The 55,187-nt window shown below is 65.0% G+C and carries 57 protein-coding genes (1 of these 57 running past the window's edge); 34 read left to right on the top strand and 23 right to left on the bottom strand.

Annotation, left to right across the window (positions count from 1 at the left end):
- Nucleotides 1–104: 104 nt before the first annotated feature.
- Nucleotides 105–899: a hypothetical protein gene (locus tag ABIC75_RS17075; protein WP_354015096.1), complete on the top strand. Its 795-nt coding sequence runs from the start codon at nt 105–107 to the stop codon at nt 897–899.
- Here the strand turns inward: ABIC75_RS17075 and ABIC75_RS17070 are convergent, their stop codons facing one another.
- Nucleotides 900–1,886: a pteridine-dependent deoxygenase gene (locus ABIC75_RS17070; protein WP_354015095.1), complete on the bottom strand. Its 987-nt coding sequence runs from the start codon at nt 1,884–1,886 to the stop codon at nt 900–902.
- A 92-nt stretch (nt 1,887–1,978) separates the two neighbouring features.
- Here ABIC75_RS17070 and ABIC75_RS17065 point away from each other — a divergent pair, with 92 nt between their 5' ends.
- The 8 genes from ABIC75_RS17065 to fabG all read left to right on the top strand — a co-directional run bounded on the left by ABIC75_RS17065 (nt 1,979) and on the right by fabG (nt 8,354).
- Nucleotides 1,979–2,248: a phosphopantetheine-binding protein gene (locus tag ABIC75_RS17065; RefSeq protein ID WP_354015094.1), complete on the top strand. Its 270-nt coding sequence runs from the start codon at nt 1,979–1,981 to the stop codon at nt 2,246–2,248.
- Between the two features lie 79 nt (nt 2,249–2,327).
- On the top strand, nt 2,328–3,050 hold the full coding sequence (locus ABIC75_RS17060) for a xanthomonadin biosynthesis protein (RefSeq protein ID WP_354015093.1): 723 nt from the start codon (nt 2,328–2,330) through the stop codon (nt 3,048–3,050).
- Nucleotides 3,047–3,346: a hydroxymyristoyl-ACP dehydratase gene (locus ABIC75_RS17055; RefSeq protein ID WP_354015092.1), complete on the top strand. Its 300-nt coding sequence runs from the start codon at nt 3,047–3,049 to the stop codon at nt 3,344–3,346. Before ABIC75_RS17060 ends, ABIC75_RS17055 begins: the two co-directional genes overlap by 4 nt.
- On the top strand, nt 3,343–4,296 hold the full coding sequence (locus tag ABIC75_RS17050; RefSeq protein ID WP_354015091.1) for an LpxL/LpxP family acyltransferase: 954 nt from the start codon (nt 3,343–3,345) through the stop codon (nt 4,294–4,296). Before ABIC75_RS17055 ends, ABIC75_RS17050 begins: the two co-directional genes overlap by 4 nt.
- Nucleotides 4,220–4,867, top strand: a complete 648-nt coding sequence (locus ABIC75_RS17045; RefSeq protein WP_354015090.1) for a LolA-related protein — start codon at nt 4,220–4,222, stop codon at nt 4,865–4,867. Before ABIC75_RS17050 ends, ABIC75_RS17045 begins: the two co-directional genes overlap by 77 nt.
- Before the next feature lie 2 nt (nt 4,868–4,869).
- Nucleotides 4,870–7,185, top strand: a complete 2,316-nt coding sequence (locus ABIC75_RS17040; protein ID WP_354015089.1) for an MMPL family transporter — start codon at nt 4,870–4,872, stop codon at nt 7,183–7,185.
- The gene (locus tag ABIC75_RS17035) at nt 7,169–7,603 is read left to right on the top strand and encodes a phosphotransferase (RefSeq protein ID WP_354015088.1); all 435 of its coding nucleotides are present in this window, start codon (nt 7,169–7,171) and stop codon (nt 7,601–7,603) included. Before ABIC75_RS17040 ends, ABIC75_RS17035 begins: the two co-directional genes overlap by 17 nt.
- Nucleotides 7,604–7,616: 13 nt before the next feature.
- Nucleotides 7,617–8,354 (top strand): 3-oxoacyl-ACP reductase FabG, encoded by a 738-nt coding sequence (gene fabG, locus ABIC75_RS17030; protein WP_354015087.1) that lies wholly within the window; start codon nt 7,617–7,619, stop codon nt 8,352–8,354.
- Nucleotides 8,355–8,396: 42 nt separating this feature from the next.
- Here the strand turns inward: fabG and ABIC75_RS17025 are convergent, their stop codons facing one another.
- From ABIC75_RS17025 to ABIC75_RS17015, 3 genes are read right to left on the bottom strand one after another with little or no spacing between them, the layout of a single operon-like run.
- Entirely contained in the window at nt 8,397–9,155 is a 759-nt protein-coding gene (locus ABIC75_RS17025) for a glycosyltransferase family 2 protein (RefSeq protein WP_354015086.1), read from the bottom strand.
- On the bottom strand, nt 9,152–9,949 hold the full coding sequence (locus tag ABIC75_RS17020) for a beta-ketoacyl synthase chain length factor (RefSeq protein WP_354015085.1): 798 nt from the start codon (nt 9,947–9,949) through the stop codon (nt 9,152–9,154). The genes ABIC75_RS17025 and ABIC75_RS17020 overlap by 4 nt, the downstream gene beginning before the upstream one ends.
- Nucleotides 9,946–11,145, bottom strand: coding sequence for a beta-ketoacyl-[acyl-carrier-protein] synthase family protein (locus ABIC75_RS17015; protein WP_354015084.1), 1,200 nt, complete (start codon nt 11,143–11,145; stop codon nt 9,946–9,948). The genes ABIC75_RS17020 and ABIC75_RS17015 overlap by 4 nt, the downstream gene beginning before the upstream one ends.
- 186 nt (nt 11,146–11,331) lie before the next feature.
- Between ABIC75_RS17015 and ABIC75_RS17010 the strand changes: the two genes are divergently transcribed.
- The 3 genes from ABIC75_RS17010 (at nt 11,332) to ABIC75_RS17000 (ending at nt 13,538) form a co-directional block, all read left to right on the top strand.
- Nucleotides 11,332–12,042: a YdcF family protein gene (locus tag ABIC75_RS17010; protein WP_354015083.1), complete on the top strand. Its 711-nt coding sequence runs from the start codon at nt 11,332–11,334 to the stop codon at nt 12,040–12,042.
- A 76-nt stretch (nt 12,043–12,118) separates the two neighbouring features.
- Nucleotides 12,119–13,021, top strand: a complete 903-nt coding sequence (gene hemF / locus ABIC75_RS17005; protein WP_354015082.1) for an oxygen-dependent coproporphyrinogen oxidase — start codon at nt 12,119–12,121, stop codon at nt 13,019–13,021.
- A gap of 10 nt (nt 13,022–13,031) precedes the next feature.
- Nucleotides 13,032–13,538 (top strand): hypothetical protein, encoded by a 507-nt coding sequence (locus ABIC75_RS17000; RefSeq protein ID WP_354015081.1) that lies wholly within the window; start codon nt 13,032–13,034, stop codon nt 13,536–13,538.
- Nucleotides 13,539–13,610: 72 nt separating this feature from the next.
- Here ABIC75_RS17000 and ABIC75_RS16995 read toward each other — a convergent pair whose 3' ends face one another.
- The gene (locus ABIC75_RS16995) at nt 13,611–14,270 is read right to left on the bottom strand and encodes a hypothetical protein (RefSeq protein ID WP_354015080.1); all 660 of its coding nucleotides are present in this window, start codon (nt 14,268–14,270) and stop codon (nt 13,611–13,613) included.
- 145 nt (nt 14,271–14,415) lie between these two features.
- Here ABIC75_RS16995 and gpmA point away from each other — a divergent pair, with 145 nt between their 5' ends.
- A complete protein-coding gene (gene gpmA / locus ABIC75_RS16990) occupies nt 14,416–15,159 on the top strand; it encodes a 2,3-diphosphoglycerate-dependent phosphoglycerate mutase (RefSeq protein ID WP_354015079.1) in 744 nt (247 codons plus the stop codon).
- 37 nt (nt 15,160–15,196) lie between these two features.
- Nucleotides 15,197–15,793, top strand: a complete 597-nt coding sequence (locus tag ABIC75_RS16985) for a DUF1453 domain-containing protein (protein ID WP_354015078.1) — start codon at nt 15,197–15,199, stop codon at nt 15,791–15,793.
- A gap of 6 nt (nt 15,794–15,799) precedes the next feature.
- Here ABIC75_RS16985 and glnK read toward each other — a convergent pair whose 3' ends face one another.
- The gene (gene glnK / locus ABIC75_RS16980; protein ID WP_046971250.1) at nt 15,800–16,138 is read right to left on the bottom strand and encodes a P-II family nitrogen regulator; all 339 of its coding nucleotides are present in this window, start codon (nt 16,136–16,138) and stop codon (nt 15,800–15,802) included.
- Nucleotides 16,139–16,326: 188 nt separating this feature from the next.
- Between glnK and ABIC75_RS16975 the strand changes: the two genes are divergently transcribed.
- From ABIC75_RS16975 to ABIC75_RS16965, 3 genes are all read left to right on the top strand, one after another.
- A complete protein-coding gene (locus ABIC75_RS16975; protein WP_354015077.1) occupies nt 16,327–16,575 on the top strand; it encodes an accessory factor UbiK family protein in 249 nt (82 codons plus the stop codon).
- Between the two features lie 166 nt (nt 16,576–16,741).
- A complete protein-coding gene (locus tag ABIC75_RS16970; RefSeq protein ID WP_354015076.1) occupies nt 16,742–18,241 on the top strand; it encodes a YifB family Mg chelatase-like AAA ATPase in 1,500 nt (499 codons plus the stop codon).
- Nucleotides 18,242–18,520: 279 nt separating this feature from the next.
- Nucleotides 18,521–20,311: a cation:proton antiporter gene (locus ABIC75_RS16965; protein WP_354015075.1), complete on the top strand. Its 1,791-nt coding sequence runs from the start codon at nt 18,521–18,523 to the stop codon at nt 20,309–20,311.
- A 111-nt stretch (nt 20,312–20,422) separates the two neighbouring features.
- On the opposite strand, the gene aceA is transcribed toward ABIC75_RS16965, so the two are convergent.
- Together aceA and aceB are read right to left on the bottom strand one after the other, a co-directional pair.
- Nucleotides 20,423–21,727, bottom strand: coding sequence for an isocitrate lyase (aceA, locus tag ABIC75_RS16960; RefSeq protein ID WP_354015074.1), 1,305 nt, complete (start codon nt 21,725–21,727; stop codon nt 20,423–20,425).
- A gap of 49 nt (nt 21,728–21,776) precedes the next feature.
- A complete protein-coding gene (aceB, locus tag ABIC75_RS16955; RefSeq protein ID WP_354015073.1) occupies nt 21,777–23,372 on the bottom strand; it encodes a malate synthase A in 1,596 nt (531 codons plus the stop codon).
- 256 nt (nt 23,373–23,628) lie between these two features.
- Here aceB and ABIC75_RS16950 point away from each other — a divergent pair, with 256 nt between their 5' ends.
- A complete protein-coding gene (locus ABIC75_RS16950; RefSeq protein WP_436407941.1) occupies nt 23,629–24,537 on the top strand; it encodes a LysR family transcriptional regulator in 909 nt (302 codons plus the stop codon).
- Between the two features lie 51 nt (nt 24,538–24,588).
- Here ABIC75_RS16950 and ABIC75_RS16945 read toward each other — a convergent pair whose 3' ends face one another.
- The 7 genes from ABIC75_RS16945 to ABIC75_RS16915 all read right to left on the bottom strand — a co-directional run bounded on the left by ABIC75_RS16945 (nt 24,589) and on the right by ABIC75_RS16915 (nt 30,053).
- Nucleotides 24,589–25,185, bottom strand: coding sequence for a 1-acyl-sn-glycerol-3-phosphate acyltransferase (locus tag ABIC75_RS16945; RefSeq protein WP_354015071.1), 597 nt, complete (start codon nt 25,183–25,185; stop codon nt 24,589–24,591).
- A complete protein-coding gene (gene arfB / locus ABIC75_RS16940) occupies nt 25,182–25,604 on the bottom strand; it encodes an alternative ribosome rescue aminoacyl-tRNA hydrolase ArfB (RefSeq protein ID WP_354015070.1) in 423 nt (140 codons plus the stop codon). Before arfB ends, ABIC75_RS16945 begins: the two co-directional genes overlap by 4 nt.
- A gap of 48 nt (nt 25,605–25,652) precedes the next feature.
- Entirely contained in the window at nt 25,653–26,354 is a 702-nt protein-coding gene (locus ABIC75_RS16935; RefSeq protein WP_354015069.1) for a pseudouridine synthase, read from the bottom strand.
- An 83-nt stretch (nt 26,355–26,437) separates the two neighbouring features.
- Nucleotides 26,438–28,054, bottom strand: coding sequence for a ubiquinone biosynthesis regulatory protein kinase UbiB (gene ubiB / locus ABIC75_RS16930; protein ID WP_354015295.1), 1,617 nt, complete (start codon nt 28,052–28,054; stop codon nt 26,438–26,440).
- Between the two features lie 29 nt (nt 28,055–28,083).
- The gene (locus ABIC75_RS16925; RefSeq protein WP_354015068.1) at nt 28,084–28,737 is read right to left on the bottom strand and encodes a ubiquinone biosynthesis accessory factor UbiJ; all 654 of its coding nucleotides are present in this window, start codon (nt 28,735–28,737) and stop codon (nt 28,084–28,086) included.
- A gap of 595 nt (nt 28,738–29,332) precedes the next feature.
- On the bottom strand, nt 29,333–29,800 hold the full coding sequence (trmL, locus tag ABIC75_RS16920; RefSeq protein WP_354015067.1) for a tRNA (uridine(34)/cytosine(34)/5-carboxymethylaminomethyluridine(34)-2'-O)-methyltransferase TrmL: 468 nt from the start codon (nt 29,798–29,800) through the stop codon (nt 29,333–29,335).
- A gap of 52 nt (nt 29,801–29,852) precedes the next feature.
- Complete coding sequence (locus tag ABIC75_RS16915) at nt 29,853–30,053, bottom strand: hypothetical protein (RefSeq protein WP_354015066.1); 201 nt, start codon at nt 30,051–30,053, stop codon at nt 29,853–29,855.
- Between the two features lie 324 nt (nt 30,054–30,377).
- On the opposite strand from ABIC75_RS16915, the gene ABIC75_RS16910 reads away from it, so the two are divergent.
- The 7 genes from ABIC75_RS16910 (at nt 30,378) to pssA (ending at nt 39,357) form a co-directional block, all read left to right on the top strand.
- On the top strand, nt 30,378–33,260 hold the full coding sequence (locus ABIC75_RS16910; protein ID WP_354015065.1) for a M16 family metallopeptidase: 2,883 nt from the start codon (nt 30,378–30,380) through the stop codon (nt 33,258–33,260).
- Between the two features lie 99 nt (nt 33,261–33,359).
- Complete coding sequence (locus ABIC75_RS16905) at nt 33,360–33,785, top strand: DUF4156 domain-containing protein (RefSeq protein WP_354015064.1); 426 nt, start codon at nt 33,360–33,362, stop codon at nt 33,783–33,785.
- A gap of 201 nt (nt 33,786–33,986) precedes the next feature.
- A complete protein-coding gene (locus ABIC75_RS16900) occupies nt 33,987–34,481 on the top strand; it encodes a MarR family transcriptional regulator (protein WP_354015063.1) in 495 nt (164 codons plus the stop codon).
- Between the two features lie 2 nt (nt 34,482–34,483).
- Nucleotides 34,484–36,625 (top strand): FUSC family protein, encoded by a 2,142-nt coding sequence (locus ABIC75_RS16895; RefSeq protein ID WP_354015062.1) that lies wholly within the window; start codon nt 34,484–34,486, stop codon nt 36,623–36,625.
- Nucleotides 36,615–36,815, top strand: coding sequence for a DUF1656 domain-containing protein (locus tag ABIC75_RS16890; RefSeq protein WP_354015061.1), 201 nt, complete (start codon nt 36,615–36,617; stop codon nt 36,813–36,815). Before ABIC75_RS16895 ends, ABIC75_RS16890 begins: the two co-directional genes overlap by 11 nt.
- Before the next feature lie 3 nt (nt 36,816–36,818).
- Entirely contained in the window at nt 36,819–37,847 is a 1,029-nt protein-coding gene (locus ABIC75_RS16885; protein ID WP_354015060.1) for an HlyD family secretion protein, read from the top strand.
- Nucleotides 37,848–37,962: 115 nt separating this feature from the next.
- Nucleotides 37,963–39,357, top strand: a complete 1,395-nt coding sequence (pssA, locus tag ABIC75_RS16880; protein WP_354015059.1) for a CDP-diacylglycerol--serine O-phosphatidyltransferase — start codon at nt 37,963–37,965, stop codon at nt 39,355–39,357.
- Between the two features lie 38 nt (nt 39,358–39,395).
- Here the strand turns inward: pssA and ABIC75_RS16875 are convergent, their stop codons facing one another.
- Both ABIC75_RS16875 and ABIC75_RS16870 read right to left on the bottom strand, forming a co-directional pair.
- On the bottom strand, nt 39,396–39,992 hold the full coding sequence (locus tag ABIC75_RS16875; protein WP_354015058.1) for a GNAT family N-acetyltransferase: 597 nt from the start codon (nt 39,990–39,992) through the stop codon (nt 39,396–39,398).
- 22 nt (nt 39,993–40,014) lie between these two features.
- Nucleotides 40,015–40,221, bottom strand: a complete 207-nt coding sequence (locus ABIC75_RS16870) for a YdcH family protein (RefSeq protein ID WP_354015057.1) — start codon at nt 40,219–40,221, stop codon at nt 40,015–40,017.
- Nucleotides 40,222–40,332: 111 nt separating this feature from the next.
- Here ABIC75_RS16870 and ttcA point away from each other — a divergent pair, with 111 nt between their 5' ends.
- From ttcA to ABIC75_RS16830, 8 genes are all read left to right on the top strand, one after another.
- Entirely contained in the window at nt 40,333–41,196 is an 864-nt protein-coding gene (gene ttcA / locus ABIC75_RS16865) for a tRNA 2-thiocytidine(32) synthetase TtcA (RefSeq protein ID WP_354015056.1), read from the top strand.
- Between the two features lie 29 nt (nt 41,197–41,225).
- Nucleotides 41,226–42,425 carry an amino acid aminotransferase gene (locus ABIC75_RS16860; RefSeq protein ID WP_354015055.1) on the top strand — a complete coding sequence of 400 codons (1,200 nt, stop codon included), beginning with the start codon at nt 41,226–41,228 and terminating at the stop codon, nt 42,423–42,425.
- Nucleotides 42,426–42,498: 73 nt separating this feature from the next.
- Nucleotides 42,499–43,416, top strand: a complete 918-nt coding sequence (locus ABIC75_RS16855; RefSeq protein ID WP_354015054.1) for a recombination-associated protein RdgC — start codon at nt 42,499–42,501, stop codon at nt 43,414–43,416.
- Between the two features lie 155 nt (nt 43,417–43,571).
- Nucleotides 43,572–44,342 (top strand): M48 family metallopeptidase, encoded by a 771-nt coding sequence (locus ABIC75_RS16850; RefSeq protein ID WP_354015053.1) that lies wholly within the window; start codon nt 43,572–43,574, stop codon nt 44,340–44,342.
- Nucleotides 44,343–44,410: 68 nt separating this feature from the next.
- Nucleotides 44,411–45,088, top strand: coding sequence for a sigma-70 family RNA polymerase sigma factor (locus ABIC75_RS16845; protein WP_354015052.1), 678 nt, complete (start codon nt 44,411–44,413; stop codon nt 45,086–45,088).
- Between the two features lie 8 nt (nt 45,089–45,096).
- Entirely contained in the window at nt 45,097–45,444 is a 348-nt protein-coding gene (locus ABIC75_RS16840; protein WP_354015051.1) for a hypothetical protein, read from the top strand.
- Nucleotides 45,441–46,013 (top strand): hypothetical protein, encoded by a 573-nt coding sequence (locus tag ABIC75_RS16835; RefSeq protein WP_354015050.1) that lies wholly within the window; start codon nt 45,441–45,443, stop codon nt 46,011–46,013. The genes ABIC75_RS16840 and ABIC75_RS16835 overlap by 4 nt, the downstream gene beginning before the upstream one ends.
- Nucleotides 46,014–46,109: 96 nt before the next feature.
- Nucleotides 46,110–46,688 (top strand): methyltransferase family protein, encoded by a 579-nt coding sequence (locus ABIC75_RS16830; protein WP_354015049.1) that lies wholly within the window; start codon nt 46,110–46,112, stop codon nt 46,686–46,688.
- Between the two features lie 41 nt (nt 46,689–46,729).
- Here the strand turns inward: ABIC75_RS16830 and ABIC75_RS16825 are convergent, their stop codons facing one another.
- Nucleotides 46,730–47,734 (bottom strand): alpha/beta fold hydrolase, encoded by a 1,005-nt coding sequence (locus ABIC75_RS16825; protein WP_354015048.1) that lies wholly within the window; start codon nt 47,732–47,734, stop codon nt 46,730–46,732.
- A gap of 75 nt (nt 47,735–47,809) precedes the next feature.
- Entirely contained in the window at nt 47,810–49,672 is a 1,863-nt protein-coding gene (locus tag ABIC75_RS16820; RefSeq protein WP_354015047.1) for a M1 family metallopeptidase, read from the bottom strand.
- Nucleotides 49,673–50,498: 826 nt separating this feature from the next.
- Here ABIC75_RS16820 and ABIC75_RS16815 point away from each other — a divergent pair.
- The gene (locus ABIC75_RS16815) at nt 50,499–50,732 is read left to right on the top strand and encodes a hypothetical protein (protein ID WP_354015046.1); all 234 of its coding nucleotides are present in this window, start codon (nt 50,499–50,501) and stop codon (nt 50,730–50,732) included.
- A 148-nt stretch (nt 50,733–50,880) separates the two neighbouring features.
- Here the strand turns inward: ABIC75_RS16815 and ABIC75_RS16810 are convergent, their stop codons facing one another.
- The 4 genes from ABIC75_RS16810 to ABIC75_RS16795 all read right to left on the bottom strand — a co-directional run.
- Nucleotides 50,881–51,201, bottom strand: coding sequence for an EF-hand domain-containing protein (locus ABIC75_RS16810; RefSeq protein ID WP_354015045.1), 321 nt, complete (start codon nt 51,199–51,201; stop codon nt 50,881–50,883).
- A 137-nt stretch (nt 51,202–51,338) separates the two neighbouring features.
- Nucleotides 51,339–53,036, bottom strand: coding sequence for an acid phosphatase (gene acpA, locus ABIC75_RS16805; protein ID WP_354015044.1), 1,698 nt, complete (start codon nt 53,034–53,036; stop codon nt 51,339–51,341).
- Nucleotides 53,033–54,592 carry a S10 family peptidase gene (locus ABIC75_RS16800; RefSeq protein ID WP_354015043.1) on the bottom strand — a complete coding sequence of 520 codons (1,560 nt, stop codon included), beginning with the start codon at nt 54,590–54,592 and terminating at the stop codon, nt 53,033–53,035. Before ABIC75_RS16800 ends, acpA begins: the two co-directional genes overlap by 4 nt.
- Nucleotides 54,593–54,736: 144 nt before the next feature.
- On the bottom strand, nt 54,737–55,187 hold the 3' end of the coding sequence (locus tag ABIC75_RS16795) for a S10 family peptidase (RefSeq protein ID WP_354015042.1). 1,097 nt of this gene lie beyond the right edge of the window; only the last 451 of its 1,548 coding nucleotides appear in the window; the start codon falls outside the window, past its right edge — the gene reads right to left on this strand; its stop codon occupies nt 54,737–54,739.

Genomic DNA, 55,187 nt, shown 5'->3' with positions numbered 1-55,187 from the left:
ACAGGCAGAAGCGGCGGCTTCGTCACACTGCACTTTTGTCTGACTCGCTCGCCGCGGGCGCCCGCGTATAAGCTCATTCCCGCTGGTGAGACAGGGGGTGGTCCATGCGCTTTTCGTTCCGTAACGTGGTTGCGATCGTCGTCATGGCGTGGCTGTGGGGGCTGGGTTCGCAGGTTTATGCGGCAGCAGGCGTGCGCGAGTTGCCTTCCACGCCCGAGATGCAGTCGGCGCCAGGCACCGATTACGCACTGCGAACGGCTCCGTTCGCGGGCGCGACCGTCACGTTGATTGATGTGCACTCAGGTGCCGGTGACTGGACCCGGCCTGACGTCGCCAAGCTACCCGCACTTCCGTCGCCTCCGTCATCGGCGAAGGATGCCGTGCAATGGTTCTACGGCAGCGTAGCGGGCTGGATGGCGGTTCCCACGGGCTGGCGCGTGCAGCGTGCCGCGATCGGCGCCGACGCGAATGCACGCTACACCTTCGTCGCGCCGGAGGGCGCCGCATTGGGCTGGGTGACCTACGCCGTGATCCCGGCCTGCGAAGAGTGCCTGTTGCAGGAGTCGGAAGGTTTGCTGCCCGATGCCGGCGAACAGCTGGCGGCGCGTCACGACGCCACGCCGATCAACCTTGGGCAGACCAATCCGGTGATGAGCTGGCAATCCCGTCCGGATGACTGCACGGCGCTGTTCCGCTACCGCTCGGGAGGCTTGACCGTTCGTGCGGCGGTGCTGAGTAGCGTGCCTGTTTCCGCGCTGGCCAGCGGCAAGGGCGCGCTCGCGCTGGCGGATGTCTACGCAGCGCTGCCGGCGGCCAAATCGGCGCTGGCCGACTACATGGTGGGCAGCTTCCGGCAGGCGTTTCCTGCCTGCCAGTCGCCGCAAGGCTGGTCGGGCTGATCAGGCGTAACGCCAGCCGTCGATCTCCACCAGCAATTCGCTGCGGCAGATGTCGCCGTGCAGCAGCAGCACCGGCACGCCGGGCAGGCGGCGCTGTAGGAAATCGCGCACCACGGGCGCATCGGTGGGATGCCGTACGTACGCCTTGAGCGGTGACTGCGTGTCGAAGCCGGCCGGCATATTGGCGCTGGCCAGCAGGGCTTCCAGGTTCACCAGCGTTTCGTCGAGCTGCGCGAGCAGGTCGTCTTCATGAGCGGACGCATGCCCAACCACGGCGGCGGTGCCGGAGATCGCCAGCGCGTCCTCGCCAGGCAGCGTCATGGCCCGGGCAAAGCTGGGCGGGGTACGGCCATACTGGCGTGGATAGCGCCAGGCGCTGACCTGTCGCGGGTTTTCCACGCGCCCGCCCGGCTCGTCGCAGGCCAGCAGGTAGACCTGCAGGCGCGGGGCACTGGCGTGATGGCCGATGGCGGTGGCCGCTGGGAAGCCTTCGGCGAAGAAGCTGCCCATGCCTTCGGCGCGCCCCTCGCAGAACTGCTTGTAGCGCTCGACGTCGCCTTCGCCCTGGTTGATGTCGGCCAGGTAGTTCCAGATGCGCAGCACGTGGCGTTCGCGACGCGAGGCGACGAACTCGCATAGCTGCGCGTAGGCGGTTGCTGCTGTAGCGCTTGGGCCTCCATGCGTATTTTCGTCAGCGGTGATCGCGGCAAATAGCCAGCCGTCACCGCTGGACCATTGCAGCTCGCCAACTCGCCCATGTGTCACGGGGCCATCGACCTGCCAGATTTCCAGCGGCGTGGGTGCGTCGAAATCTTCCAGATCGACGTTGAGCCAGCGCGGATCGGCGCTTCGCGGCGCGCCCGTGCCGAAGCCGAACACGGCCAGCGTGCCTGCTTCCTGCAAAACCGTCTCCGGGTCGACCCACCGGTACGACACCTGCGGCGCACGGTGCAACGCAGGCCTTACGTTTTCACAACCCTGAACCATGGGCATCCAACCGGAGAAACTGGGACGCTATGTTACACTGGCCGGCCTGCGGCTCTGGGGGAGAGACGCAAGAATTCGAGTACGGAAACGGCATGGCCGAGCAGAGCACCGCACAACATGAACTGGCCACGCTGATCGTGGACAGCCTCAACCTGGAAACCGTCACGGCGGACCAGATTGACCCCGATGCCCCGCTTTTCGGCGGTGATCTGGGCCTGGACTCCATCGACGCATTGGAAATCGCGCTGGCCGTGTCCAAGCGCTACGGCTTCCAGCTGCGCTCGGACAACCCCGAGAATCGCAAGATCTTCACCAGTCTGCGCACTCTTTCCGAGCACATTGAACGGCACCGCGCCGTTTAACCAACATCGGGCATGATGCATTGCGCACGCGGCAGACTTCAGGTCGTGCCGTTCCGTTGTCACGCAGGCTGAGCCATCCATGTCGTCCCTGATCGCACCCTCACCGAAATCGACGTCGCGGCGCTGGATGCCGCTAATGTTCGGCTATCCGGTGCTTGCGATGGCAGGCGTGCTCACCCATCGCCAGGGTTTCTCGCTGGCGGCGTGCGCCTTGCTGCTTACCGTACTGATGATTCCCGCGCTCGCCACGCGTCGCGCCATGCCGTGGCTCGTGTGGACGGGCACGCTGGCGGCCATGGCCTGGTTGTGGCTGCACGGCATGGTCGGCCTGTTGCTGGAATGCGTGCCCATTGCCATCAACGTGTTGCTGGCGTGCCTGTTCGGCCGCACCTTGCGCGCCGGGCGCGTGCCGCTGATCGCGCGTTTCATCGAGGCGCTGGAAGGTCCCGAGCGTCTCGCCGTTCCCGGCATCGCGCCCTACGCGCGTCATCTCACCTGGTTCTGGACGCTGCTTACGGCGACACAGGCGCTGGTGCTGGCGGTGTTGCTGTTGTGCGCGGAGCCGGGCGGCTTGCTCAGCTCGTTGGGCCTTGCCTCGCCGTGGCCCGTGCATGCGGGTCTGGCACAGTCGTATGTGCATGTGGGCGGTTATGTGTTGATCGCCAGCGCGTTCCTGCTGGAAAACGTGTTCCGTCGCTGGCACCTGCGCCATGTGCATCATCCGCGCCTGCATGAGCTGGCGCTGGGCCTCGCCGCTCGCTGGCCCACGCTGGTGCGCGGCGAGGATTCGGCGTCGCCATGAATCAGGCGTCGTTCCAGCGCGCGTTTCGCGTAGCGGCTGATCACCCCAGTCTGCCCGGGCATTTTCCCGGTTCACCGCTGGTGCCGGGCGTGATGTTGCTGGAGCAGGTGGCGCTGGCGCTGCGCGATTGGCGCGGCGAGCGGCTGGCACGCGTGCTGGACGCCAAGTTTGTTGCACCGCTGTTGCCGGAACAGGATGCCCAGGTCGCGCTGACTGAAGCACATGGCCGCGTGCGTTTCGAGATTCGTCGAGGGGACGATCTGCTCGCGCGCGGCTCCATCGAGGGAACGATATGACTGAGCACTGGCAGAATCGCCCGGAGGGCGGTGGGCGTTTCGCGCTGTGGCTGATCCGCAGCATCGCGTTGTATGGCGGCCGTCCGCTTGGCCGCGTGATCCTGTATCCCATCACGCTGTACTTCTACCTTCGGCGGGGGCCCGAGCGCGAAGCGTCGCGCCGTTTCCTGGAGCGTGTGCTCGACAAGCCGGTCACACCCTGGCATGTGATGAAGCACATCCACTGCTTTGCCTCGACCATGCTCGATCGCGTGTTCCTGCTCGCGCGCGGCGAAAAGGGCTTCGAGGTCACGGTGGAAGGCCTTGAACAGCTCGAAGCCAGCTTTGCACAGGGGCGTGGTGTGCTCCTGCTGGGCACGCACCAGGGTAGTTTCGAGGCGTTGCGCACGCTCAGCTCGCGCCGGCCGGGCACGCGGCTGCGGGTGGTGCTGGACAAGCAGAAGACGCCGGCCCTGACGGAGCTGCTCGAAGCGCTGGCTCCCGACGTGGGCGCCAACGTCATCGACGCCTCCAAGGGTGGTCCGTCCATCACACTCGCCATGGCCGAAGCCTGCGAACAAGGCGCCATGGTGGCGCTGCTGGCCGATCGCGGACGCGAACATGAAGTGCTGCGCCGCACGACCTTCCTGGGCGAACCCGCGCCGTTTCCCGTGGGGCCCTGGCTGCTCGCGCACAGCCTGCGCGTGCCGGTGGTGCTGTGCTTCGGCTTGTACGAAGGCGGCAACCGCTATCGCCTGATCTTCGAGCCGTTCGCCGAACGCATCGAGATTCCGCGACAGGATCGTGCACAGGCGCTGGACGCGGTCATCGCCCGCTTTGCCCGACGCGTGGAACACTACATCCACGTCGCCCCCTACAACTGGTTCAACTTCTATGACTTCTGGCAGCAAGACGTGGACACTGCTGTGCGGCCTGATGCTGTCGCTGTGCGCGAACGCGTCGGCGCCTGAAGACGCTGCGACCGCACGGGCGCTGGTGGCATCGCTGGGGCGGCCCGCTCCCGCGCGCACGCCGTTTGCCGAAGCGCGCTTCATGAAAATGCTGGAGCGGCCGCTGGTGGTGTCCGGGCAGCTTGCATGGCTCGGCGGCGACAAGCTGGAGCGCACGGTGGAACGTCCCACGCGTGAAGTCTCGACCATCGCCGATGGCGAGGTCACGCAGCAACGCGAAGGCCGTTCGTCGCGAAGCTTTTCGCTGAAGCGCGCGCCGCAACTGCAGTTGCTGCTCGACAGCTTCGTGGCCCTGCTGGGCGGCGATGCGTCCCGCCTCGAACAGGCGTTCACCGTGCAGCACAGCGCCGATGGCGCGGATCACTGGACGCTCACCTTGACGCCACGCGACGCAAAACTCGCACAGACGGTGAGCCGCATCGACATCGACGGCAGCGGCAACGAGCCGCACTGCATGCGCATGCAGGAAGCCGATGGCGATGTCGCCATCGACCTGCTCGGCGACTACGCGGCCAAGATGCCGGCGACGCCCACGCGCGATGCGCTGACCCTCCTCTGTCGAGGCAGTTGAAGGTGCGCCGCAGCCGCCTGACGCTGCTGGTGCTCTGGCTGGCAACGCTTGCCGCGCTCGGCCTGTTCGTTGCCCGGTATCTCACGGTAAGCACCGATCTGCGCAGCTTCATGCCCGCGCCCACCACGCCTGACCAGCGCCTGTTGGTGGAGCAGGTGGGCGAGGGCCCGGGCTCGCGCCTGTTGCTGCTCGCCATCACCGGAAAATCCGACGAACAGATTGCTGCATTGAGCCAGCAACTCGCCGTCACCCTGCGCAAGGACGAACGCTACGCGCAGGTACTCAACGGCAGCTTCGATATCGGCACACTCGACGACGCACTGCTGCCCTATCGTTATCTGCTCTCGCCCACGCTCGATCATCAGCCGCTGGATGCCGCCTATCTGCGCGACGAGCTGGAGCAGCGCCTGGACGATCTTTCGTCGCCCGCGGCCAGCTTGCTGAAGGGACTGTTGGCTCGCGATCCCACCCTGGAAGTGCTCAAGCTGGCGGAGCGTTGGTCGCCGCCCAAGTCGCCGGAAGTCGTGCAGGGTGTGTGGTTTTCGCCTCAGCACGAAGCCTTGTTGCTGGTGCTGACGCGCGCGGCGGGTTTTGATCCGGACGCACAGGCGCAGGCCATCGATGGCATTCATCGCGACTTCGATGCCCTGCCGGATCATGCCGGTGCATCCGTCGTGGTCAGCGGGCCCGGCTATTTCAGCGTGGTGGCGAATGCGCAGACGCGCGGACAGGCGGAATGGATCGGCCGCATCTCGACAGTAGGTTTCATCGTGTTGCTGTTGCTGGCGTACCGCAGCATCGGTTCGCTGCTGTTCTCCGCCTTGCCCATCGCCAGCGCCGCACTCGCAGGCATTGGCGCGCTCGTGCTGCTGTTTCCGCAGGTGCATGGCATCACGCTTGCGTTCGGCTTCACCCTGCTTGGCGTGGCGCAGGAGTATCCGATTCGCGTGCTCAGCCATCGCCGTGCCGGCGAGAGCGCCGTGGAAAGCGTGCGCGAGTTGTGGCCGTTGCTGCTCACTGCCATCGCATCGGCGTGCATTGCCTACGCTGCCTTCTTCGCTTCCGGCGTGAATGGCTTGAAGCAGTTGGCCGTCTTCACCGTGACAGGCTTGCTGGTGGCCGGCTTCAGCACGCGCTACCTGCTGCCTTACCTGCTGCCCGAACGCGTGCACGACGTCGCCAACATGGGATGGCTGATCCGTGCGTGTCGATTCGTCGACCATCTGCCGCGTCCCCGCTGGGTTCCCCTGCTGGTGGCGGTTGCCACTGTGTTGATGCTGGTGTTCGCACAGGGGCCGTTCTGGCAGAACGATCTGTCGGCGCTGACACCGCTGCCGCGTGATCTCCTCATGCGCGATGCGCGCTTGCGCGAAGCACTCGGCGCGCCCGACGTGCGCTATCTGCTGGTCTTGCAGGCGCCGGATGAACAAGGCGTGCTGGCGCTGTCGGAGAAGCTGGAGCCTGCGGTCGACGCGCTGGTCGCACGCCATGCGGTCGATGCGGTGGAGCTGCCATCGCGCTACCTGCCCAGCGAGGCGCTGCAGCGTGCACGGCAGCAGGCCTTGCCCGATCGCGATGCATTGACTCATGCACTGGCCGAAGCCGAGCAGGGCATGCCCTTCCAGCCTGGATTGTTCGAGCCCTTCGTCAACGATGTGGAGAAAGCGCGCAACTTGCCGTTGCTCACGCCGGAGCGGTTTGCTGCATCGCCCCTGGGACAGCGTGTCTCCACGATGCTGATGCCGCGCGACGGTCATTGGCTCGGCCTTGGCACGCTCAGCGGCGTGCACGACGTGGATGCCCTGCAGACGCTCGCCCGTGACAGTGGGGGCGCTGTACGGCTGCTGGATCTCAAAGGTGCGGCCGAATCGCTGGTCGTGGACTATCGGGCACGTATTCTCCGTGCCTTGCTTGGCGCCACGCTGCTGCTGGTGATCGCCATCATCGTGGCCTTGCGCAGCGTGCGGCGCGCGTGGCACGTGCTGGCGCCGATGACGCTGGCGACGTTCCTGGTGCTCGCCGTCGAACGTGTATCAGGCGTGGAAGTGTCGCTGTTTCACCTGGTCGCCTTGATCCTGGCCGCGGGCCTTGGCCTGCATTACGCACTGTTCTTCGAGCGCGATACGGGCGATGCGGCCGAGCAGCGCCGTACGCTGCACGCGACGCTGGTCTGCGTGCTGTCGGCCTTGCTGGTGTTTGGCATGCTGGGATGGAGCACCATTCCCGTGCTGCGCGCGATTGGCCTCACCGTGAGCCTGGGCGTCGCCTTCCACTTCTGTCTTTCGATTCTGATGGCACCGCATGCTCGCCAAGACTGACTGGGCTCATCTCATTCCCCACCACGGCGCGATGTCGCTGCTGGATGCCGTGCTGACGTGGGACGACACGTGCATTCACGCCGTAGCCGAGAATCATGCACTGTCCGATCATCCGTTGCGCAGCGGGCACCGATTGCACGCAGTGCATCTTGCTGAGTACGGCGCGCAGGCCATGGCGGTACATGGAGCGTTGCTGGCGCGCTCGCGTGGCGTGGAACACGCGAGGCCGGGTCGTCTGGTGAGCTTGCGTGATGTCGCGCTCGATACCGAATACGTGGACCCTTCGCACGGACGTCTGGACGTCCATGCCGAATGCCTTTACGCCGACGACACCGGCGCGCAGTATGCGTTTCGTGTCGAGCAGGGCGGCCGCGTACTGGTGAGTGGTCGTGCGGCCGTCATCCATCCTCTTTCCTGACAGCGAGGTCGCCATGTCACAGGCCCATACTCCCCGTCGTGCGCTGGTGACCGGCGGCAGCGGTGATCTCGGCGGCGCCATCGCGCAGGCGTTGGCATCGGGTGGCTATCACGTCATCGTGCATGCGAATGCCAGCCTGGCCCGTGCCGACGATATTGCAGCCGCCATACGCGATGCCGGTGGCGCCGCGCAGTCGGTCACGTTCGATGTGACGGATGCGGCCGCCACGCGCCATGCGCTGGAGACCTTGCTCACGGACGGACCGATCCATGCCGTGGTCAACAATGCCGGCGTGCACGAGGACAGCCCGCTGGCAGGCATGTCCGAAGAAGCATGGCGACGCGTGATCGACGTGTCACTGCATGGTTTCTTCCACGTCACGCAACCTTTGCTGTTGCCGATGGCACGCGCGCGTTTCGGCCGTATCGTGTCGGTGAGTTCCGTGGCGGCGCAGCTGGGCAATCGCGGCCAGGCGAACTATGCGGCGGCCAAGTCGGCGCTGCATGGCGCCACGCGTTCGCTGGCGCGCGAAATGGCCTCGCGCGGCATTACGGCCAACGTGGTGGCACCGGGCGTGATCGAGGGTCGCATGATCGGCGAGGATTTTCCGCCCGAACGCATTCGCGAGATCGTGCCCGCCCAGCGCGCGGGCAAGCCGGAAGAGGTTGCCGCGCTGGTGGCTTTCCTGTGTTCGGATGCGGCCGGCTATATCAACGGGCAGGTGATAGGCGTCAACGGCGGCATGGTGTGATGACGTGCCGCTCGCGGGCTTGTGTGCCCCGCGTGCGGTTCCTCAGGTCACCGCCGTATCGAACACGATGGGCTGCGAGGCGCGCGAACGGCGATAGCTCGCCACCACGTCGCCATGGCGGATCACTTGCCCAATGGTGTACGTGGTAATGCGTGTCACGTCGCGGATCGGGCTGAAATGGCTGATGCGGAATTCGCCCTGGTAACGCGAGGCAATCGGTACCGATACCACGCCCAGGCCTTTCTGGCGCGACGCGGCAATCAGGATGGCCGCTTCGAATACGAAGTTTTCCGCGGGCAGGTCCACCAGATCGAGCGCGGCGCGTGGATACCAGCGCTGTCCGCTCTGCGTGTCGGCCACGGGTTGTGCGCAGGCCCACGAGATGCCCCAGTCGGCGACGGCGTTGGCGCGGCGACGGCCTTTGGGCTGCTGCTCGCGTTCGAGCAGCCGCGCGCCGATCACGATGTGGTTGGGATAACGTTGCGCTGCCGCGACGATACGAGGGATGTCGCTGGCCAGATGCTGGCCGTCGCCATCCATGGTGAGCACGGCGTCGAAGCCCTGGCGCAGCGCTTCGCGAAAACCGGTGCGCAGTGCTTCGCCCTTGCCGCTGCGCTGCGGATGACGCAGCAGCGTCACCGGCAGTTCGCGCACGATGTCGGGCGTGCGATCGTCCGAGCCGTCATCGACCACGATGACGGATACGCCCTGTTCCAGGACGGATTGCACCACTTCGCCGATCGCCGCCTCTTCATTGAGGCAGGGAATCAGCACGCACCAGCGGACATCGGACGTATTCAAACGGGTGTCTCCAACGCAACCCTCAAGGCCAGGGTTTCGGCAGCGGCGAGGGTGCACGCACCTTCGCCTTTAGCGAGATTCTGCATCAGCGGCCATGCCGATGCGGCGATCGGATTGCTTTCGTACCAGGCGCCGGTTGCCGGCGCTGGACGTAGAGCCTCCTGGGCATGAATCGCCAGATCAATGCCAAGGCTTGCCAGCGTGCGCGGCGTAGCGAAAGGTGAAAGCACCAGCGCGAAACCGAACGAGCTGCGCGTGCCGCTCATGTCACCCACCGGCCCGGTGCCCGCGATATCGCTGCATACCAGCAGTACCGGTCGCTGTTCGGTCACGCTGAGCGTGGCCGCTTCGAGCAGGCCTGCGCCCAGTGTGGCGCGACCGGCCGAGATCGCGCTCGAGGTCGCGTGGCAGCCGGTGGCGATGGTCCAGTAACCGGCCGGTGCGTTGTGCACGGAATTGTGGAAGCGCGTGGGCGAAAGCTCGGTCGGGGCGCTCGCCAGCGTGGCGCACATGTAGTCGGAAATCAGTTGATCGCCAAAGGTGGAGCTGAAGACGCAGGGCAACTCGCTCGCCGCATAGCCGCTCATGGCCACGGCCTGTCCGGCGACTTCCACGGCCAGCAGCACGCTTTCTGGCGCGCGCCGGCGTTCGTTCGGCGGCAAGGTGATGGCGGGCGGCCGCGCGGCCGGTGCCTCCACCGATGCGCCACTGAGCTGCGCCTGCAGCGCCGCGAAATCACCCAGCGCGGGCGACCACAAGCCGATGCCTTCCACGTGAATCTGCAGCCTGCTCATGCCGGTGCCCTTCCGAAGGCAAGGCAAGCGTTGTTGCCACCGAACCCAAACGAATTGCTCAAGGCCACGTTGACGGCGCGCTGCTCGCTCCGTAGCGCAAGCTGCGGTCCGCAGGCTTCGTCCGGATGCGTGCACCCAAGGTTGCCGGGAATCACGTTGTGGCGAATGGCCAGCAACGCGACCGCCGCTTCGAGAATGCCAGCCGCGCCGAGTGTGTGGCCGGTAAACCCTTTCGTGGAACTGGCGCGTGTATGGGTGGGAAAGGCGCGCGTGATCAGTGCCGCTTCCACTTCGTCGTTCTTCAGGCTCGCCGTGCCATGCAGGTTGATGTAATCCACCTGCTCCGCGCGCAGCCCGCCGCGTGCCAGCGCGTCGCGCAGGGCGAGCTCGGCACCGAGCCCCTCTGGGTGCGGCGTGGACATATGATGGGCATCACTGGCCTCGCCATAGCCGAGCAGACGCGACGCCGCCGGTGCGCTGGCCACGCGTTCGAGCAACGCAAAACCGGCGGCCTCGCCGATGGAAATGCCGCCGCGTGCCTGATCGAATGGGCGACACGGTTCGGGTGATACCAGCTCCAGCGCATTGAAGCCGAACAGCACGCTGTCGCACAGCGTATCCACGCCGCCCACGATCGCCGCGTCCGCCAGGCCCAGGCGCATCAGGCGCTCGGCAGTGGCAAACACCTTGGCGCTGGACGAGCAGGCCGTGGACACCGTCAGGCAGGGGCCTTCCAGCCCCAGCGCTTCGGCTACGAAGGCGGCCAGCGAGTGCGGCGCATGGATCGGCGGGCGACGCAGTTCGGCCGGCATGCGGCCGTCGCTGTCGAGGTGGCGGTAGCCCTCCTCAGTGGCGCCAATGCTTGCCGTAGAGGTGCCCAGCACCAGCGCCACGCGGGCCGCGCCATAGCGCTGGCGGGCGTCCAGGGCGCGCTCGATGAAGCCGTCCTGCTGCAATCCCAGCCACGCAAGGCGGTTGTTGCGGCATTCCCATGCCGCATGGGCGGCGGGCAGCGCGGCGTCTTCGACGCCATCGACACGGCCTATCCAGCACGCCAACGGTGCGCTGCTGAAGTCATTTTCACGTAGGCCGCCGTGGCCGGTGGACAGGGCGGCGAGATGGCTTTCGAGACCTTGGCCCAGCGCTGAAGTAACCGTATAGGCGCTGACGGCAAGGGGTTGGATCGGTACTGACATCGCGCGAGCCTAACGAGCGACTGCAACATTTCCTAGTCTGGGCGCACCGTACGCTTGAACGCGTTCATATTTGTCGTCTCCCTTTTGACGCCCGCTGGCGTCTGGCGTGACGGCCTCGCAGGACGCGGCGCCAGGCCCCGTGGGACACTGCGCCACCAACGGCTCCCCACCCTGCCCCAATCGACCGTGCCGCCCATCACCGCTCCGCTCAAGCGTGGCCCCTGGCGCTACCTTAGCGACCGGGACGTATTGCACGCCGCCGTGGTCACCGTGGCCGCGGTCGCCTTGAGCCTGGGACTGGTGTGGGTCGGCTACCTCGTTCATGTATGGCGGGTGGCGGCGCGCAGCCCTGTGACGCCCGGACAGCCCATGACGGTGCTGGTGTTCGGCCGCCGGCTGGTGCGGGACGCACCCGAAAAGGACTATCAGGCGCGCCTGCTGCGCGCGCTGGCACTAATGCGTTCGCATGACACCGAGCACGTGCTGCTGCTGGGCGGCCGCAGCGGCGGGGCCATCAGCGAGGCGGCGGCGGGCCGCAGCTGGCTGGAGCAGCACGAGTTGCCGCCGGGCGTGGTGATGCAGCTGGAGCAGGCCTCGGTGGACTCGCTGGAAAACCTGCGTCACGCGCGCAGCCTGCTGCAGGAAGACGGACCGGTCACGCGCGTGCTGCCGCCGGTGGCGCTGGTGACCAGTCGCTATCACCTTGCGCGTTGCCAGCTGCTCGCACGCAGGCTCGGTTTCCGCAGCGTGCCCATCGCGGCCGAGCCTAGTCTGGAGCTCAATCGCCGCTATGTCGTGCGGCTGCTGGCCGAGTCGGGTTACCTGATGTGGATCGACATCGGCATGCGCTGGGCGACCTTGATCGGCCATCGGCGCATCAGCGCACGCCTAAGCTGATGCGCGACTGCCGCCGCAGCGGCCCGCGCGCGGCGCTTGCTAAGCTTGCGGCCTTCGAACGACGACGGACCGCCCGATGAGCCAGCAAGCCGACCAAGCCGAATTGTTCCTGCGTGAGTTGCAGGATCGCATCTGCGCGGCGATCGAACAGATCGATGGCAAGGCGCGTTTCGAAGAAGACGCGTGGACGCGTCCTGCCGGCGGTGGTGGCCGTACGCGCGTGCTGCGCGATGGCGCCGTGTTCGAGCAGGCAGGCGTGAATTTCTCACGCGTCTACGGCAGCCAGTTGCCACCGAGCGCCACGGCGCATCGCCCCGATCTGGCGGGCGGCGGTTTCGTGGCCACCGGCGTGTCGCTGGTGCTGCATCCGCGCAACCCGCACGTGCCGACCACGCATGCCAATGTGCGCTATTTCGAAGCGAGCAAGGAAGGCGTGGAGCCGGTGTGGTGGTTCGGCGGCGGCTTCGATCTCACGCCGTTCTATCCGCGCGATGAAGATGTGCTGCACTGGCACACCGTGGCGCGCGACCTGTGCGTGCCGTATGGCGACGATGTGTATGCGCGCTACAAGAAATGGTGCGACGAGTATTTCTATCTCAAGCACCGCGGCGAAACGCGTGGCGTCGGCGGCCTGTTCTACGACGACTTGAACGAGGGCGGCTTCGAGCGCTGCTTCGCCTTCACCCGCGATGTGGGCCAGGGTTTCCTCGACGCCTACCTGCCCATCGTCGAGCGCCGCAAGCATGAAACCTACGGCGAGCGCGAACGCGAGTTCCAGCTGTATCGCCGCGGCCGCTACGTGGAATTCAACCTCGTGTACGACCGTGGCACGTTGTTCGGTCTGCAGTCGGGCGGACGCACGGAATCGATCCTGATGAGCTTGCCGCCGCGCGTGCGCTTCGAATACAACTTCCAGCCCGCGCCGGAATCGCCCGAGGCGCGGCTGAGTGATTACCTCAAGCCGCGCGATTGGGTGTGAACGTATCAACATGAAGCACGCATCGGGCACTCGCTCCCTGTCGGCATCTCGGCTTGGCCGTTGCATGCAACCAGGTTTGTTGTCGCTGTCGTTTGCAGTGCCTTTTTTTGGGCTGCTTTCGGCTGACTGGATATACAACGTCGCCGCGCCCTATCTGTCGAATGTTTCCGATACGGCGCTCGGTCTTTCCAGGGGCTGGCTGGCAATCCCACTGGCGCTAGGGGCTTGGTTGCTCGTTTTTTGGCTTACCCACCGCATCGCGGCCTCACCGCTTTGGCGTTCAATTTTCGCCAGTATCGTTGTCACCATCGTGGCAGCCATGATGTTCACCGTGCTCCTTGGCGGCTGGACCATTTGGGTTCCACGAGAGACCTATCATTTTTGGGATCATGTGAGTCACTCGGTTAACCTGTTTCCGTATCGCTTCGCGATCGCCACGCTTTCGGCACTCACGTGTAGTCTCGTCGTAACGTGGCGGCTGTCGGCACGCGATCGCCCCGGCACAAAAGACGGGTGAGCCCCGTGAGCTGGTGTGCACGGGGCGTCGGTGCCGTTGCAATGCGCTTGACTGCAGACGTTGAACTGGCTGCTAGTCCTTCGGTGCATCACCGCTGAACTTCACCGGCGTGGCGCCCTTCACCGCGCCGATCTGCGCACTGTCGCTCACCTGAAGCACTACTTCGCGGCGGAACTCCAGCGTGCCCTGCACCACGGCGTGCGGGCCGATCACCACGCGCGGCAGGCGGTTGTTGCTGCTCCAGCTCCAGCCGCCCGGCTTGTCGACGAGGATGCCGCCTTCCACGCGCGAATTGGCGCCCACGATCACGTCGCCGTTGGTGGTCTGCAGGCCGCCGCCCACGTGTGCGGCGTCGAGGTTGATGCTGCCGTTGACGTTGCCCACCTTGCCGGCGACATCGGCGCCCTTCTCAAGATGAATGCCGCCATTGGTGGTGCTGACGGTACCGGCCACGCGGGAGCCCGAGCCGAGGTTCACGCCGCCATTGACGGTATCGACCGCCGAGGCCTGCGAATGATCGCCAAGGTCGATCGAACCATTGACCGTGCTGGCCTTCTGCACCGTGGCGTTGTCGCCCACGCGCACCGCACCGTTGACCGTGCTGATGTTGCCGGCATGTTGGCCCGCATCCACGCGCGCGGTGCCGTTGACCTTGTCGATGTCGTTGTCACTGGCCTGTGCCACGACGGGCAGAGTCAGGGCGAGGGCGATGGCTAGCAGATGACGACGCATGATGAACTCCGTGACGATGATGACCACCCTAGGATGCACCGCTCGACCCCAGGGTTTAGCATGACCTTCGACAGGGGCGGCGCGTGATTTGACGAGACCGGGGCGGGGCCTCACCATCGCAGGTTTCCCGCCGCGAATTCCCGCCATGTACAAGCTCGTACTCATTCGTCACGGCCAATCCCAGTGGAACCTGGACAACCGCTTCAGCGGCTGGGCCGATGTGGACCTCACCGAACAGGGCATGGCCGAAGCGGCCGAGGCCGGCCGCCTGCTGAAGGCCGGCGGCTACCGCTTCGATGTCGCGCACACCTCCGTGCTCAAGCGTGCCGTGCGCACGCTGTGGGGCGTGCTGGATGCGATGGAGCAGATGTACCTGCCGGTGGTCACCGATTGGCGCCTCAACGAGCGTCACTACGGTGGCCTCACCGGCCTCAACAAGGCCGAGACCGCCGCCAAGTACGGCGAAGACCAGGTGAAGGTGTGGCGTCGCAGCTACGACATTCCGCCGCCGCCGCTCGATCGCGCGAGCAACGAGTCGGTGAGCGATCCTCGTTACGCCAACCTCGATCCCTCGATGATTCCCGACACCGAGTGCCTCAAGGACACCGTCGACCGTGTGGTGCCCTACTGGCATGACGTGCTGGCGCCCGCCATCGCTTCCGGCCAGAACGTTGTGGTGGCCGCGCACGGCAATTCGCTGCGCGCGCTGGTGAAGTACCTGGACAACATCTCCGAAGAAGAGATCGTCGAGCTCAACATCCCCAACGGCGTGCCGCTGGTGTACGAGTTCGACAAGGACCTCAAGCCGATCCGCCACTACTACCTCGGCGACGCCGACGCCATCGCGGCGAAGATGGCCGCCGTGGCCAATCAGGGCAAGGCCAAGTAAGTCCTGGCGCCATCGCGGGTGACAGGCGTCATCCGCGATGGTTGCATCCCGTCAGTCGTACGGGCGGCCGCGGGCCGATAAGCTGCCGGCATCCCATCACCTGGTGCCCGCGATGAACCCGAACATGATCTATGCGCTGATGATCCCGCTCATGGCGTTCGCCATCTGGCGCCGCGTGCGTGGCAGCTTCGGGCGGCAGCCGATCCGCCGCAAGCGCATGATCGGGCGCATCGTCTTCCTTAGCGTCATCGGCGGCTTGATCGCGCTGGGCGGGCTGCACAACGTCCGCCTGCTGGAAGGTTTGCTGGGTGGCGCCCTGGCCGGCGCGGCGCTGGGCGCGGTGGGCATCAAGCTGACGCGCTTCGAGCGCGATGCCGCCGGCAGCGACCTCTACATTCCGAACGCCTGGATCGGCGGCCTGCTCACCGTGCTGCTGGTCGGCCGCCTGGCGTGGCGCTTCCTGGTGACGATGCCGCAACTGCAGGATCCGGCCATGGCCCACAGCGCACCCGCCATGGGCAACAGCCCGCTGACCCTGGCGATCTTCGGCCTGACGATCGGCTACTACATCAGTTACTTCGCCGGCCTGCTGGTGCATCACCGCCGCTTCGAACGGGCGCAGCTGGCGACCTGAGCAAGATCAGAGCGCGTCGCCGTCCATCTCGCCCGTGCGGATGCGGATCACCTGCTCGAGCGAACTGACGAAAATCTTGCCGTCACCGATCTTGCCGGTCTTGGCCGAGGCCTGGATGGCCTCGACGACGCGGTCCACCTGTTCGTCGCTCACGGCCACTTCCAGCTTGATCTTGGGCAGGAAGTCGACCACGTATTCGGCGCCGCGATACAGTTCGGTGTGGCCCTTCTGGCGACCAAAGCCTTTTACTTCAGTCACCGTAATGCCCTGCACGCCCACTTCAGCCAGGGCCTCGCGCACATCGTCCAGCTTGAACGGCTTGATGACCGCAACGACCAGCTTCATGGGCTTTCCTCTTGATCGAACGAACGCCCGTCGCGGGCTCGGGAGCGGCATTTTGCCTGCCGAGGCGGGCCGCTGTCGCCTTTCGGCTTTCTGTAGGAAAATCCCTACACATAGAAGTGGAGCATGCCGATAGTGGCATTTAAAGACATGAACCTAAACTTCACCCTGACGAGTTCGAGGTGCTATCCATGATGGATAGGCAGGATATCGATCAACTTGCCCAGCGTCTTGTTTCGTTGGTTCCATCAGGATTGGCTCAGGCGCACCAGGATTTGCGCACCAACTTCGGCGATGTTCTGGCGCAAGGATTGCGCCGCCTTGACCTAGTCACCCGCGAGGAGTTTGACGTCCAGAGCCAGCTTTTGGCGCGCACCCGCGCCAAGGTCGAGGCTCTGGAAAAGCGAATCGCAGATCTCGAGGCTGGTGCGGGCACCTGACTAGCGGGTGCGGCACGGGCCCACGTCCCGGGAGCCGCCCCCGATCCGTCACCCTCACCCCGAGAACGATCGGGGGCGGCTATTTTTCTCTGTAGGCCGCTTGAGGGAGTTGCTCCGTGTTTCAGCCTGGCAGCCGCTCCCGCGCCGTACGTATCGTGCGAGCGACATGAGTCTTGCCGTCACCCTCAGCCGAGCCCAGGAAGGCGTGGCGGCGCCCCAGGTCATGGTGGAAGTCCATCTATCCGGCGGCCTGCCGGGTACCAATATCGTGGGTCTTCCCGAAGCTGCCGTACGCGAAGCGCGCGACCGCGTTCGCGTGGCCATCCAGAACACGGCGTTCGAATACCCCAACCGCAAGGTCACGGTGAATCTTGCGCCGGCGGAATTGCCCAAGGACGGTGGGCGGTTTGATCTGGCCATTGCGCTTGGCATCCTCGCCGCGGGTGGTCAGGTGCCGCGAGAGAAGCTGGACGATTGCGAATTTCTCGGCGAACTGGCGTTGTCGGGCGCCTTGCGCGGCGTGTCGGGCGTATTGCCAGCCTTGCTGCGAGCACGGGCGCGCGGTCGTCGCGTGGTGGTGCCGCGGGCGAATGCGGCGGAAGCGGCGCTGGTGTCGGATGCCGAAGTGCTGGTCGCCGACACCCTGGCCGATGTCTGCGGATGGCTGCGCGGGGCGCAAGACCTCGCACCGCCTGGCGAAGCCTCCAGCATTTTCGACGAAGTCACCGGCCCTGATCTTTCCGACGTGCGCGGCCAGCTGCAGGCAAGGCGTGCGCTGGAGATCGCCGCGGCCGGCGGCCACCACCTGCTGCTGCTGGGACCACCGGGCACCGGCAAGACCATGCTGGCCGAGCGCCTGCCGGGCATCCTGCCGCCGCTGAGCGAGTCCGAGGCGCTGGAAACCTGCGCCGTGCTTTCCGTGGCCGGACAGTCGGTCGATCCGAAATTCTGGCGCCGTCGCCCTTTCCGGGCCCCGCACCATACGAGCTCCGCCGTGGCGCTGGTGGGTGGCGGGGCGTTGCCACGTCCCGGCGAGATCTCGCTGGCCCATAACGGCGTGCTGTTCCTTGATGAATTGCCGGAGTTCGGGCGTCACGTGCTGGACGTGCTGCGTGAGCCCATGGAGTCGGGGCACATCGTGATTTCGCGGGCCGCACGCCAGTCGACGTTTCCGGCGCAGTTCCAGCTAGTGGCGGCGATGAACCCGTGTCCCTGCGGTTATGCGGGCGATCCGCGCAACCGCTGCCAGTGCACGCCCGACCAGGTGCAACGCTATCGCGGCCGCATTTCCGGCCCCTTGATGGACCGTATCGACCTGGGCATCGAGGTGCCGCGCATTCCGCTTGGGGAACTGGGTGCATCGCGTGGTCCCAACGATGAGGACTCGGCCACCGTCCGGGCGCGGGTGATCAAGGCACGCCACCACGGCCTGATGCGGGCCGGGCGCGCCAATGCCGAAATCAGTACCCGCGAACTGGAACGCGATTGCGCGCTTGGTCCGGCGGAGCGTCACTGGTTCGATGCTGCGCTTGAGCGGCTGGGGCTGTCCGCACGCGCCTACCACCGTACGCTCCGGGTGGCCCGGACTATTGCCGACCTGGATGGCGGCGCGGGTCTGCTGGACCGCACACACCTTGCCGAGGCCTTGATGTATCGGCGCTTTTGAAATGTCGGGCCATGCCTAATGGCCCTTGCGGGTAATTTTTGAACTGACGGGTATTGACTTAGGTCGTCGCGAGCGTATTATCTGTACCCGCTAGTTCTGCATTGAACTATGCCTGCCACCCCGGTATCGGTACTCCCTCCCCCTCCCCCGTCCGATACCGGGGCTTGGCCCTCTCCCCAGGCTTCCTCGTTTTCCCGATCAAGCGGCGTCATCGCGCGATGGCGCTGGCCGCGTTCGCATGGTCCGATAGGTTCACGGCAACCGCACGAAGGACCGCGCATGACGCTCGATCTCGGATTCCTGCTGGTGTGCATCCTGGGTGTGGGGTTTCTTGCCCAGTGGCTGGCGTGGCGGGTGAGGTTGCCGGCCATCCTGTTCCTGCTGCTGGCCGGCATCCTCATGGGACCGGTGGCTGGTGCGCTCGCGCCTGACAAGCTGCTCGGCCCCTTGCTGTTTCCCATCGTGTCGCTCGCCGTGTCGGTGATCCTCTTTGAAGGCAGCCTCACGCTGCGCTTCAGCGAGCTGCCGGACATCGGCCGTGCCGTGCGCGGCCTGGTGACCTATGGCGCCGTGATCGCGGTGTTCATGCTCGGCGTCGCCGCGCACTACTTCGCGGGGCTCAGCTGGGACGTGGCTCTGCTGTTCGGTGCGCTGACCTGCGTGACCGGCCCCACGGTGATCGCGCCGATGCTGCGCACGGTGCGCCCGAACGCGCGCATCGCAAACACCTTGCGCTGGGAAGGCATCGTGATCGATCCGCTTGGCGCACTGTTTGCCGTGTTGGTGTACGAGGCCATCGTGTCGCGCCAGCAGGGGCACACGGTGGGCGTCTTCCTCGCGGTCATCGCCAGTGGCGTGATCATCGGCTTGTTGGCGGCGTGGACCCTCGCGTTCCTGCTGCGCCGGCAGATGATTCCGGAATACCTGCAGAACTTTGGCGCGCTCGTCCTGGTGCTGCTGGCGTTTTCGCTGTCCAATGCGATCACCCACGAGTCCGGCCTGTTGACCGTTACGGTGATGGGCATTGCGCTGGGCAACATGCGCGGCGTGCACATCGACGACATCCTCGATTTCAAGGAAAACCTCACCACGTTGCTGGTGTCGAGCCTGTTCATCCTGCTGGCGGCGCGACTGACCTGGCCGTTGCCCGATGGCATGCTGTGGGCCGGCGTGGCGATCTTCATCGTGGCGCAGTTGATCGTGCGACCGGTGACGGCGACGATCGCCAGTATTGGCAGCGCGCTGAACTGGCGCGAGCGCGCGTTGATTGCGTGGATCGCGCCACGTGGCATCGTGGCGGCGGCAGTCTCCGCGCTGTTTGCACTGAAGCTCGACGCGCTTGGCATGGCCGGCGCGAAGGAACTGGTGCCGCTGGTCTTCATCCTGATCATCGGTACGGTGGTGCTGCAGAGTGCGACGGCTCGTCCACTCGCGCGCTGGTTGAAGGTGGCCGAGCCTGATCCCACCGGTGTGCTCATCTACGGCGCAGATCAGGCCTCACGCGTGGTGGCGCGTGCGCTGGTCGATGCCGGTTTCCATGTGATCGTGGCGGACGAGCACTGGGAGGGCATCAAGCACGCGCGCATGGAAGGCCTGCAGACGTTCTTCGGCTATCCCGCCTCCGCCTATGCGGAGCGTCATCTCGACCTCACCGGCATTGGTCGGTTGCTGGCCATGTCGACCCATCGCGAACGCAATGCGCTGGCCTGCGTGTACTACCGCCAGGAGTTCGGCCGGGGCAAGGTCTACCGATTGAACAATGACGATGGCAACGCTACCGGCGGTCGCGTACAAATAGGCGGCCATTTGTCGGCGCCGGCCTTGTTCGGCATGGACATGACACACGAGCGTTTCCTGGAGTGTCTTGCCGAAGGCTGGCGCATCAAGTCGACGCGGCTCACGAGCACGTTCGACTGGCCGAACTTCATCGAGCAATACGGTTCGCCGACGGTGTTGCTGTTCGGCATCGAGGAAAAAGGCGCGCTACGCGTATCGTCGGTGAAGCGCGAACTCGAGCCGCGTCCGGGCTGGACGGTGATCGCATTGGTGCCGCCTGAAAGCGCATCGTGACGAATGCGATGCGCCACGCATTCCCTGCGGGCATGCGTGGGGGCGCTGGACAGGGCCGCGCTCCCCACGCACGCGCCGACGTCCGTGTCGGCCTACGCGAGGCAGGCAAGGTCAGGCGGCGCTGGCCTGACGCGAGGCGTGGAATTGCGCCTCTTCGGTGGAACCCTTGAGCGCGGTGGTGGACGACTGTCCCTGCTGGATGGCCTGGGTCACGGCATCGAAGTAACCCGTGCCGACTTCGCGTTGATGCTTCACGGCAGTGAAGCCACGGTCGGCGGCCGCGAATTCCCTCTCCTGCAATTCCACGAACGCGCTCATCTGACGACGGGCATAACCATAGGCCAGATCGAACATGCCGTAGTTAAGGCTGTGGAAACCGGCCAGCGTGATGAACTGGAACTTGTAGCCCATCGCGCCCAGCTCCTGCTGGAAGGTGGCGATGGTGGCGTCGTCGAGATTCTTCTTCCAGTTGAAGCTCGGCGAGCAGTTGTAGGCGAGCAATTTGCCGGGGTACCTCGCGTGGATGGCCTCGGCGAATTTGCGCGCTTCGTCCAGGTTCGGCTTGCTGGTCTCGCACCACACGAGATCGGCATACGGTGCATACGCGAGACCGCGGCTGATCGCCTGGTCCAGGCCGGGGCGGACGCGGAAAAAGCCTTCCACGGTGCGCTCGCCGGTGACGAACGGCTTGTCGTTGTCGTCGATGTCGGAGGTCAGCAGATCGGCGGCATCCGCATCGGTGCGTGCCACGATGAGCGTGGGCACGCCGAGCACGTCGGCGGCAAGGCGCGCGGCGTTGAGCTTGTCGACGGCTTCGCGCGTGGGCACCAGCACCTTGCCGCCCATGTGGCCGCACTTCTTCACCGAGGCGAGCTGGTCTTCGAAGTGCACGCCTGCGGCGCCCGCTTCGATCATCGCCTTCATCAATTCGAACGCATTGAGCACGCCGCCGAAGCCCGCTTCCGCATCGGCCACGATGGGCACCATCCAGTCGATGTTGTTCTGCCCTTCCGCGTGATGCAGTTGATCGGCGCGCAGCAGCGTGTTGTTGATGCGCTTGACCACCGACGGCACGGAGTTGGCGGGATACAGCGACTGGTCGGGATACATCTCGCCCGCGAGATTTGCATCGGCGGCGACCTGCCAGCCGCTGAGATAGATCGCCTGCAATCCGGCCTTCACCTGCTGCATCGCCTGGTTGCCGGTGAGCGCGCCGAGTGCATTGACGAAATCTTCCTTGTGCAGCGACTTCCACAAACGTTCGGCGCCGCGGCGGGCGAGCGAATGCTCCACGCCCACGGTGCCGCGCAGGCGCGCCACATCCTCGGCGCTGTAATTGCGCTGGATGCCGTTCCAGCGAGGATTGTTCGTCCAGTCGAGGGCGATCTGATCGGCGGTGGGCAGCGTGTTCTTCATGATGCGTTCTCCTGCGTATCCGTGATGCGTAGTGACGGAACTGGTGAGCTCAGAGCTGCTGGTAGGCCGCCAGGGTGAGGAAATCGCCGAGTTCGTCGGCGTGCGTGAGTTGCTTGAGCAGCGCCGCCGCCTGCTCGGCGCGATGCGCCAGCGGGCTCTGGCTTTCGATGAGGCGATGCGTGTGCTTGGCCAGCGCGTGGTCGAACAGCGCGAAGTCGATCGGCGCGTGGTCGGTGAATTCCAGTGGCCCGCGATGCAGCCATTGCCAGATCTGCGAGCGCGCGATTTCGGCGGTCGCCGCGTCTTCCATCAGGTGATGGATGGGCACGCAGCCTTGGCCATCCAGCCATGAGGCGGTGTAACGCAGCGCCACTTCCACGTTGTTGTCGAAGCCGGCGCGCGTGATGGTGCCGCTGCATGGTGCGATCAGCCCATTGCGGCACACGTTGACATCGTTGCGCGTCACGTTGAGCTGGTTCGGCGACGGCATGTACTTGTCGAACACTTCCTGCGCCACCGGCACCAGTGCGGGATGCGCCACCCACGTACCGTCATGGCCCGCCTGCACTTCGCGCAGCTTGTCGGCGCGGACCTTGGCGAGTGCCGCGTCGTTGGCCGCCTCGTCGCCCTTGATCGGAATCTGCGCGGCCATGCCGCCCATGGCGAACGCGCCGCGGCGGTGGCAGGTCTGGATCAGCAGCTCCGAATAGTTCTTGAGGAACGGCACGGTCATCTGCACCTGGGTGCGGTCGGGCAGCAGGCGATCGCGATGGCAGCGAAAGGTCTTGAGGTAGGAAAAGATGTAATCCCAACGCCCGCAGTTGAGGCCCACTGCGCGACCGCGCAGCGCGTGCAGGATCTCGTGCATCTGGAACACGGCCGGTAGGGTTTCGATCAACACCGTGGCCTTCATGCAATCCCGCGGCAGGCCGAGCGCGGCTTCGGCGGTGGCCATCACCTCGTCCCACAGCGCGGCCTCTTCCATCGCCTGCAACTTAGGCAGGTAGAAGTACGGGCCGCGGTCGCGCGCTTGCAGCGTGCGTGCGTTGTGGAAGGCGAACAGGCCGAAGTCCACCAACGCGCCGGACATCGGCTCGCCGTCCACAGTGATGTGACGCTCCGGCAGGTGCCAACCGCGCGGACGCACCACCAGCACGGCCGGGTTGCCGTTGACGCGGTAGTGCTTGCCTTCCGGCGAGGTGTATTCGATGGCGCCGTTCACCGCGTCGCGCAGGTTGATCTGGCCATCGATCTGGTTGGCGAAGGTGGGCGCCGAGGAATCCTCGAAATCGGCCATGAACACCTTCGCGCCGGAATTGAGCGCGTTGATGATCATCTTGCGCTCGACCGGCCCGGTGATTTCCACCCGGCGGTCGCGCAGCGCGGGCGGAATGGACGCCACCGTCCAGTGGCCCTCGCGGATGGCCACGGTATCGGCGCGGAAGTCCGGCAGTTCCCCGGCGTCGTAGCGAGCCTGGCGGGCGTCGCGGGCTGCCAGCAGTTCCAGGCGCCGCTCGTCGAACTGGCGGTGCAGCTGGGCAAGGAAGGCCAGCGCCTCGGGCGTGAGGATGGCGGCATGTTCCGGGCGGATGCCGCCCTGGACCTGGGCGGGCAAAAGTGCGAGTCGTTCCTTGGGGACGGCCATGGCGAATCTCCGTGATGACGATGGGATGACACTAGGTCACGGAAATTGGCTTTGACAAAGCAAATGTTTCAATTTTTGGTATTGTCATTCTTAATGAGTGACGCAACTGCTTGAGTTGCAAGAGACAAAAATGGACAAGAAACCATCGGGCAAGGCGAAAAAAGCGCATTCGACGCCGTCGCGGCGACGTACGGACAAGTATGGTCGTGCCGACGAAGGCGGGCGGTTCTACTACAAAGGCAATCGGCAGAAGCAGATGCGCGCCTTCGTTTACACCGTCAAATTGGGAACGCTGACCCGCGCTGCCGAGGCTCTGTTTTTGTCTCAGCCCAGCGTGAGCCTTCAGCTCCAGGCGCTGGAGCGGGAGCTCGGCGTGAGCCTGCTGGAGCGCCGCCGCCGCCGCATCAACCTCACCGACGCAGGCGAGGCGCTGTACGAACTGGCGCGGCCCTTGGTGGAAGGCTGGGAAAACCTGGATCGCGACTTCCACACCAAGGTGAAAGGCCTGCAGGGCGGGCGCCTCACCATTGCGGCGGGAAGCTCGACCATCCAGTACCTGCTGCCCGATCTCGTACGTCGCTATCGCGAACACTTTCCCGAAGTGCAGCTGCAACTGGCCAACGTGACCGGCAAGGACGGCCTGGCGCTACTGCGCGCCGACGAAGCGGATTTCGCGGTGGGTTCGATGCTCGACGTGCCCAACGACATCGCGTGGGCGCCGGTGCATCACTACGACCCGATGTTGATCATGCCGCCCGATCATCCGCTGGCGGCGAAGGACACGGTGACGCTGCAGGACCTGTCGCCGTACGGCCTGATTCTTCCGCCGCAACGATTGTCGACGTATCGCCTTGTGGACCTGGTGTTCCAACAGCGCCAGGTGCCTTATCGCGTGGCCATCGAAGTAGGCGGCTGGGACGTGATCAAGGAATACGTGGCGATGGGCCTGGGCATTTCCATCGTTACCGGCATATGCATCACCGACGCGGACCGCTCCCGTTTGGCCATCCGAAACATGAAGCAGTATTTCCCCCAGCGCAGCTACGGCGTGGTGATGCGCAAAGGCAAGTTCCTCACGGCGGAGGCGAGGGCGTTCATTGATCTGGTGAAGCCAGGATTGCTGACGCATCGCGATTACGATGAGTCGGGACACTCGGAACGTTGATCGTCAATCCGATGGGAGCGCCGCTTTGTGCGCGGCCGCACCGGAGCGCGATCAATCGTTGGCGTTGCGGTGCTTGCCCCGATACGGCGTAAACAGCGCGCGAATCTTCGCCATGTCCGCATCCGGATCGTCCGTGGCGCGCACCACCGGCCCAAAGCGGAAGGTCTTGCTCGGATAGTCGAGGAACAGCGTCTGGATGGGTACGTTGGCGTCGTGCGCGATGCGCAGGAAGCCCGACTTCCATTGCTTGACCTTCTTGCGCGTGCCCTCAGGCGTGATGCCCAGCCACATGCGGTCCTTTTCCTGGAAACGCTGCACCATCTGGCCCACCACGTTGAGCGCAGCGCTGCGGTTGATGGCGATCATGCCGATGGGGCGCAGGATGATGCCCAGCGGGCCGTCCAGCACTTCGCGCTTGATCATGATGTTGATGTCCACGCCCAGTCCGATCTTCATCAGCAGGCCGTAGTAGCCATCCCAGTACGAGGAATGCGGCGCGCCGATGATGATCAGCTTGGGTTCGTTCGGCAGCTCGCCGAGAAGCTTCCAGCCGGACAGGCGCAGCAGGCCGCGCGCCAGCCATGGCCAGAACGTGCTCTTGAGCTTGGGGGCTTCGGGTGGGGCAGGGGGGAGCATCGGCGTGCTCATTCGCGACTCCAATCACGCGACCGTGTTTGCTTGATCTTGCCGCGTTGCTGCTTGCCGGCGAGCCGGCGCTCTTTCGAGCCGCGGGTGGGTTTGGTGGCGATGCGCGCCTTGGGTACCACGAGCGCCGCGCGGATGATCTCGACCAGGCGCTCGCGGGCATCCTCGCGATTGCGTCCCTGGTCGCGGAAACGTCGCGCCTGGATCACCAGCACGCCGTCGTCCGTAAGGCGACGATCCCGGCGCGCCAGCAAGCGTGCGCGCAGCGGTTCGGGCAGGGACGGCGAATGCGCCACGTCGAAGCGCAGTTCGACGGCGCTTTCGGTGCGATTGACGTGTTGGCCGCCGGGACCGTCTGCGCGAAGGAAACGCTCAGTCAGCTCGGTCTCGGGCAGGACGATGGATCGGCTGATCGTGAGCATGCGTAAAGTTTAGCGGGCGCGCGTGACACACCGCCACGACGCGGTGCGTCACAACGCGGGCAGGGTCCAGCCAAATCGTTCGAGCAGCCCCTCGTAAGCGGCGTCCAGCGGTGCTTCCAGGCGCATTGGTTGGCCGGTCACCGGGTGGGCGAAACTGAGGCGCCAGGCGTGCAACAGCATGCGGTGGCAGCGGAAATACTGCTTGTACAGGCGATTGTGGTCGCTTCGGCCGTGCTGGCAATCGCCGATGATCGGGTGATGGATGTGCGCCATGTGCTTGCGAATCTGCCGGAATCGACCGGTTTGCGGCTCCGCGAGCACCATGGCGTAACGCTGCTGCGGATAGCGCCCCAGTTCGATGGGCACTTCCACCGTGGCCAAGCGCCGGTAGCTGGTGCGTGCCTCGCGACGCGGCCCCGTGTCGCGGGAGCCGGGCAGGGCATAGTCGATCAGGGCTTCCTCCGGTTCCGGCCAGCCGCGCACCACGGCCAGGTATTGCTTGTGCACGTCGCGGCCCATGAACTGCTCGCCAAGCGCGGCGGCGATCTCCGAGGAACGCGCCACGAGCAGCGCGCCGCTGGTGGCACGGTCGAGGCGATGGGCGAGATACGTGGTACCGCCCACCTGCTCGCGCAACAGGTCGATGAGGAATTCCTCCGCATTACCGACCATTTTGGAGCGATGCACGGCCAGGCCCGCGGGCTTGTTCACCGCGATGAGGGCGTCGTCTTGGTAGAGGATGTCGAGCATGGGATGTCCGGAAGGCGCCGCGTTCTGCGCGCCCTTCCAATGGCGACGTCATCCGACCCAAGCCGGGATGACATGGAAAATAGTCAGCGGCGCGGCCATCCGGCTGCGAAGGCAACGAGGCCAGCAACGCCCATCGCCGTGGCGTGCCAGATGCCGTGCTCGGACGCCTGCGTCCACAAGACCGCACTGCCGATCAGCAAACTGGCGCCCAGCAACCCAAACGACAGCGCGCGCCGCGTGCGTTGTGCCTCGTCGCGCTGCTGCGCCAGTTCGACCGGGTCGCTCACCGCGCGACGTTCGCCCATGGCCACTTCGCGCAACGCATCGCGTACCAGCTCGGGAAACTGCGGCGCGGCGTGGAACCACTCCGGCAGGCGCTTGCGCACTTCGCGCAGGGTGCGGCGGGGACTGTAGCGTTCGCGCAGGATACGCTTGAGCACCGGGTGCGCCACGGCCCAGATGTCGATCTGCGGGTCGAGCATGCGGCCGACGCCTTCGATGTTGAGCAGCGTCTTCTGCAGCAGGATCAGCTGCGGCTGCAGCGTCAGTTCGTAGCGCCGTGCCGTCTGGAACAGCTTCACCACCAGTTCGGCCAGCGAGATCTGCGACAGCGGCCGCGTGAAGTAGGGCTCGCACACGGTGCGCACGGCGGCGGTGAGTTCGTCGATGCGCACGGTGGACGGCATCCAGCCGGCGTCCACGTGCAGTTGTGCGATGCGCGCATAGTCACGCTCGAACAGCGCGATGAAGTTCTGCGCCAGCCAGTATTGGTCCTGTTCCGGCAGCGAACCCATGATGCCGAAATCGAGCGCGATGAAACGCGCATCGTTGGCGCGCGAGGTGTCGACCCAGATGTTGCCCGGGTGCGCATCGGCGTGGAAGAAATTGTCGCGGAACACCTGTTCGTAGAAGAGGCGCACGCCTTTCACCGCCAATGCCTTGCGGTCGATGCCGGCCGCATCGATCGAGGCGATGTCGTCGCAGCTCACGCCGTACACGCGCTCCAGCGTGAGCACGTGGGCGCTGGTGTAATCCCAGAACACCGCCGGCACGTAGAGATCGACGCCGCTTTCGAAATTGCGTCGGAGCAGGCTGGCGCTGGCGCCTTCGCGCTGCAGGTCCAGCTCGTTTTCCAGCATCTTCTCGACTTCGGCGACGACGTCGAGCGGGCGGATCTTGTCGGCATTCGGATGCCAGCGTTGCGCCAGTTCGCCCAAGGAGCGCAGCAACTTGATGTCGCGTTCGATCTGCTGGTCGATGCCTGGACGCAGCACTTTCACCACCACGGCGCTGCCGTCCTGCAGCGTGGCGGCATGCACCTGCGCGATGGACGCGGAGGCCAGCGGCGTTTCATCGAAGCTCGTATAGAGCGTCGTGATGGGCGCTTTCAGCTCCTGCTCGATGATGGCGCGCGCTTCGCTGCCCGGGAACGGCGGCACCTGGTCCTGCAGCTGCGCGAGTTCATCGGCGATATCGGCCGGCACGAGGTCGCGGCGCGTGGAAAGCACCTGGCCGGCCTTGACGAAGATCGGGCCGAGCTCGGTGAGCGCGAGCCGCAATCGTGCGCCGCGCGAGAGATGGGCGATATCAGTGCGCGGCCGCGCGACGAAAGGACGAATCAGCTTGAGCGGACGGAACAGGTGCGCCGCATCGACCAGTTCATCGAGACGATAGGCAAGCAGCACGGAAGCGACGCGCATCACGCGCGGTACGACCTTCAGAGGCGTCCTCACGCGGCGGGTCCCTTCTTCAGGCGTAGCTCCAGGCGTGCGAGTCGCGCTTCGAGACGCTCGGCGCGTTCGCGCAGATCGTCCACACCATCGAGAAAACCTTCCACTTCGCCGGGCGCTGCCGCCACGCGCGCTTCATCGCGCAACCAGTCGGCGGTGTCGGTGGTGAGGTGGCTGGCGGTTTCCTTCGCATGTGCCAACCCGCTGCGAACGGCCTTGGCGAGCGGCACGCCCAGCACATCGCCGAAGGTGCGTGCGAAGGCTTCCTCGAAATCCGGCGCGAACTTGCTGGCGAGTTTTTCCAGACGGCGAGCGAGATCCGCGTCACCGGCGATTTCCACCTTGCCTGGCGAAACACCTTCGTCATCGCGCTTCACCAGCATGGCCAGCAGGCTGCCCGGCGTAGCGGCCACGCGCAGGTGGTTGTCGTCCTGCGCAGGCCCGACCTTCAACCGCTCACCTTCCACCGTCACCGACAGCGCCAGCTCGGGGCCGCGCAGATGCAGCTGTACGCTGCGACCGTCGAGCGCAGACAGGCGCCCGGCCGTTTCCGGGTCGAGCGACAGCGTGTGATTCAACGCGGTTTCCAACGCGCGCCCGGCAAGGGCCCGCATGGGACGTGGCAGCAGTGACATGAGGGAAGGGGCAGTCATGCTGCCGATTGTAGCGGGTCGTGCCGTGGGGCTGAGGTTGAGCCGCCTACTTTGCGGCGTTCCCGCGAGCATCCGACCCTTACCACCGAAAGGTGGCAATGCCCCAGCCCTGTCCCCGGGGAAGAGGGAGAAGTAGTGTGCTCGGCGCAAACCGAAAACCTGCAGCGATGAAGCGGCACAGCGACTCGCGCTTTAAGCCCTCTTCGTCGCGGCGCGTGGCGATGTAGCCGCACCGTTGATTAGAGAGATCGTGACGTTCCGGGCCCCGAAGGCTCCAAAGCTCGTATCCAACACAACGCTACGAGCCTTTGCTCTGAAGGCCATTTTCTTTGGGTTACTTTTCTTTTGGGCCAGCAAAAGAAAAGTGACTCGAGCGGCGGCAGCCGATCGAAACGCCCGCCGCGCAGGCGGCCAGGTCGCGGTAGCACCACAAAAAGCGCGATCAGACGCTAACGCAACAACCCAACATCGAGGCGCTGGATTCCGGCCTGCGCCGGAATGACGAACAAAACAAACCAGCCTTCGGCTGTTGAAAAGCGCCTCCGCTCGTCATCCCCTTTGCGGGTAGGCCGGACTGACGAGCAAGAACGGCGCGCTACGGGGCCGCCCCTCCAAACCCCATCTGCCGCCACGCCTCATACACCGCAATAGCGACGGTATTGGACAAATTGAGGCTTCGACTATTGGGCCGCATGGGCAATCGCAGGCGCTGAGCTTCAGGAAGCGACTCGAGGACGTCAGACGGTAAACCCGCCGTCTCGCAGCCGAACAGCAGCGCGTCGCCTTCGACAAAACGCGCATCGACATGCGCCACGCGGCCACGCGTAGAGAACGCGAATACCCGTGGCTGTCCGATGCTCTCAAGGCAGCTGGCGAGGTCGTCATGCACGGCCAGCTGCGCATATTCGTGGTAGTCCAGGCCTGCGCGGCGCAGGCGGGCATCGTCCAGCTCGAAGCCCAGGGGGCGGATCAGGTGCAGCGAGGCGCCGGTGTTGGCGCACAACCTGATCGCGTTGCCCGTATTGGGCGGAATTTCCGGTCTGTAGAGAATGACATGCAGCATCCAGCCATTATCGGGTCTATCCGTGGACCCGTAAAACGCTAAGCGTCCTTGCTCAGCCGTTGGAGATGCGCGGGCACACCACGCCGTCGGGCGGCAGTGCGCAAGCGGTGGGGGCGATCAGCTGGCCCGCGCTGCCGGCAGCGGCGAGGCGGATGGCTTCGGGCGACGCGTTCACCATGGCACCCAGCACGAGTCCGCAAACCAGCAGGCAAGCAACGAAGAGGCCGCGCAGCATCAAGGTTTCGAATTTCATGATCATGTCTCCGATGAAAGGTGGGGTAGTCCTGCGCTGTAGATATGGCAAGCGCCGTGCCAAGCCTCTGGTCGTGTTCAAGTGACTGTCTTTGTTGAAAATTATCTGGCGTTGGGCTGGGGGCTTGGCTGTCCGCGGACAGCGACCGGGCGTGGCCGGACAGCTGCGGACACCGGTGCGGACGTCGCAACGTCCTGCATGCATGTTCTTGCGTCGAACGAAGCCTCGCAGACGTTGTCCACCATGCCATTGGTCATTTGCCAAGGTTCCGGGCCGTGGCTAGCCTCGGAACGTTCATTCGCCGAAGAAAACAGGAGTGTCGTGATGGCAAGAAAGCCCCTCGCCCTACTCGTCGCAGGAGTGCTCAGCATGTCGGCCGGTTTGCCTGCCATCGCGCTTCCCCAGGCGGCCGCCGCCGAAGCCACCCAGGCGGTTCCGGACATCGCCTTTACCCGCTTCACGCTGCCCAACGGCCTCACGGTCGTGGTGCACGAAGACCACAAGGCACCCGTGGTGGCCGTGAGCATCTGGTACCACGTGGGCTCGGCCGATGAGCCCAAGGGCAAGACCGGTTTCGCGCACCTGTTCGAGCACCTGATGTTCTCCGGCTCGGAGAACCACAAGGGCACGTACTTCCAGCCGTTCGAGCTGGCCGGTGCCACCGACATGAACGGCACCACCTGGTTCGACCGCACCAACTATTTCGAAACCGTGCCGACCACCGCGCTCGACATGGCGCTGTGGATGGAATCCGACCGCATGGGCCACCTGCTTGGTGCCATCGGCCAGAAGGAACTCGACACCCAGCGCGGCGTGGTGCAGAACGAAAAGCGCCAGGGCGAGAACCGCCCGTACGGCCGCGTGGACCAGAACATCCTGTCCAACACCTACCCGGGCAACCATCCGTACCAGCACGACACCATCGGTTCGATGGCCGATCTCAACGCCGCCTCGCTGGGCGACGTGAAGCAGTGGTTCCACGACTACTACGGCGCCGCCAACACCACCCTGGTGCTGGCTGGCGACATCACGGTCGCGGAAGCCAAGGCCAAGGCCGAGAAGTATTTCGGCGACATTCCCGCCGGCCCGCCGGTGCCGCGCCAGCAGGCGTGGATCACGCCGCTCACCAAGTCGACGCGCGGCATCCAGCACGACCATGTGGCGCAGCCGCGCATCTATCGCACTTGGGTGGTGCCACAGCTGGGTACGGACGATGCGATCCAGCTCGACCTCGCCTCCACCGTGCTCGGCGGCGGCAAGACCTCGCGCCTGTACCAGCGCCTGGTCTACCAGGACAAGCTGGTCGACGACGTGTCCGCCAGCATTTCGCCGTTCGCGCTGGCCAGCCAGTTCCAGATCCAGGCCGACATCAAGGAAGGCGTGGACCAGGCCAAGGTCGAAGCGGTCATTGCCGAAGAAGTGAAGAAGTTCCTCGCCGACGGCCCCACCGCCGACGAACTGGAGCGCGCGAAGATCGGCAACCGCGCCGGTTTCGTGCGCGGCCTGGAAAAGGTCGGCGGCTTCGGCGGCAAGGCGGTGATTCTGGCCGAGGGTCAGGTGTATCGCGGCGATCCGGGTGCCTACAAGAAGGACCTGGAACGCGCCAACGCCGCCACGCCGGCCAGCGTCAAGGCGGCCGCCGACAAGTGGCTCAGCAAGGGCGATTACCTGCTCACCGTGCTGCCCGCCGGCAACGACTTCAACCCCGATACCGAAGACGCCAAGGTCGTGGCGCTGGGCCCGCAGAAGGGCCGTCCCGACGCCAAGCTGCCGGTGTTGCATGAGTACAAGGTGGCCGAGAGCGCGGTCGACCGCAAAAGCGGCGTGCCGCAGGTGGCGCAGTTCCCCGACCTGAAATTCCCCGAGCTGGAACGCGGCAAGCTGAAGAACGGCATCGAGGTGATCCTCGCGCAGCGCCACACCATTCCGGTGACGCATGTGCAGCTCATGTTCGACGCCGGCTACGCGGCCGACCAGGGGCGCAAGCTCGGCACCGCCAGCTTCACCACCACGCTGATGAACGAGAGCACCAAGGATCTCGACTCGGTGGAAGTGGCCAAGCGCAAGCAGCGCCTGGGTGCAATCACCCGCATCGGTTGCGGCCTGGACGCGTGCTCCGCGTCGCTCAATGCCTTGAACGACCAGCTGCAGCCGTCGCTGGCGTTGTTCGCCGACATCGTGCGCAACCCGGCGTTCAAGTCCGAGGACATCGAGCGCATCCGCGGCCAGTGGCTGGCCGGCATCGCGCAGGAAAAGACCCAGCCGACCGCGCTGGCGCTGCGCACGCTGCCGCCGTTGCTTTACGGCGCCAACCACGCCTACGGCATTCCGTTCACCGGTTCGGGCACGGAAGCGGCGATCAAGGCCATGCAGGCATCGGATCTGGCGACCTTCCAGAATGACTGGCTACGCCCGGACAACGTGAAGATCCTGGTCGCTGGCGACACCACGCTGCAGCAGATCATCCCGCAGCTCGATGCCGCCTTCGGCGACTGGAAGGCACCGTCCAACCCGGTGCCGAAGAAGAACATCGCGACCGTGGCTGCCCAGGCCAAGCCGCGCGTGTTCCTCATCGACAAGCCGGACGCGCCGCAGTCGCTGATTCTTGCCGGCCTGCTCGCGCCGTCCAGCAAGGCGCCGAACGAGCTGGCCATCGACGTCGCCAACGGCGCCTTCGGCGGTAGTTTCACCTCGCGCCTCAACATGAACCTGCGCGAGGACAAGCGTTGGGCCTATGGCGCCTTCAGCTTCATGCGCGATGCGATCGGCCAGCGTCCGTTCCTGATGTATGCGCCGGTGCAGACCGACAAGACTGCCGAGTCCGCGCACGAAGTGGCCAAGGAAGCGGCCGAGGTGATCGGCGCCCGCCCGCTCACCGAGCAGGAAGTGGACAAGATCAAGGACTCCAACGTGCGCGGTCTGCCAGGCAGCTTCGAGACCGGTTCCGAAGTGCTCAGCGCGATGAGCGAGATCGTCCAGTACAACCGCCCGGACGACTATGTGCAGACGCTCAAGGCCCGCACCGAAGCCGTGAAGCAGCCCGATGCCGAAGGCGCGATCAAGGAGATCATCAAGCCCAACGCGCTCACCTGGGTGATCGTGGGCGATCTGAAGAAGATCGAGCAGCCGGTGCGTGCGCTGAAGCTGGGCGACGTGCAGGTGATCGACGGCGACGGCAAGCAGGTCACGTCCACGCCGTCGAAGTAAGCGTGAGATTTTGTGGGGAGCGGTTCACGTCCCCGGGTTAGGATGGAGGCCGGGCGGGAGACCGCCCGGCTTCTTCATATTCACGTCGCGGAGTTACTCATGCGCAAGACCCTGCTGTTGCTCGTTCCCATCGCTTTGCTCGGCGCCTGCACCTACGGCATCACGCTGGACGATGCCGGTAAGAACGTCCGCACGGCCTGGAGCGGCGATGTGTCCTCCTGTCGTGACCTGGGCAAGGTCACGGTATCCGTGATGGATCACGTCGGTCCGGTCAATCGCAACGACATCAAGGTGCGTGACGAGCTGGAAGTCATGGCGCGCAACGAAGCCGCCAAGATGCACGCCGACACCATCAAGCCTTTGGGCGACCCCGCCGACGGCTCGCAGCCGTGGGGTGCCTATCAGTGCGGCAATGCCCAGCTGGCGCCGGCGGGTCGCGCGCCGAATCCGGCCAACCCGAATCCGGCAGCCAACGGGGCCACCGCGCCGGGTGCGTTTGAGACGTACCCAGTCAAGGGCAACTGAGCGGGCGTCGACGACGCGCCGCGCTCACTCGACGTCCCGGCTTTGCCGGGGCGGCGGGCGAGCCACCCACCGCATCACTCCGAAAGGCGCCCTCGTGGCGCCTTTTTCACGCGCGCAGGTTGACGCTCTTGCATGCCCGGGAGGGCGGGCATAAAATTTACATCTATATATTACATATATGTATTACTTGGGCCGCGCGCCATGAGCAGTTTCGTTCCCACCGAGCAGCGCCTGGCGGTGACGCGTCGGCGTCATCCTGCGTTTCCGCGTGATCCGGCGATCCTCGTTCGCCTGATCAAGCACATCTACAAGCGCGTGCAGGACGATACGAACGCGCTGTTGCGCCCGTATGGCATCAATCATCCGGAGTACAACCTGCTGATGATGCTCTACGGCACGGAAGGCTATACGTTGCATCCCACCGAGCTGGCTGACGCCGCCGGTGAGAAGTCGGCGAACATCACGCGCCTCAGCAACGAGCTTGCAGACAAAGGTTTGATTGCGCGAAACGCCAGCGAAGAGGATCGTCGCAAGGTCACGCTCACGCTCACCGACGAAGGCCTGGCGCTGATCGACAGCTTCCTGCCCGAGATCTGCGCCTTGCTGGACTGGCAAGTGGATGGGCTTGCCCAGCGCGACGTCGCGCAGCTCGAGCGCCTGCTCAAGAAATACCTCGATCAACTGGAGCGCACCTGACGATGTCAGCCGTGTCAGCCGACCTCTCGTCTTGGCGCAACCCCCCATGGTTGCGCGACTTCGTCGCGGAAGAATCGCAGGCGTGGATCTTCGTGCTGAAGGCCTTGCTGGCGTTCTACCTGGCGGCGTGGATCACCATGGTGTTCCAGCTGGAGCAGCCATCGACCACGATGGTCACCGTGTCGATCGTGATGCATCCGCAAAGCGGCACGGTGCTGGCGAAAAGCTTCTATCGCGCGCTGGGTACGTGCGCCGGCAGTTTGTTCGGCGTGCTGTTGATGTCGGCCTTTCCGCAGCAGCGTGAACTCTTCCTGCTCTGCCTGTCGCTGTGGGTGGCGTTGTGTGCCGGCGGCGCCGTGTTGTACCGCAACTTCATGTCCTACGGTTTCGTGCTGGCCGGGTACACCGCGTTCATCGTGATACTGCCGGCGATCGATCATCCCACGGCGGTGTTCGATTCGGCGGTGGCGCGCGTCAGCGAGGTGATGCTGGGCCTGATCGTGGCCGGCCTGGTGAGTGACGTGGTGCTGCCGGTGCGCCTGCGCCAGGTGTTGCGTCGCGTGGCGCGCGAGCATTACCAGCACTTCATCGACTTCGCGCGCAACAGTCTCGGCGGCATGATTCCGCGTGCGGACATGGAAAAGGCACACCTTCGCTTCGTGCGCGCGGCGGTGCAGATCGAAGACCTCCGCGCGTCCGTGATCTTCGAAGATCCCGAGGCACGCGCACGCAGCAGTCGCATGCAGTTGCTCAATCTGCGCTACATGGCGGCGGCGACCAGTTTTCAGTCGCTGCATCACCTGATCAATCGACTTCAGCGCAGCAATCATCCACGTACCGCGGCCGCGTTGATCGCGCTGTACCGGCCCATTGGCGAGGCGCTCAGTCCCGCTCCATCGGAGACGCCCATTCCCCGCTTGCTGGCCACGCGGCTGGAAGCCTGCGAGGCGAAGCTTCCCGCGCTTGCGGCCGAGTTGCGCGAAGGATTGCGGCAGGATCCCGAGCTGCTGCTGGAATTCGACAGCGGCACGACAATGGTGCGCCGCTTTGCGGCCGAGCTGCGCGACTTCACTTCGCTGGAAGCCACGCTGCGCGAGACCCAGGGCGTGATGGGCGGCGCGGTGGAGCGCGTGGACTTCAAGCGCGCCAACGACTATGCGGCGCCATTGATCGCCATCGTGCGCACGTTCCTGACCATGGCCGCGCTCAGCGTGTTCTGGCTGGAGACGGGTTGGACGTTCGGCCTCAGCGCACTGCTGCTGGCGACGGTGTTCAGCGGCCTGTTGGCGGCATCGCCATCACCGCTGGCGGCGACGGCCAATACCTGGATTGCCTACGCGGCCGGGCTGGTCGCAGCGTATTTCGTGCTGTTCCGCCTGATGCCAGGCAGCGATGGTTTCCTGATGCTGATCCTGGTGACGGCGCCGTTGCTGGCGATAGGGCCGTACCTCACCACGCGCAATGCCACCTTGCCGGGTTACGGGGCGGGTTATTCGCTGGGCTTTGCGTACATCCTGGCGCTGAAGAACCCGATGGTCTATTCGCCCGAGCGCTTCCTCAACGACAGCATCGCTTCGCTGTTCGGCCTGATGATGAGTGGCGCCGCCTTCATGATCATCCCCACGGTGATCGGCACGCAGTGGCTACGCCGGCGCCAGCTGGTGCAACTGCGCCGGCAGGTGGTGTTCGCCGCCACCGCGCCGATGGACGGCATCCTCTATCGCTTCGAGAGCGTGAACCGCGACTTGTATCACCAGATCGTGCAGTTCACGCGGCAGGGCAGCGAGGAATCGCACTCGCTGTTCTCGTGGGCGCTCGCCGTGCACGACTGCGGACGCGCGGTGATCGAGCTGCGCCAGGACATGACGCATGCCGAACTGCCGCCGCCCTTGATGGAGACGATGCAGAACGCCGTGGACGCGCTGGCTCAACTCTATGACGAGCCCGACAAGGCGCGCTGGCGTCGTGCCGACCAGGCCGTGGACCATGCGATCGTGCTCACCACGCAAACGCTACCGCAGGCGCGCGCCAGTTGTCAGCCGGCGTTGGCGCACCTGCTGCAATTGCGCACGGCCTTGCGCGACGATGAATCCGCACTCGCTCCCTACATCGACAAGTCGCCGGAGATTGCCCATGCCCCGTGAAGTCGCGCTTGGCGACGCCTTGGTCCCAGGCTTGCTGCTGGTTTATATGGGTTGCCTGCTGGTGTTATGGGGAGTCGACACGGTCATCGGCCGCTATGGCCTGTATCGCTACGTCTGGCATCCGTCACTGTTCCGCGTTGCCGTGTTCTTCGCGCTGTTCGGCGCGGCTGGCCTGCTCCTGTATCCCTGACCTATGAAAATCCAACCCCAAGCCCTGCTTCGATTCACCATCACCGCGGTCATCGTCATCGTGGCGCTGTTGCTGAGCCACGCGCTCTGGCGGCACTACCTCTATGCACCGTGGACGCGTGACGGACGCGTACGCGCCGAAGTTGTCCGCATCGCGCCCGACGTTTCCGGCCTGGTCACCAAGGTGCCGGTGATCGACAACCAGGAAGTGAAGAAAGGCGACGTGCTGTTCGAGATCGATCCCGAGCGCTACCACATCGCGCTGGCGCAGGCAGAGGCAAACCTCAACGCGGCCAAGGCCGCCGCGCGTGCCGCCGGCGCCAACATTGACGCCGTGCTGGCGAGTGCCGCCGCGCGCAAGGCCGAGTACGACATGCGCCAGGAACAGGCCCAGCGCCGCCAGGAACTGGCCGAGGTGGTGCCGAAGGAGGAACGCACCGACGCCAAGTCCGCCGCCATGACGGCGCGCGCCATCTGGGAACAGGCGCAGGCCAGCGGCCATCAGGCGAATGCCTCGCGTGAACAGGCGGAAGCGGCGGTGGTGCAGGCGCAAGTCGCCGTGGATCGCGCCAAGCTCGATCTCGAACGCACCGAAGTGCGCGCGCCGGTGGACGGCTACGTCACCAACCTCGACGTGCGCGTGGGCGACTATGCCGCCACGGGCAGCCCGCGCCTCGCGCTGATCGATCGCCACAGCTACTACATCTACGGCTATTTCGAAGAAACCAAGCTGCCGCACCTGCGCGTGGGCGACCCGGTGACCATCCGCATGCTCAGCGGCGGCATCCATCTCAAGGGACGCATCACCGGCGTGGCACGCGGCATTACCGATCGCGACAATCCCACTGGCCGCGACTTGCTGGCCGACGTGAACCCCACCTTCAACTGGGTACGCCTCGCGCAGCGCGTGCCGGTGCGCGTGGACATCGATGAAGCGAGTGAACCGAAGGGCCTGATCCTCTCGGCAGGCATGACGGTGAGCATCGACGTGCAACCGCGCCACGTGCTCGACCAGGAACACGAGTCGCAGTAACTGCCTGTGCGGACACGACTTGTGCACGAAGCGCCGACACCGCGTTGACGGTGTCGGTGCCAGCGCAGGCACATGCGCTCCACCATTCAAGTCGGGTTGATTACCATGGGAGGCCATGAATCGACCGCTACCCTCGCCACGAAGCCTTGCCCGTCGACTGCTTTCCCTGCGTCGACGGCGTGAGCTCGATGTTTCCGGACACGTGAATTTCGCCGTTCCCGCGGAGGCGATCACCACGCTGGCGGGCCCGGCTGCGTTTCGCGAGATGCTGCTTTCGCTGATTTCCCAGGCGCAGCGTCGCATCGTATTGGTCGCACTGTACGTGCAGGACGATGACGCGGGCCGCGAAGTGATCGAGGCGCTGCATGCGGCGCGCGCCGCACGTCCGCAGCTTTCCATCGAGGTCTATGTTGACTGGCATCGCGCCCGTCGCGGCCTGATCGGCAAAGGCAATAGCGAAGGCAATGCCGCGATGTATCGCGAGTACGCACAGCGCCTGGGCGATGGCGTGGTGATCCGCGGCGTGCCGGTGCAGACGCGCGAGCTGTTCGGTGTGCTGCATCTGAAGGGCTTCATCATCGATGACGCGGTGCTTTACAGCGGCGCGAGCCTCAACGACGTCTATCTCGCCAGGCATGGTCGTTATCGCCTCGATCGTTATCACCTGATCCGCCACCAGCCGTTGGCGGACAGCATGGCGGCCTACGTCGATGGCCAGTTCCGCGGCAGCGACGCGGTGCCGCGACTGGACCGCCTGCCGCAGCCGCGTTCGCGCGACCTGCAGGAGCCTATCCGCCGCCTGCGCCAGTCGCTGCAGCAGGCGCAGTACACCGGTACGAACGACGTGCCGCGCCAGGGCGATGTCTCGGTGATTCCGCTGGCCGGTTTCGGGCGCAACGACAATGCGCTCAATGAAACGCTGCTGGACCTGCTGCGCAGCGCGCAGAAGCGCGTGATCCTGCTCACGCCGTACTTCAACCTGCCGCGCCCGGTGCGCACGGTGATCGGCCATCTGCTGCGTCGTGGTTGCCAGCTGGACATCATGGTGGGCGACAAGACCGCCAATGATTTCTACATTCCACCGGAGCAGCCGTTCAGCCGCATCGGCCTGTTGCCGTACCTGTACGAAGCCAACCTGCGTCGCTTCGCGCGCCTGCATCAAGGCGCCATCGACAGCGGACAGCTGAACCTGTGGCTGTGGCGAGACGGTGACAACACCTATCACCTCAAGGGCCTGTTCGTGGACGAGGAGACCGCCGTGCTCACCGGCAACAACCTCAACCCGCGTGCCTGGGCGCTGGACCTGGAAAACGGCCTGCTGCTACGCGATCCATGGCGCAAGCTGGTGGCGCAGCACGAGGCGGAATGGCAATCGCTGCGCCGTCATGCCACGCGCGTATCGCACTATCGCGATCTGCCCGGCGCGCGCAGCTATCCGCCGGAAGTGCGCAAGCTGCTGCGTCGCATGCGGCGCGTGCGGCTGGATCGCCTGGTCAATCAGCTGCTCTGACTTTCGCTCCTGCAAGCGACCGGCGACAGGTACGCGGATCAGCCGGCCAAGCGCTCCAGGCGCAGCGCCAGCCAGCGCGACACGTCGGGCCATTCGCTGTCTATCACGCTGAAGCACACGGTGTCGCGCAGCGTGCCGTCCGGGCGGCGCTTGTGTTGGCGCAGCACGCCCTCGCGACGTGCACCGAGGCGTTCGATGGCCCGCTGCGAGTCGAGGTTGCGGTGGTCGGTGTGGAACTCCACGGCCACGCAACCCAGCGTCTCAAAGGCGTACTGCAACAGCAGGCGCTTGCACGCGGTGTTGAGGTGGCTCTTCTGCCAGCGCTTGGCATACCAGGTGTAGCCGATGGCGACCCGGCGCGGATCGTCGACGTAGTTGTAGAAGCGCGTGGTGCCGACGATCTCGCCGCTGCTCTTTTCCCGCACGGCGAAAGGCAGCATCAGCCCGGCTGCATGGCCTTCCAGCGCCTTGGCGATGTAGGCGCCCATTTCCCCCGGGGCCGGCGTGCTGGCGAACCAGAGCTTCCACACCTCGCCGTCGGCGGCCGCAGCTTCGAGCGCTGGCGCGTGATCGGGTGTGAGGGGTTCGAGGGCGACGAAGGCGTCTTCCAGCAGGACAGGCGTCAGCGCGGGCATCGGTGCTCCGGGGATGGGACGCTCAGGCGTCCAAGTCGGGTATCAGCTTGCTTTCCAGCCGCGCGATATGGTCCTTCAGCAGCAGCTTGCGCTTCTTCAGGCGCGTGATCTGCAGCTCGTCGCGGCTCAGCGACGCGGCCAGGTGCTCGATGGCCACATCGAGGTCGCGGTGCTCAACGCGCAACTCGGCCAGCAAATGGGCAATCTCGGCTTGGTCCTGGACCTGCATGACGGGCGACTGGCTGGGAAATCACGCTCAGTGTAGCGCCGCCGGACACAAAGAACCTGCTCCGGGCGGCCAGCCCGTTACAATGGGAGGCCGTCCCGTTTCCGACCGACCATGTCCGCCCAGCCCGACGCCACCCGCAAGCAGCACTACGAGGCCGCCAAGCTGGCCAAGCGCCTGCGTCATCAGGTGGGCCAGGCCATTGCCGACTTCAACATGATCGAGGACGGCGACAAGGTGATGGTGTGCCTGTCCGGCGGCAAGGACTCGTACACGCTGCTCGATGTGCTGCTGTCGTTGCAGGCGAAGGCGCCGGTGCGCTTCGAGATCGTCGCGGTGAACCTGGACCAGAAACAGCCGGGCTTTCCCGCGCACGTGCTGCCGGAATATCTCACCGCGCGCGGCGTGCCGTTCCACATCATCGAGCAGGACACCTACAGCACCGTCACCCGGGTGATTCCCGAGGGCAAGACCATGTGCAGCCTGTGCTCGCGCCTGCGGCGCGGCGCGCTGTACCACTGGGCGGCGGCCAATGGCGTCAGCAAGATCGCGCTGGGCCATCACCGCGACGACATCCTGGGCACGTTCTTCCTGAACATGTTTTACCAGGCGCAACTGAAGGCCATGCCTCCCAAGCTGCGCTCGGATGACGGCCGCCACGTGGTGATCCGCCCGCTGGCGTACTGCAAGGAAAGCGACATCGCCGAGTACGCGCAGGAACGGCAGTTCCCCATCATCCCCTGCAATCTCTGCGGCTCGCAGGAAAACCTGCAACGTAAGGCGGTTAGGCGCATGATGGAGGACTGGGAGAAAACCCAACCCGGCCGCGCCGAGAACATTTTCCGCGCGCTGGGCAGTGTGCAGCCCTCCCAGCTCGCCGATCGCAACCTGTTTGACTTCGCCACGCTGGGCGCGCGCGAAGGTGTCGCCCGCGCTGATGCGCACGAATGGCTTGCCGGCATGCCGGACGAGTCGTGAATCTTTCAACCTTCGAATCGAGTAACGCCGTGTCTCTCTTTGCATCCGTTGAAATGACCCCGGGCGATCCGATCCTGGGACTCACCGAGGCCTTCGTGGCCGACACCCGTCCGGGCAAGGTCAACCTGGGCGTGGGCATCTATTACGACGAGCAGGGCCGCATTCCGCTGCTGCGCGCCGTGCAGCAGGTGGAACAGAAGCTGGCGCAGGAAGCCAAGCCGCGCGGCTACATCCCCATCGACGGCCTGCCGGCGTACAACCTCGCCACCCAGAAGCTGGTGTTCGGCGAAGACTCGCCGCTGCTGGCCGCCGGCCGCGTGGCCACTTCGCAGACCATCGGCGGCAGCGGCGCGCTGCGCATCGGCGCCGACCTGCTGAAGAAAGTGCTGCCGAACGCGAAGATCGCCATCAGCAGCCCGAGCTGGGAAAACCACCGGGTGGTGTTCGCCTCGGCCGGTTTCGAGGTGGTGGATTACGCCTATTACGACGCCGCCACGCACGGCCTGGATTTCCCCGGCATGCTGGCCGACCTCGGCAAGCTGGAACCGGGCACCGTGGTGCTGCTGCACGCGTGCTGCCACAACCCGACCGGCGTGGATCTCAACGCCGAGCAGTGGCAGCAGGTGGTGGAGCTGGTGAAGGAGCGCAACCTGATGCCCTTCATCGACATGGCTTACCAGGGCTTCGACGAAGGCATCGACACCGACGCCACCGCCGTGCGCCTGTTCGCCGCCTCCGGCATCGATGCGTTCGTCGTCGCCAACTCGTATTCCAAGTCGTTCTCGCTGTATGGCGAACGCGTGGGTGCGCTCTCCATCGTGGGCAGGACGCGTGATGAAGCGCTGCGCGTGCAGTCGCTGGTGAAGCGCACCATCCGCTCCAACTATTCCAGCCCGGCCACGCACGGCGGCTTGCTGGTTTCCACCGTGCTGGGCAGCGCCGAGCTGAAGGCCATGTGGGAACAGGAGCTGGGCGAAATGCGTGAGCGCATCCACGCGATGCGTGCCGGCATGGTGGAGAAGCTGGCCGCTGCGGGCGCACCGCACTTCGGCTTCATCCAGGAGCAGGCCGGCATGTTCTCGTACTCGGGCCTCAGCAAGGCCCAGGTCGACCGCCTGCGCGAGGAATACGCCATCTACGCCATCGGCACTGGCCGCATCTGCGTCGCGGCGTTGAACCGCGCGAACCTGGATACGGTGGTGAACGCAGTCGCTGCGGTCAGCCGATAAGAACCTGAGTCATACACGCTCGTCATGCCGGCCCCTTCGGGGCGCCGGCTGATGGCAAAAGCACGGATACCGAATGTTCTTCCGCAATCTCACGCTGTTTCGCTTTTCTCCTGCCATTTCCGAAGACCTCAACCGCCTGGACGACGCCCTGGGCGACCATCGCCTGCGCCCCTGCGGTCCCATGGAAATGGGCACCAAGGGTTTCGTGCCGCCGGTGGGCCGTGGCGACGAGGCGCCGCTCACGCACGCCGTGAATGCCTGCACCATGGTCACCGTGGGCGGTGAGGACAAACTCCTCCCCGGTTCCGTGGTGAACGATGAACTTCAGCGCCGCGTGCAGAAGATCGCTGAAGAAGAAGGCCGCAAGGTCGGCGGTCGCGAGCGCAAGCGCATCAAGGAGGACGTGCTCAACGAGCTGGTGCCGCGCGCCTTCATCCGCAGCTCGCGCCAGCGCGCGTACGTGGACAAGAAGAACGGCTGGCTGGTGCTCGATACCTCCAGCCGCAAGTCCGCCGAGAACACGCTCACCCAGATCCGCGAGGCGCTGGGCAGTTTCCCGGCCGTGCCGCTGGCGCCCGAAGAGGGCCCCCGCGTGCTCATGACCGACTGGCTGGCCAACGGGAACCTGCCGGCCGGCCTTGCGCTGGGCGACGAGGTGGAACTGCGCGACCCGGCCTCCGCCACGGGCGCCATCGCCAAGTGCCGCCGCCAGGACCTGGACGGCGAGGAAGTGAAGGAGCACCTGCGCAACGGCAAGCAGGTGTTCCAGCTGGGTCTCACCTTCGATGAGCGCATGAGCTTCGTGCTGGGCGAGGACCTGATCGTCCGCAAGCTCAAGTTCCTCGACGTGGTCACCGAGGAACTGGGCGACAGCCACCCGGACGCCGCTGCCGAAGCCGATGCCACCTTCACCCTGCTCACGCTCGAGGTCGAGCGCCTGCTGGGCAAGCTGGAAGAGTGGTTCGGCCTGCCGCGTCCCGCCGAGGCCTGAGCCGCTTCGTTCAGGCTCAGCCGTCCCGACCGTATGGTCGGGACGGTCATCGGATCGCCTTGCGAAGCCTGCATGCTCCCCCCACATTTCCTTTGGGACACTGGCTTCCCTTTGGACATCGGTCGGCGTGGACGCCATGCAGTTAAGGCGGGGACATGACGCAGCACCTTGAAGGCGATTGGCTGGAACTGGCCACCGCGAGCGGCAGCACGATTCGTGTGCTCAAGGCCGCCCATCCACGCGCACGCCGGTTGCGGCTCACGGTGACGCCCAAGGGTGCGCGCGTGTCGTATCCGCACGGCACGCATCCGGCGCAGGTGAGCGCGTTCCTGCGTCATCACGCCGACTGGCTCGAACGCAAGCTCGACGAGTTGCACCTCATCGTCAAGCCGCTGCCGCCGCTGCGCGTCGGTACACCCACGGAATTTCCGCTGCGCGGCGAAACCGTGCAGCTCGATTGGACAGAAGGCCCATATCCGCGCGTCGATGCGGGCGAGGGCACGCTTACGCTGGTAATTCCCCGTCCGCACACGCGTGCGTTGCCGGTAGCGCGTGGCTTGCTCGCGTCGTATTTCGAATCGCAGATCCGTCGCGATGTGTCGCGCTGGCTGGCGGGCTACGTGCCGCAACTGGGACTGGCGCCCACGGCGTTGCGCGTGCGTCCCATGAAGAGCCTGTGGGGCAGCCTGGACACGCGCGACCGCATCAACCTCGATCTCGCGCTGGCGCTCGCGCCGCCCAATGCACTGAAGTACGTGCTCGCCCATGAGCTGTGCCATCTCAAGGTACGCAGCCATGCGCCACGCTTCTGGCAACAAGTGGAAGGGCTCTTTCCCGAATGGCGCGAGCAGCGCGATTGGTTGCGCCTCAACGGCGCATGGCTGAAGACCGAACTCGATCGCCTGATCGCCGACGTGGCGGACTGAGCCCGCAGTTTTAACCCCATTCCGGCGTTCCCGGCGATCATGGAAGTATCGCCAACGGAAAGGACGCTATGTCGGCCGCCATCGCGCCATCAACGAACTGGACGCAAGCGTGCGCGCAAGCGCTGGCGCATCTCCACCACCAGCTGTCCCAGCCGCACATCAGGCGCGTTGCCGAAGCTTCGCCCTTGAGCGATGCCGACTGCATGCAGCGTTACCGCAACGGCGACGCGCAGGCTTTTCGCATTCTCTACGCGCGTTACCGCGAGAAACTGCATCGCTATACGTTGCGCCTGTCCGGCAAGGCCAGCGAGGCGGAAGAGATATTCCAGGACGTCTGGATGGCCGTAGTGAACGGCAAGGACCGCTATCAGCCCGATGCACCGTTCGCTGCATGGCTGTTCGGCATCGCGCATCGTCGCGCGGCGGATCGCTGGCGCGTGCTCGGCCGGCACGCGCCGGACGCGGTCGATCCCCACGAGAACGTCGACGATGCAATGGAACATCACGCGGCATCGCCCTTGCACGCACCTGATCGGCATCTCGACAACGATGCGCTGGGCAAGGCGCTGGTGGAAGCGGTGAAGGCCTTGCCCTTGCCGCAACGCGAAGCCTTCCTGATGAAAGCCGAAGGCGAACTCAGCCTGGAAGACATCGCCTTCGCCACCCGTACCACGCGCGAAACGGTGAAGAGCCGACTGCGCTATGCGCAGCAGAAACTGCGGGAAACCTTGCAGCCATGGCGATGAGTAACGACATGGACGACCTGCTTGCGCTCTACCGCAAGGTCTCGCTGGAAGCGCCTTCGCCGATGGCCGACGCGCGCATCCTGCGCGCCGCGGACAAGTTCGCTGCGCATCGCCGATGGTCCCGAAGCGCGATGTGGCCTGCGGCCCTCGCGGCGAGCATCGTGCTGTGGAGCGCATGGCACGGGCATACCAACCATCCTGCGCGTAGCGCCATCGTCATGGCCGGCTATGACGCGGATGCATCGCGCGTCGAACTCCTGCGCATGGATGTCACCCCGCCACCCAGCGACGTGGATCACTTCCTGCTCAACGTCGGCACCACCCGCGATCACTCCATGACAAGGAATGCACCATGAAGAAGCTGCTCACGAAAACAGTCCTGTTCGCGTGTTGTCTCGTCGGCGCTGCGCACGCGGCCGCGCCTCCCGGCTGGTTCGTCTACGTGAACCGTGCGCCGTCCACCGATTTTGAAGCGGGTACCGAGCCCTCCCATCGCGCCTCCGGCAGCATCAGTGCATTCCTGCGCGCCAAGACCGACAGCAATGGCTTCGCGACCTTGATGCAGACCGTCGATGCGGCCGCGTATCAGGGCAAGCGCGTGCGTTTCTCCGGTTACCTGCGCACGAAGGCGGCGGGCAAAGGACAGTTGTGGATGCGCGTCGATGGTGCCGACAAGAAGACAGCGGCGTTCGACAACATGGAAGACCGCGCGCAGCAGGGTGATCAGGACTGGCAGCACTTCGACGTGGTGCTGGACGTTCCTGCCGATGCGCGCGACATCGCCTTCGGCCTGCTGCTGCAGAACCGCGGCGAGGTATGGGCCGACGGCCTCGCGTTCGACGTCGTCGACAAGAGCGTGCCGACCACCGGCAACCAGCCGCATGCCTTGCCTGCTGCGCCCGTGAACCTGCATTTCGCCAACTGAGTTCGGATCGTTCGCGCAGGGGCGCGCGGCGGGCCATCTTGCGCGAGTGTGGCCACAGGTAGAACCTCAGTGTCCATGAGGGCAAGGGGGAACGCCGTGCAACTACCGATCGAGCCATTCATCAAGGCGATGTGGCTGGTATTCGCGCTGTACTGGCTGTGGGGCTGGCGCCGCGTCAAGGGCGCGCAACGCAAGGAAGCCGTGCTTCCGCGCATCGTGAAGTACTGGTTGCCGCTGGCCATCGCCGTCGCGTTGATCGGCCCCGGCGACTGGTTCGGCAGCAGCTGGCTGCATGTGCGCATGTATCCGGCCAGCGTGGCGGTAGCCGTGGTCGGTGCGCTGCTCACCATGCTGGGTGTGGCGTTCGCCTGCTGGGCTCGCCATGTGCTCGGCCGCAACTGGAGTTCGGTGGTGCAGGTGAAGAAGGATCACGAACTGATCCAGAGCGGCCCGTACCGCTGGGTGCGCCATCCGATCTACACGGGTCTGCTGCTGGCCTTCCTCGGCACCGCGATGGCCATTGGCGAATGGCGCGGCGCGGTCTGCGTGGTGATCGTCGCCGTGTCGTTCTGGTTCAAGCTGAAGCTCGAGGAGCGCTGGATGCGCGAGAACTTTGGCGTGGCCTATGAAAACTACATGCAGCGTACGAAGGCGTTGATTCCGGGCCTGCTGTAAGCAAGGCCGCCGGATGGCCTGGCGGCCATCCGGCGCAGAAATCAGTGTGACAGCGTGAACTGCGTGAGGATGCGCGCGGTTTCTTCCGGCTTCTCGATGATCGGCATATGGTTGCAGCCCGTCATCATGCTGGTGCTGATCGAGGCGGCGTTCTTCAAGCCGTTGCGCAGGTTGTCGAGCGCGGAGATGTCGATGATCTTGTCGTCATGGCACCACAGGCCAAGCACCGGCATGCCGAGCTTGTCCAGGCGATTCTGCAGCGAGAGGTACTGCGAGGGGTCGCGCAGCTCGTTGAAGGTGCGATCGATGAAGGCGCGGTTTTCCTGGTTGCGCCTGATCAGCACGTCCTGGAAGCGGCCGGGAATATCCAGCGGCTTGCCAAACGCCCAGGCGGTGGCCTTGGCGAACTGTTCGCGATTGTCGAAGGCAAACACGTTCTTGCCGGACATGGCCTCGCGCGAGAATTCGTTTTCGTTGGCCTTCAGGCCGAACGAATCGAGCAGGGCAAGCTCCGCCACGTGTTCCGGATGCTCGGCCGCGAACACACCGGCAATGGCGCCGCCCATCGAGTGGCCGATCAACACCACCTTCTGCAGCTGCAGCGCATCCATGAAGCCCTGCAGGCGCGCAACCTGCGCGTCGATGTTGTAGCTGGCGCCGTCGACGCGGCTGGATTCACCCCAGCCCGGAAGGTCCGGTGCAATCACGTGGAAGTGCGGGGAAAGCAGTTCCATCTGCTTGAGCCACACTTCCTTGCTCGCGGCAAAGCCGTGCAGCAGCACCAGCGTGGGGCCCTGACCGCCTTCGTAGTACACCCACTTGGTATCGCCGACCTGCACGGAGTGCTTCTCGACATGCGCCGTCATGGCCTGTCGCTTCATGTCGGCGGCCATCAGCCACTGCGGCGCAAAGAGATACGAACCGCCCAGCACCACGGCCAGCACGAGGGCCACGTAGCCGAGGAACTTCAGGCGGCGCAGGGCAAGCCGCTGCCATAGCGGGCGCGTCGAGGCGGGCGTGGCGGGCGTCGTTTTTTTGGTGGCCATGGGAAAACCAGTAGGAGGAAACGCAGCTATCGATGGCGTCGCGCGCCTCCTTTTGCAAGGAGGCGCGCGCAGAGCTTACTTGCTGCCGCCCTTTTTCGCCTTGGCGAACAGGGATTCCACGGCTTGTTGCGTGAGCGGGTGATAGCCGCTCTTGGCCTTCACATACACCTGCTGTGCGTAAGCAAGGCCTTCCGGCGACTTCACGAAGGCCTTGTACAGCGGCATGGTGAGGTACAGGCGGCCGATGCGCGTCATGTGCTCGGCGGCGGCCGGCCACACGTCCCTGTCGCCCGCTGCAATGGCGTGGCTGTACCAGCGCATGCCGATCTCGGCGTTGGGCGTGCCGGTGAGATGCCAGGCGGCATCGATCTGCTTGATCTTCTCCAGCGGCGTCACGTCCGGCAGGCCGTCGAGGAAGTACATCCATTCCTGCGTGTTCCAGCTCTTCGCATCGAGCTTGTCCGCGGCGAGCGAGCCGGCCAGGAACGAGGAGCGCTCCTTGTCGATGGCATTGAAGCGCGGCGAATCGGGCAGCGGCGCGTCCTTCGGAACGCCCGGTTCGTACACCCACTGCTGCACTTCGTCCCAGCTCATCTTGCCCGGGTTCTTGTCGAACAGATTGGCCTTCAGGTAGTCGAGCATCTGTTCGGTGGTGATGCTCTGGAACGCGAAGTGCGCGAAATAACCCTTCAGATAAGCATCGAAGGTGTCGCGGCCAAAGCGCTGTTCCAGCGTGCGCAGGAACCAGCTGCCCTTGTCGTACGGCACTTCGGAAATCGAATCGTCGGCGCCGATGCCGGGCTTGGGCGCGAGGCGCTGCGCGTTCGGTGCAATGGCCTTGTCCCTAATGGACTTCTCAAGACCGCGCGCGGAAATCAGCGCTTCCTCATCGGCCAGCGTCTTGCCGTACACGGCTTCGGTGATGCGACCCTGCACGTAAGTGGTGAAACCCTCGTTGAGCCAGATGTCACGCCACGACGCGCTGGTGACCAGATTGCCCGACCACGAATGCGCCAGCTCATGCGAGATCACCGAGACCAGGCTCTTGTCGCCCACCAGCAGCGTGGGCGTAGCAAAGGTCATGTTGGGGTTTTCCATGCCGCCGAACGGGAACGAGGGCGGCAGCACCAACAGGTCGTAGCGGCCCCAGGCGTACGGGCCGTACAGTGTTTCGGCAGTCTTGATCAGCTTCTCGGTGTCTTCGAATTCCTTGGCGGCCTTGCCGACCACGCTCGGCTCCGCATAGACGGCCGAACGCGGACCGGTTTCCTTCGCTGCGATGTCGCCCGCCGCGATGGCGAGCAGGTACGAGGGAATCGGATGCGGCTGGCTGAAGCTGAAGTCGCCATTGAGCGGATGGTTCGCGTCGTTGAGCGCGCTCATCACCACGCGCACGTCCTTCGGCGCGGTGACGTGGGCGTCATAGGTGAAGCGAATGGCCGGCGAATCCTGCAGCGGCACCCACGAACGCGCGTGGATGGATTCGGACTGCGAGAACATGAAAGGCAGCTTCTTGTCGGCCGTCTGTTCCGGCGGCAGCCACTGCAGGCCCGAGGCGGTCGGCACGGTCGAATAGACGATGCGCACCTGCGAGGGATGCTGCGGCGTGGCGATGGTGAGCTTGCTGCCCAGTTCCTTGTCGCTGGGCGCCAGCGCGTACTTCAGCGCGCTTGTCTTGCCCGCGGCATCGACGGCTTCGATGCTGGCGATCTTCAGGTCGCGCGTATCGAGCACCAGCGACTGCGCCTTCGGGTCCTTCCAGTCCAGCTTCAGCGTGGCCTTGCCATCGAGCTGCTGGTGCGGGAAGTCGACCTTCAGGTCCAGGTCCAGGTGCGTCACGCGAACCTGGTCGGGCTGGGCATAGGAATGCGGGTCGGCGGCGAAGGCGCTCAGCGGCAGCGCGAGGGCGCCAAGGGCGAGGGCGTGGAACGGGCGCATCGGGGGAACTCCATCAGCAGGAATCCCGAGTATGCCATTGGTGGGTGAGGGGGCGCGGGTGTGGGAGGTCACCTCGTGTGGAGGATGCTGGTGGATTGTGGGCGCCGTTTTGGGCCGGCGCGTGGTTGGAGAGGAGCTTGCCCCTGCTTCATTGGGTAAGGGGGCGACCTTGCGTTTGCTCGTCATTCCTGTGGAAACAGAAGGTGCTCGTCATCCCGGCGCAGGCCGGAGGCGCCTTTCAACAGCCGAAGGCTGGTCATCCATTGACTTTGCGCTCGGTCGCCGCGTTGTCGCGACCGGGCTCGCCTGCGGCGCGCTTCCGACCTGCTTCCGCAGGCCGGGTCACTTTTCTTTGCTTGCCCAAAGAAAAGTAACCAAAAGAAAAGGCACCCCGGATGACGCGCCTTCCGGGCGAAGCCCGGAAGGTTCGCGTGCGGGTTACGGGGTTTTTCGACAGGACGTCCGTGTCCTGTCGAAAAACTGGCCGGCATCCATGCCGGCCACCCTACGGGCTTTCCTCCACCCGCCCGCCGCTGTCATACGGGGACCCCAAGAGCCAGAGCCAAAGCTCGCAGCAGTAGTGTTTTCGCGAGCACCCGCCCCCTCTCCCCAACCCTCTCCCACAAGGGGAGAGGGAGAAGTGCGATGCATCGCGTATGACCTTGAAGAGCGAAGCCAAAGCAAAGGCCGATGCGAAGCGAGGCTCCGCTTTAAGTCCTCTACGATTCGGGCGCGTTGCGCAACGCTGCGGAGTACCCGCTGTGTGGCCTCCCATGGGTGTCCCGCCACAACCATCCTCAAAAGCGCTCGGGCTTATCCCAGCACAATGCTGCGAGCCTTTGCTCTGAAGGCCATTTTCTTTGGGTTACTTTTCTTTTGGGCCAACAAAAGAAAAGTGACTCGAGCGGCGGCAGCCGATCGAAACGCCCGCCGCGTAGGCGGCACGCTGACGGAAATGCTGCAAAAGAGCGGGCAAAGGATTCGCGACAACCGCAACGCAAAGTCACTGGATGACCAGCCTTCGGCTGTTGAAAAGCGCCTCCTGCTTCCGCAGGAATGACGAGCGAAGGCGGCACTCGCGCCCGGTGCCGCTTCTGCGAGGCACCCCTCACGCTCACCACGACGAACAACACAAACGCCACCACAATCACTCACCCCCCCCACTCCCAAAAGAGGAGAGCGCGCGCCAGGCCAACAACCCCAAACAATCAGTGCGTCGACGCCGCCGCCGCAGGAGCAGGCGCCCGATGCCCCTGCTGCATCGACTTCACATAGTCGATCACATCCTGCTTGGACACCGTCCCTTTGTGATCCTTGTCGATCGCATCGAAGTGCGCACGGATGAACGGCACCGGGCCCTTCTCGGCCTCTTCCTTGGTCAACAGGCCGTCCTTGTTCTTGTCAGCGATGTCGAAGTTCTTCAGACGCATCTGCGCGTCGTTGGCGATGTTGCCAAGACCCGATTGCGCATGAGCGGTGGTGGCGGCGAAGACGACGAAGGCAGCGGTGATGAGTGCGATGCGGCGCATGGCGGGGTTCTCTCCCTGAAAAGACGGGCGGAGTATGTCACCGCGGATGTGAGTGCTTCGTTCTTGCGATGGCCCGACCTGCCGTCGGGCGTTACAGCGTTGACGGGAGCGCAGAGCGCGCTCCCGCCAGGAACTACTTACGCACTGAAGTCCAGCGCGTTGGTGAGGTCGCCCGGCGGCGGTCCGCCGGCGGCCACCATGGCCTGCTCGCGCATGCTCAGGCCAGGCAGTTTTTCCAGGCGGAAGCGGCGCGTGAGGAAGCGTGCGATGGAGCCGGTGTCGTAGATCGTGTGGTCCACGTGGCCCTTCTTCGCAAACGGCGACACCACGATGGCGGGAACGCGCGAACCCGGTCCCCAGCGGTCGCCCTTGGGCGGCGCCACGTGATCCCACCAGCCGCCGTTCTCGTCGACGGTGATCACCACCATCGTGTGCTTCCACGTCGGTGATTTCTGCAACGCATCGACGATCGCCATCACGTGGCGGTCGCCCGTGTCCACGTCCGAATAGCCGGCGTGCATGTTGAGGTCGCCCTGCGGCTTGTAGAAGCTCACCGCCGGCAGGCGATTGGCTTCGATGTCGGCGAGGAAGCGATTGGTCTTCGATGTCTCGCCCACGCCGCCGTCGCGCAGGTGTTTCGTGCGTGCTTCGGTACCGGGCGCGAAACTCTTGAAGTAGTTCAGCGGCTGGTGATGGATCTGGAAATTCGGGCGCTGCGGGAACTGGTGTTCGTCGCCATCGCCCTTGCCATCCAGCGCCAGCTGCCACGCACCCGCATACCACGCCCAGTCCACGCCCTTGGCGGAAAGCACGTCGCCGATGGTCTTGTGTGCCTGCGGCGGCAGCGTGTTCGGGCTGTCTTCGGAAGCCAGCAACGGATTCGTGCCGGACTGCGTGCTGGTGGGCTGGTACGGCGGCATCATGGTGTTCACCGCCCAGAAGTCGGGCGTGAGCTGGCTGCGCGAGGCGTACTTGGGCTTGCCGTTCATCGCGCTGCGCGGTGAATCGTCGGCGAGCTTCAGGCGCGTATCCTCCGCCTTGCCGCTTTCGGTCACCGCGATGTTGAATTGCGCGGGGCTCTTGTCCGCGTTCGGATAGAACGGCGGCTGCGCAGCCACCAGGTACTGGTGGTTGAGGAACGAGCCGCCGAACGTGCCCATGAACCAGTTGTCGCACAGCGTGAACTGGCGCGCGAGCTGCCACAGGCGCAGGTTGGAGGCGCTGTCGTCGTAGTGGCCCATCACCATCGCGCCGGTGTCGCCCCACGCGACGAAGCCGTCGTTCTTGCCGCCGTTGATCTGTCGCTGGTTGTCGTAGAACGCGTGCACCAGGTCGCGCGTCACCACGCCATGCGGCAGCGGCTCGCCATCGCCCGTGCGCAGCGCCCACGGTGCATTCGGCAGGCCGGTGAGGTGTTCCTGCATCACCTGGTAGTCGCGGTGATTCACGGTCTGCTTGTGCGGCGCCAGGCCGTGCCAGATCGGCGGAAGCTCTTTCAGCACCGTGCCGTCGCGGTCGCGTTGCAGGTAGGCCTCAGGCTTCAACGCGCCCAGCGGCTGCTCCACGCCCGGGAAATTGGCGAACAGGTTGTTGAAGCTGCGGTTCTCCAGATAGATCACCACGACCTGCTGGATCTGCTTGCGCAGCGCCTCGTCGATGGCTGCGGGAGCCACCGGCGAGGACGCCGACGCAGCGTTGGCCGTCAGCGACTCGGTGCCGCCGATGGCCAGCGCGGCGCCGCCCAGCGCGAGGCCGCCGAGCAGGCGGCGTCGCGAGGGGTCTTCCGGTTGTTCGTCAGACGATTCAGGGAAAGGCGGGGGAGGGAGCTTGGTCACGGAGCGGCATCATCGTAGAAGCGGGACAGGTCGGCCTTGGTCTGCTGCAGCGACGTCTGGTCGAGATAAATCATGTGGCCTGAAGGATAGAAACCGAACGTGACGTTTTTGCGTTCGGCCGGTTCCAGGCCCAAGTGCGTGAGGTCGAACTCCGTCGCATAGAACGGCGTGGCCAGATCGTAGTAACCGTTGGCCGAGAACACTTTCAAGTGCGGATTGCGACGCATCGCATCGCCCAGGTCGTCGCCCACGTAGGTGGCCTGCAGCCAGCCGCCGTTCTTCTTGCGCTTCCAGTCCCAGTTGCGGCCGATGGCGCCGTAGTTGTTGGGCAGGTAGGCGCGATCCTCGGTAAACTTCAATTCGGTCGCGGCATATTGATTGAACACGGCCACGTAGGCGCCGGTGATGGCGTCGCTGGCGGTGTCGCCATCGGGCGTTTCGCCGGCGGCATCCGGATCGATGCCCTGGAAACGGCCGTCCAGACGGCCAACCGTCAGGCGCTGGTCGCGAAGCAGTTCCTTGCGGAAACGGCTGGGGCTCACGCGCAGGTTGGCGTCCTTGATGTATTGCGGCGACAGGCCGAGGTAGCGGCTCATCTGGTTGGCCACGCGATCGGCTTCGGCCGGATCGATGGTGTCGCCCTTGGCCAGCGCCAGCGTGTAGTCGCCCGAAGCGAATCGGCGCACTTCGGCGAGGAACGTGCCGATGTCGGCCGGCTTGTTCGGCACCTTGTTGTGGTACCACGCAATGGCCGCTTCGGTGGGCAGGTTCACAATGTAGCCGTGGTCGATGCCCGGCGCCGCCACCGAGAAATCGAGGATGGAGGACATGAGCACCACGCCGTTGAACTCCATGCCGGCATCCTGCAGCGACTTCACCAGCACCGCCGAACGCGTGGTGCCGTAGCTTTCACCGAACAGGAACTTGGGCGAGTTCCAGCGGTTGTTCACGCTCACGTAGCGCGTGATGAACTTGGTGAACGCCTCGGCGTCCTGGTCCACGCCCCACACGTCCTTGCCTTCGGTCTTGCCCACCAGCTGCGAGTAGCCGGTACCCGGCGCATCAATGAAGACCAGGTCACTCTTGTCGAGCAGGCTCTGGTCGTTCGGCACCCAGCGATACGGTGCGGGCGGAATCGGCTTGTCGCCGTCGTTGGCCACGCGCACCGGACCGAACGAACCCATGTGCAGCCACATGGACGAGGAACCCGGGCCGCCGTTGTAGAAGAACGTCACCGGCCGCTTGCTGTTCTTGCCCCCGTCGGCGGTGTACGCGACGTAGAAGAAGCTCACCGTCGGCTTGCCCTTGTCGTCGCGGATGGTGAGGCGGCCGGCGGTGGCGGTGTAGCTGATGCTGCGGTTGCCCACGCGCACGCTGTGCTTGGTCACCACGGCGCGCTCGGGCGGCGTGGGTTGCGTGTGCTCGTCGGCGCTCTTGTCCTTGTCGCCCTGTTCGGTCTTGGGGGCGTCCTTGGGCTTGTCCTGCGCGTGCAGCGGCAGCGTGCCGAGTGCAAGCAGGGTGGCGAGGGCGAGAGAGGCAAAAGAGGTCGTGCGCATGTCAAAAATTTCCCAAGAGTCGTTTATTCCTCACCGTCATTCCCGCGAAAGCGGGAATCCAGCGCCTTTGAGCTGTGCAAGGAAGTCACTGGATTCCCGCTTCCGCGGGAATGACGGGATTGAGAGGCTGATTGAGAACTCAGTTCACGAATGCACCGTCGCGTCGTAATAGCGAGCCAGGTCGCCCTTGAGCTGCTGCAGCGCTTCCGTGTTGAGGTAGATCATGTGGCCCGACGGGTAGTACAGGAAATGCACATTGCCGCGCAGCGACGGTTCCAGGTTCATGTGCGAGATGTCGAACTCGGTGTTGAAGAACGGCGTGGCGAAATCGTAGTAGCCGTTCACCGAGAGCAGTTGCAGGTGCGGGTTGGTGCGCATCGCGTGCGCCAGGTCGCCCGCCACGTACGCCATCAGCAGCGGACGCTTGATGCCCGCGGCCTGGTGCTTCCAGTCCCACGACTTGTTGATGTCGCCGAAGGTGGGGCGATAGTCGAGGTCGCTGTGATAGTTGAGCTGGTTGACGATGTAGTCGTTGAACGCGGTGACGAACGCGCCGCTGATGCCGGTATCGGACGCGTCGTAGTCGGGCACTTCG

Source organism: Dyella japonica, assembly GCF_040545895.1.
GTDB lineage: Bacteria > Pseudomonadota > Gammaproteobacteria > Xanthomonadales > Rhodanobacteraceae > Dyella > Dyella japonica_D.
The sequence above is the reverse complement of the archived record's forward strand: the minus strand, read 5'-3'. Positions and strand labels throughout refer to the sequence as shown.

Coding starts and splice junctions, on each gene's coding strand:
- ubiB (WP_354015295.1), bottom strand. CDS start 28,054: ATGCGCGTCGCTTCCGTGCTGCTTGCCTATCGTCTCGATGAACTGGTC.
- ABIC75_RS16875 (WP_354015058.1), bottom strand. CDS start 39,992: ATGCCCGCGCTGACGCCTGTCCTGCTGGAAGACGCCTTCGTCGCCCTC.
- ABIC75_RS17000 (WP_354015081.1), top strand. CDS start 13,032: ATGAAGCACGCATCGGGCACTCGCTCCCTGTCGGCATCTCGGCTTGGC.
- ABIC75_RS16945 (WP_354015071.1), bottom strand. CDS start 25,185: ATGAGCACGCCGATGCTCCCCCCTGCCCCACCCGAAGCCCCCAAGCTC.
- arfB (WP_354015070.1), bottom strand. CDS start 25,604: ATGCTCACGATCAGCCGATCCATCGTCCTGCCCGAGACCGAGCTGACT.
- ABIC75_RS16850 (WP_354015053.1), top strand. CDS start 43,572: ATGACGCAGCACCTTGAAGGCGATTGGCTGGAACTGGCCACCGCGAGC.
- ABIC75_RS16910 (WP_354015065.1), top strand. CDS start 30,378: ATGGCAAGAAAGCCCCTCGCCCTACTCGTCGCAGGAGTGCTCAGCATG.
- ABIC75_RS16965 (WP_354015075.1), top strand. CDS start 18,521: ATGACGCTCGATCTCGGATTCCTGCTGGTGTGCATCCTGGGTGTGGGG.
- hemF (WP_354015082.1), top strand. CDS start 12,119: ATGAGCCAGCAAGCCGACCAAGCCGAATTGTTCCTGCGTGAGTTGCAG.
- gpmA (WP_354015079.1), top strand. CDS start 14,416: ATGTACAAGCTCGTACTCATTCGTCACGGCCAATCCCAGTGGAACCTG.
- glnK (WP_046971250.1), bottom strand. CDS start 16,138: ATGAAGCTGGTCGTTGCGGTCATCAAGCCGTTCAAGCTGGACGATGTG.
- aceA (WP_354015074.1), bottom strand. CDS start 21,727: ATGAAGAACACGCTGCCCACCGCCGATCAGATCGCCCTCGACTGGACG.
- ABIC75_RS16845 (WP_354015052.1), top strand. CDS start 44,411: ATGTCGGCCGCCATCGCGCCATCAACGAACTGGACGCAAGCGTGCGCG.
- fabG (WP_354015087.1), top strand. CDS start 7,617: ATGTCACAGGCCCATACTCCCCGTCGTGCGCTGGTGACCGGCGGCAGC.
- ABIC75_RS16985 (WP_354015078.1), top strand. CDS start 15,197: ATGGTTGCATCCCGTCAGTCGTACGGGCGGCCGCGGGCCGATAAGCTG.
- ABIC75_RS16900 (WP_354015063.1), top strand. CDS start 33,987: ATGAGCAGTTTCGTTCCCACCGAGCAGCGCCTGGCGGTGACGCGTCGG.
- ABIC75_RS16840 (WP_354015051.1), top strand. CDS start 45,097: ATGGACGACCTGCTTGCGCTCTACCGCAAGGTCTCGCTGGAAGCGCCT.
- ABIC75_RS16925 (WP_354015068.1), bottom strand. CDS start 28,737: ATGACTGCCCCTTCCCTCATGTCACTGCTGCCACGTCCCATGCGGGCC.
- ABIC75_RS17035 (WP_354015088.1), top strand. CDS start 7,169: ATGCTCGCCAAGACTGACTGGGCTCATCTCATTCCCCACCACGGCGCG.
- ABIC75_RS17060 (WP_354015093.1), top strand. CDS start 2,328: ATGTCGTCCCTGATCGCACCCTCACCGAAATCGACGTCGCGGCGCTGG.
- ABIC75_RS16895 (WP_354015062.1), top strand. CDS start 34,484: ATGTCAGCCGTGTCAGCCGACCTCTCGTCTTGGCGCAACCCCCCATGG.
- ABIC75_RS17015 (WP_354015084.1), bottom strand. CDS start 11,145: ATGTCAGTACCGATCCAACCCCTTGCCGTCAGCGCCTATACGGTTACT.
- trmL (WP_354015067.1), bottom strand. CDS start 29,800: ATGCTGCATGTCATTCTCTACAGACCGGAAATTCCGCCCAATACGGGC.
- ABIC75_RS16950 (WP_436407941.1), top strand. CDS start 23,629: ATGCGCGCCTTCGTTTACACCGTCAAATTGGGAACGCTGACCCGCGCT.
- ABIC75_RS16970 (WP_354015076.1), top strand. CDS start 16,742: ATGAGTCTTGCCGTCACCCTCAGCCGAGCCCAGGAAGGCGTGGCGGCG.
- ABIC75_RS16855 (WP_354015054.1), top strand. CDS start 42,499: ATGTTCTTCCGCAATCTCACGCTGTTTCGCTTTTCTCCTGCCATTTCC.
- ABIC75_RS16800 (WP_354015043.1), bottom strand. CDS start 54,592: ATGCGCACGACCTCTTTTGCCTCTCTCGCCCTCGCCACCCTGCTTGCA.
- ttcA (WP_354015056.1), top strand. CDS start 40,333: ATGTCCGCCCAGCCCGACGCCACCCGCAAGCAGCACTACGAGGCCGCC.
- ABIC75_RS17045 (WP_354015090.1), top strand. CDS start 4,220: ATGACTTCTGGCAGCAAGACGTGGACACTGCTGTGCGGCCTGATGCTG.
- ABIC75_RS16905 (WP_354015064.1), top strand. CDS start 33,360: ATGCGCAAGACCCTGCTGTTGCTCGTTCCCATCGCTTTGCTCGGCGCC.
- ABIC75_RS16810 (WP_354015045.1), bottom strand. CDS start 51,201: ATGCGCCGCATCGCACTCATCACCGCTGCCTTCGTCGTCTTCGCCGCC.
- ABIC75_RS16890 (WP_354015061.1), top strand. CDS start 36,615: ATGCCCCGTGAAGTCGCGCTTGGCGACGCCTTGGTCCCAGGCTTGCTG.
- ABIC75_RS16915 (WP_354015066.1), bottom strand. CDS start 30,053: ATGAAATTCGAAACCTTGATGCTGCGCGGCCTCTTCGTTGCTTGCCTG.
- ABIC75_RS16815 (WP_354015046.1), top strand. CDS start 50,499: ATGCTGCGAGCCTTTGCTCTGAAGGCCATTTTCTTTGGGTTACTTTTC.
- ABIC75_RS16975 (WP_354015077.1), top strand. CDS start 16,327: ATGATGGATAGGCAGGATATCGATCAACTTGCCCAGCGTCTTGTTTCG.
- ABIC75_RS16935 (WP_354015069.1), bottom strand. CDS start 26,354: ATGCTCGACATCCTCTACCAAGACGACGCCCTCATCGCGGTGAACAAG.
- ABIC75_RS17050 (WP_354015091.1), top strand. CDS start 3,343: ATGACTGAGCACTGGCAGAATCGCCCGGAGGGCGGTGGGCGTTTCGCG.
- ABIC75_RS17055 (WP_354015092.1), top strand. CDS start 3,047: ATGAATCAGGCGTCGTTCCAGCGCGCGTTTCGCGTAGCGGCTGATCAC.
- aceB (WP_354015073.1), bottom strand. CDS start 23,372: ATGGCCGTCCCCAAGGAACGACTCGCACTTTTGCCCGCCCAGGTCCAG.
- ABIC75_RS16995 (WP_354015080.1), bottom strand. CDS start 14,270: ATGCGTCGTCATCTGCTAGCCATCGCCCTCGCCCTGACTCTGCCCGTC.
- ABIC75_RS17065 (WP_354015094.1), top strand. CDS start 1,979: ATGGCCGAGCAGAGCACCGCACAACATGAACTGGCCACGCTGATCGTG.
- ABIC75_RS17020 (WP_354015085.1), bottom strand. CDS start 9,949: ATGAGCAGGCTGCAGATTCACGTGGAAGGCATCGGCTTGTGGTCGCCC.
- pssA (WP_354015059.1), top strand. CDS start 37,963: ATGAATCGACCGCTACCCTCGCCACGAAGCCTTGCCCGTCGACTGCTT.
- ABIC75_RS16835 (WP_354015050.1), top strand. CDS start 45,441: ATGAAGAAGCTGCTCACGAAAACAGTCCTGTTCGCGTGTTGTCTCGTC.
- ABIC75_RS16820 (WP_354015047.1), bottom strand. CDS start 49,672: ATGCGCCCGTTCCACGCCCTCGCCCTTGGCGCCCTCGCGCTGCCGCTG.
- ABIC75_RS16825 (WP_354015048.1), bottom strand. CDS start 47,734: ATGGCCACCAAAAAAACGACGCCCGCCACGCCCGCCTCGACGCGCCCG.
- ABIC75_RS17070 (WP_354015095.1), bottom strand. CDS start 1,886: ATGGTTCAGGGTTGTGAAAACGTAAGGCCTGCGTTGCACCGTGCGCCG.
- ABIC75_RS16870 (WP_354015057.1), bottom strand. CDS start 40,221: ATGCAGGTCCAGGACCAAGCCGAGATTGCCCATTTGCTGGCCGAGTTG.
- ABIC75_RS17075 (WP_354015096.1), top strand. CDS start 105: ATGCGCTTTTCGTTCCGTAACGTGGTTGCGATCGTCGTCATGGCGTGG.
- ABIC75_RS16885 (WP_354015060.1), top strand. CDS start 36,819: ATGAAAATCCAACCCCAAGCCCTGCTTCGATTCACCATCACCGCGGTC.